Here is a 57,671-nt window from a genome sequence, read left to right on the forward strand (position 1 = left end):
ACAAGAACTGCGCCACCCCCGGACGCCGCTCAGCAAACCCCGACCACGCCTGACCCAACCGACCGAACATCACACACTCACTCTCAGGAAGAAGGAACGAACCGGACGTGCGCGTCAGCGCGCGAGCTCGGCCCGCATCCGACGGGTGGAACGGCGGTTGCGGAAGAACCCTGCGACCAGGGCTCCCGCTCCACGGAAGAAGTGGCCGTTGACGATCGTGAGCAGGCCCTCGGCCATGTCCATGCTCATCGCGCCGTTCGTCATCTTCGCGATGGCCCGGAACGGCATGCCGCGCAGGAACAGCAGGTTGAGGTCAGGGGTTCCCTTGGCCTCCGCGCGGGCGATCCGGCGCGCCAGCTCCCGGTAGGCGAACCGGGCCAGCGGGCTCCGTGCGTGCTGCATGTCCGACAACGGGCTGTTGACCCCGAGCGGCCCGGTCGCCCGACCCCGCGGGGAGAGGGGGCGACCCAGGAGCGCGGCGAACGCCTCGTCGGAGACGTCCGTCACGTGGCCGGTACGGTACTCGTCCGGTACTGCGTCGACACCGGCAGCGGCGGTCCCCGCCACGACGTGCTCGGCCGTCAGGAGCACGGTCTCCACGTCGGAGGCCACGGCGAGCGTCCAGGCGCCGCCCTCGGTCTCCCAGGTGCCCGACGTCGTCGAGAAGTGCCGGAACGTGAACCGGTCGAAGTCGATGCGCACGCGCCGCGACTCCCCGGGTGCGAGGTGCACCTTCGCGAAGCCCTTGAGCTCGCGCGAGGGGCGGTGCACGCCGTCGGCGTCCTGGCGCCCCACGTAGAGCTGGGCGACCTCGGCCCCCGCGACGTCACCCGTGTTGGTCAGGGTGAAGGTCACGCCGGCTCCGTCGACCGCGAGGTCGGCGTAGGCGAACGTCGTGTAGCTCAGACCGAACCCGAACGGGAACGCGACCGGGACACCGACCGTCGAGTAGTAGCGGTAGCCCACGTAGGGCCCTTCGCGGTACTCGGCGTCGACGCCCTCGCCGGGGTAGTACCGCACGTTGGGGACGTCCTCGAGCCGGACCGGGTAGCTCTCCGCGAGGCGACCCGACGGGTTGACCGCACCCGTCAGCACCCGCACCACTGCCTCGGCGCCGCCCTGGCCACCCAGGTAGCCGTGGACCAGCGCCCCGCACTGCGAGACCCACGGCACCTCCACGACGGATCCCGCGCTCAGCACGACGACGATCCGGCTCGTGACCGAGGAGAGCCGCGCGAGCAGCTCGACCTGGCTCTGCGGCAGACGCAGGTGGCTACGGTCCTGCCCCTCCGACTCGCTGATCTCGTCCAGCCCGAGGTACAGCAGCACCACGTCCGCCGCGCGCGCCGCGTCGACGGCCTCCGCGACGAGCGCGGGGTCCGAGTCCCCACCGCGGGTGAAGCCCTGCGCGGTCGCCACGACCTTCAGGTCCGAGACGCCCAGCGCGTCCAGGGCCGTCGTGAGGCGGGTCGGGTTGACGACCGAGGAGCCGGCGCCCTGGTAGCGGGGTGTCGCGGCGAAGTCGCCGACGACCGCGACCCGGGTCCCCTCTGCCAGGGGCAGGAGGTGGTCCTCGTTGCGCAGCAGCACAGCGCTCTGCTCGGCGACGGTGCGGGCCAGGTCGTGGTGCGCGTCGAGGTCGACCTCGCGCCCCGCCCCACCGATCCGGCTCCCGAGGACCTTCATCTCCTCGACCCGCGCGTCCAGGTCGGCCATGTCCAGCTCGCCGCGCTCCACGGCGGCCACGATCTGCGCGGCCGAGTCGAGGCCCGGCGAGGGCATCTCGAGCGTCCCGCCGCGGCGGACCGCCTCGACCGCGTCGTTGCCGCCGCCCCAGTCCGTCACGACCGCGCCGTCGAAGCCCCACTCGTCGCGCAGCACCTGCTGGAGGAGGAACGGGTTCTCGTTGGCGTACGTGCCGTTGATCAGGTTGTAGCTCGACATGATCGAGAACGGCGAGGACTCGCGGACCACGACCTCGAAGCCCGTCAGGTAGATCTCGCGCAGCGTCCGCTCGTCCACCACGGAGTCGCTCGTCATGCGGCGCAGCTCCTGGCTGTTGGCCGCGAAGTGCTTGGGGCATGCCGCGACGCCGCGCGACTGGATGCCCCGCACGTACCCGGCGGCGAGGCGCCCGGAGAGCAACGGGTCCTCGGAGAAGTACTCGAAGTTGCGCCCGCACAGGGGGCTGCGCTTGACGTTCAGGCCAGGACCGAGCAGCACGTCCACCCCCTGGTCCGCAGCCTCGGCGCCGAGCGCCTCGCCGACCGACAGCGCCAGCTCGGGGTCCCAGCTGTTCGCGACCGTGGCCGCCGTCGGGAAGCAGGTCGCGGGCTGCGACGCGCCCAGGCCGAGGTGGTCGGCCGAACCGGTCTGCTTGCGGATGCCGTGCGGACCGTCGGACAGCCACAACGTCCGGATCCCGTGCCGAGGTACCGCCCGCGTCTCCCAGACGCTCTCCCCGCTGAGGAGTGCGGCCTTCTCGAGCGTGGTCAGTTCTTCCGTCATGGTTCTGCTTCCGTTCCCCCACGGAGGTCTTCTCTCGTGGGTGCACTGGTGTGGTTCGGCACGCCCGACCGGTCCGACGGGCTGCGTTGCTCTGGGAGGGTGTCGCGACTAGCGGGCCGCCTCGACGACCGGCTCGACGACGGTCGGCCCCGGACCTGGAGCACCGCCGGTCCCGGGCGCCGGCTTGAAGATGATCTTGAGGATCGGGAAGTACACGAGGACCGAGATCAGCGCATTGATGATCATCGTGACGAGGTCGGCCCCGACCTCCCCGGTGCTGCCCCAGCGCTCGACCATCCACTGGTAGATCGGCGCCTTGTAGAAGCCTTGCAGCGCCGCGGCGGCAAAGGTGATCAGCACGTAGGCGACGAAGTACCAGGCCGCCGCACGCCAGATGTTCGTGTCGGACTTGAACGTGACGTTGCGCTGGAGGAAGAAGTTGATGACCTGTGCGATCAGCAACGTGACCTGCACGGCCAGGAAGTAGGCCAGCCCGCCACCGCCCGTGGGCAGGGCGCCTGCCGCGTAGTCGAAGAGGTAGAACGGGGAGCCGTCCGCGTTCGTGCTCACGGCGAGCGCCTGGAACGTCTGGTCCACGAGCGGGGTCAGGTTGAAGACCCCCTTGAACAGCGGCATCAGCGCGAGCTGGAGCACCGTCATCCCGGTGCTCAGGAGCGAGAACATGATGAACTGAGCGACCGTGGGGCGCCGCTCGGAGAGATCAGCCCAGAACGCGCGCACGGGAGACCTCCTGGTGTCCTCGGAGCTGCGTGGGTGCGTGGCCCGAGGTCGTCGCAGGAGCCACGACGGCGTGGCCGCAGCGCACGACGGCGACCTCAGGTGCGTGCTGCGTGCGTGGGTCCACTTGTGTGTCTCCTTCGACTGTCCAAGAGCGGTGGCAGGCCGGGCCGTCCCCCGCCGCGCCGTCGACCGTGCGGACCCGGGTGACGTCGGAGTCCGGCTCCGCGTCCGCTGAGGGCTGCGACGCCCCGGTGCCCGGCGACGTAGGTGTCACCGGTCGGTTGATAACGAACTCATCACAGCGCACCCCCGACGAGCCTGGCGGTCGGTTTGCATAACCTGTCGGTTCTGGCGCACAACCTGTCGCCCGCGCGAGCGTCCCCGGCGGGTGCGGGCCACCGTCGATCCGGTGGAGAAGGGCTCGCCGGACGACGGCGGGAGGTCTACAGCGGGAGGTCGCCGACGCGCGTCGGCACGCCGGGCAGCGGTGCCGCCGCCGGGGCGCGCAGAGCGTCGAGGACGAGCGCGTGGGCGCGGGTGTAGGCGTTCGCGGCGCTCGTCGTCCCGCGGGGCAGCCCACGGCTGACGGCGGCCATGAGCAGGACCACGTCTCCTGTCGCGACGTCCCCGCGCAGGCTTCCCTCGTGCTGCGCTGCACCGACGAGCTCGTCGACGAGGTCGACGAGCTCGTCCCGCACCTGCACGAGACCGGCGTGGTGAGCGAGGTCCGCGGACCCGGTCGCCGTGACCGTGCCGGTCAGCGTGAGGACGACCCGCAGGCGGTGGGACCAGCCGAGTGCACCGACCAGCGCGTCCCAGGCCGTGTGCTCGCGGTCGCGCGCCGAGCGCATGTCGGCCAGGAGGCCCTCGAGCGCGTCCTGCAGGACGGCGCGCAGGAGCGCCTCACGGTCGGGGAACCGGCGGTAGAGCGTGCCGATGCCGACTCCGGCCTCGCGGGCGACGCTCTCCAGGGCGACGTCGGGGCCGACGTCGACGAACAAGGACGTGGCCGCCGCGACGATCTGGTCACGGTTGCGCTGCGCGTCGGCGCGCAGGACGGGCTCGGACATCGTTCCCCCTCGGTCGGCCTCTTCCGCAGCAGCGTATCGCCCGCTAGATTCTCGATACGGAGGATCATCCTCCGGTTCTGCCGAAGCGTGTGGGTTGCGCGTGAGAGGAGGCCGCGATGGAGCGGTCGTGGGACGACGAGGTCGATGTCCTGGTGGTCGGGACCGGTGCGGCAGGGCTCTCGGCGGCGATCGCCGCCTCGGACGCCGGCGCCAGGGTCCTGCTGGTCGAGGGGACCGACCGGTGGGGCGGCACGACGATGCGCAGCGGCGGCGGGCTGTGGATGCCGGCCAACCCGCTCATGGCCCGCGACGGCGTCGAGGACTCCGTCGAGAAGGCGCTGACGTACCTCGACGCGGTGGTCGAGGACGCCGGTCCGGCGACCTCGCCGGCACGCAAGCGGGCCTTCGTGGAGGCCGTGCCGGACGTCGTCACGAGCCTCGAGAAGCACGGCGTGCGCTGGGTCCGGGCGACCGACTACCCCGACTACTACCCGGAGGAGCCCGGGGGCATGGTCGGACGCAGCATCGAGGCCCAGGCCTTCGACACCCGACGGCTCGGGACGTGGATCAAGTACTCCCGCATGAAGGACGGCGGGATGCCGCTCCCCCTGCGGACCGACGACGTGTGGCTCCTCGCGCGCGCCTGGTCCTCCCCCAGCGGGTTCGTCCGCGGCGCCCGGTTCGTCGGACGGACGCTCGGCTCCCTGGTGCGCGGGCAGCGTCCCGCGGGGATCGGCGCAGCGCTCGTGTGCTCGCTCATGCAGGTCGTCCGGACCCAGGGCACGCCGGTGCTGCTGAGCACGCCGCTCGTCGAGCTCGTCGTCGAGGACGGCGCGGTGGTCGGGGCGGTGCTCGGCGGACCGACGGGGCAGCGGGGCGTCCGGACCCGAGGAGGCGTCGTCGTCGCGGCCGGGGGTTTCGCGCACCGGACCGAGTGGCGCGAGAAGTACCACGGGGTCCCGGGATGGAGCGCGGCCGCCGACGGCGACCTCGGGACCGGGATCGAGGCCGGCGTCGCTGCCGGTGGTGCCCTGGCGCTCATGGACGACGCCTGGTGGGGGGCCGGGGTCGCGAACGAGGAGGGGATGAACGGCTTCGTGCTCAGCGAGCGCAGCATGCCCTACAGCATCCTGGTCGACCAGGAAGGACAGAGGTACACCAACGAGTCGGCGAGCTACATCGACTTCGGGCACGCGATGCTCGAGCACGACCGCACCACGCCCTCGATCCCGTCCTGGCTCGTCCTGGACTCCCGCGCACGCCGCAAGTACCTGTTCACGATCGCACCGTCGGGCACCAAGAAGCTCGAGGAGGCCGGGACCCTCGTCGTCGCCGACACGCTCGAGGACCTCGCCCGGTTGCTCCACATGGAGCCGGCGCGGCTCGCCGCGACCGTCGGACGCTTCAACGGGTTCGCGCGCACCGGCGTCGACGAGGACTTCCACCGCGGGGACTCCCTGTACGACCGCTACTACGGCGACCCAGGGGTCAGGCCCAACCCGAACCTCGGCCCGATCGAGAAGGGACCGTTCACGGCCGTGAAGATCGTCCCGGGGGATCTTGGGACCAAGGGCGGGCTCCTCACCGACGAGCACGGCGCAGTCCTGCACGAGGACCTCACCCCCGTCCCCGGGCTCTACGCGGCGGGGAACTCGACCGCAGCGGTCATGGGCCGCACCTATCCCGGTCCCGGTTCGACGATCGGGCCGGCCGTCGTCTTCGGCTACCTCGGTGCGCGCCACGCCGCGTCGCGCGCGGTCGTGACCGCCGCCCCCTGACCGGGAACGGCGTGCTCCCGCCACGCACGGGAGCACGCCGGTACCTTTCTCGCCGTCGCGCACGGCGTGATCGGCCTTCTCTGGTGCGCCGGCAACATCACGGGCTGGCGCCGGGCCACCCGACGGCTCGGAGGAGCGTCGGTCGCACGGGCGACGGACCAGGTCACGGGGGTCCTCCTCGTGGCGTCCGGGACCAGGAAGGCCGCGAGCGCCCGCAGGCGGCGCGGCGGGACCTTGTGCCCTGGCGGGCCCGACGGGGCGGGTGTGGACTGGGGAGAGTCCCCCCGACCCGAGGAGTGCCACACCCGTGCCCGCCGCCGCCCGTCCCGATCACCTTCCCGTCGCAGGGGGGCCGCCCGGGAGGCCGGGCGTCCTCGGGCAGGTGAGCCCGGTGCGGACCGTCGTCTACTTCTACTCGTCGGCGTCGGGCATGGTGCGCTCGTTCGCGCACCGCCTGGGACGCGAGGCGTTCGACCTGAGCGACCGTGAGGTCCGCCGCTCCGTACCGGAGGGGCCCTGGTTGCTGCTCACGCCGTCGTACAAGACGGGGAACGTCGACAACGACACCGTCCCCGAGCCGGTGCGCCGCTTCCTCGCGAGCCCCGTCACGCGGCGCCGTCTCGTCGGGGTCATGGGGTCGGGCAACCGGAACTTCGGCGAGCACTACCAGGCCGCGTGCCGGCAGATCGCCCGGGCGTCGGGGCGTCCGGTGCTCTTCGAGTTCGAGCTGCAGGGCACGTCGTGGGACGTCGAGGAGGCCCGGCGCATCCTGGAGGACCTGGACCGGGCGCTCGACGTCGAGCACGCGAGGCGCGAGGCGGGCGCACAGGTCTAGGTCTAGGAAGACCGGAGGCCGCGGGAGGGGCCACCGCGGGACGACAGCACCGGCGCCGTCCGGGGACCCCCTGCTCCCCCGGAGGCGCCGGGCGGTCGCAGCGTGACGGGACGCACGACCCCCAAGGCCTCGACCGTCACGAACTGCGACATCCGTACTCTACTGAGGGCATCTCTGGCCGGACGCCCATGTTCCTGTAGATGAGAGAGCTCTCATGTGAACTGCACCACACGCACGCGCAGATCACACAACGCCGCCACATCGGACCCGCCCTCTCCCCCGCCCGACGGCTGTCCACTGGCCTGACGGACCGGTGCTACCAGCACCCCGCCGATCCTGGGACAATCGATGGGTGACGACACAGGAGAACCCCCCGGGCGAACGGCTCAGCCGCGCGTTCCAGCACCGCCTGAACGAGCTGTTCGCGACCAGGCAGCGGGCCGGACGCGGCGCGACCAACCGCGAGGTCGCGACCTGGATGACCGAGCACGGCTACGCCGTGAAGGAGGCCTACCTGAGCGCGCTGCGCGGCGGCCACCGCACCTCTCCCTCGCTGCGCATCATCGAGGGCCTCGCGGCGTACTTCGGCGTCGAGCCCAAGGACCTCCTCGACACGGGCGAGGACCCCAAGAAGGAGCTGCGCCTGGCCCTGTCGGACCACGGTGTCGAGGCCTTCGCGATGCGCGCCGAAGGGCTCTCTGCGGAGAACGTCCGTGCGGTGACCCAGCTCCTCGACCAGATGCGACGCATGCAGTCGCTCCCTGCCGTCGAGACCGACGACGAACCGTGACCGACCATCGTGCCTGGCTGACCTCCGCCGGCCTCGACCGCGCGCGCAGCATCGACGAGGCACGCGAGATCGTCGCGACCCGGCGCGGGCGACCCGTCGACGTCGTCGACGGGCCCCTCGGCGAGGGCGTCTCCGGGATGTGGCTCAGCCTCCCGGACGGCGAGAAGGTCATCGTCAGCTCCGAGGCCGCGCTGTCCCCGCGCCACCGGCAGCACATCATCGCCCACGAGCTCGTCCACATCCTCGACGCGTGCGAGGACCCCACGGCCCCTCCCCCGGGGCCGCAACGACGCAACCGCTACGAGGACCCTGTCGAGCACCGTGCCGAGTCGCTCGCGAGCGAGCTCATGATGTCGATCGAGGCGACGGGCGGTGTCGCCCACCGGCTCGCCGGCATGGAGCGCTACCGGTGACCTACCTCGCCTTCCTGCTCTTCGCCGGGGCCGCGGGGTGGACGGCCCTGCGCCACCGCTCGCACCTCGACGGCGACCGCGCGATCACGTGGGGGCTCGGCCTCGTGGCTGCGGCCTCGGCGCTGCGGATCGACGCCGTCGAGTCCTTCCTGCTGACCTCCGCCCCGGCCGGGGTCCACGAGGTCGCGAAGCACTCGCTGCTCGTCGCCGGGTGCCTGTGCATCGCGGCCTGGGTCCAGGGGACCCAGGGGCGACGCCCCCGTCCCCGGTACGTCGTGGCGGGCGTGGTCGGCGTCGTGAGCGTGCTGGTCGTGGTCTTCGTCCTCAACGGGCCGTGGGACCGTCGGGACTTCGACTTCCAGACCGCCGGCAAGCCGTGGATGGCGCTCTACTGGGTCGCCTACTACGGCGCCTTCCTGTGGGCCACGGCGACGTTCGGCATCTCGACCCTGCGCTCGCGCGGCGAGCGACCGCGCGGCGGCAGGTGGGGCATGGACCTCGCGGCGGCCGGAGCCTTCGTCGGGGTCCTGTGGGCCCTGCTCAGCGCCGCCAACATCGTCCTGCAGGACCCGGCGGCCGTCGACCAGCTCCGCCTCCTCGGCATCCGCACGCGCTACCTCATCGCGGCCTCGAGCGTCCTGCTCACGATCGGGATCATGGGACACCTCCTCTCCGCGGCCCGCACCCGCCGGCGCCGGCACGCCGACCTCGGCGCCCTGCACGCCCACCTCGTCGACGCCGTCGCCGAGTCCCGGCTGCCCGCCGTCCGGCCCGAGGTCGCGGAGTACCACCGCACCATCGAGATCATGGACGCCCTCGCGACCCTCGCCCGCTACTCCGACCCGCAGGACGCGACGCAGGTTCGCGCCGTCGTCGGCGAAGCGCCCGCACCGGTGCTGCGCGCCCTCCAGATCGACCTCGCCGCGACCCGGCGAGGGATGGACGAGCGCCCACCGGTGCCGGCCGACTGGGGCGACTGGGTCAGCGACGACCAGGCGCTGCGCGACCTCGGGCGGGCGTTCCGCGAGCAGACGGGCGAGCGGCGCGCGAGCGTCCTCGTCGACGTCCTCGGCTACGACGGTCACGACGGCTCGCACCTCCCGCCGGACGGCGACGGTGACCGCGACCGCCACCACGACGACCGCTGACCGCGACCGCACCACGCCACCCGGAGAACCATGGCCCACCCCGTCCCCACCGCAGAGCCGACCGCAGCGGCCCCCGGCACCACGGTGCCCCACCCTCGGTGGGCCGTCCTCGTGACCGAGGTGCTCGCCCCCGGCTACACGGTCGCCGCGCTCGTGCTCGCGACCGCTCTGTACGCCTCCCCCGGCGTGTCGGGCCTCGGTCACGTCGCCCTCGCCGTGCTCCTCTGCGGCGGTCTGCCCTACCTGTTCGTGCACGGGCTGGCGCGTCTGCGGGTGCTCGAGTCCCGGCACGTGCGCCCCCGCGCGCAGCGCATGGTCGTCTTCGCGGGGCTCGTCGTCATCGAGGTCACGGCGATCGTCGTCCTGCACCTCGCCGGGGCGCCGCCCCTGCTGCCCCAGCTCCTCACGGCCTACCTCGCGGGGGTCGTGGCCCTCGCGCTCGTGACCCCGGTCGTCCGTGCGTCGGTGCACACGGGCGTCTTCTCGGTCGCCGCGGGCGTCGCGACGGCCTTCTCCTGGTGGCTCGCCGCCGGCCTGCTGGTCGCCGCCGTGGTCGTGGGCCTCGCCCGGCTCGGCGTGCGCGACCACACGCGGACGGAGGTCGTCACGGGCCTCGTGCTCGGCGCGGTCGTCGGTGCGGTCGCCGCGGCGCTCCTCGTCGGCTGACGACCGGCCCGACGTCCGTGCCCGGGTGAGCGGCGCCGTCGGGCGCGGGTGGGCGCGCAGGGCGGGGCTGATCGCGGCCAGGAACCCTTGACGCGCCCGGCGTCGCGGGGCGATCCTCGATCCATGCCGACGACGCCCGCTCCCCGCCCGTTCGCCGCCCTCGTGCGACCTGCCGGCCGACAGCAGGGCCTCCCGTCGGGGCGACCTCACCCGGACCGATGACGGCCGCGCTCGTCGCGGGCCTCGTCGCGGGGTACGCGATCGCGATCCCCGTCGGCGCGATCGCGGTCTACCTCGTGACGCTCACGGCGCGCACGCGCTTCGCCGTGGGCGCCGCGGCGGGCCTCGGCACCGCGACCGCGGACGGCATCTACGCGACGATCGCCGTCGTCGCGGGCGCGGTCGTCGCACCGCTGGTCGCAGCCGTCCGCACGCCGCTCACGTGGGCGTCGGTCGCGGTCCTCGCGTTCCTCGCGTGGCGCACCTTCCGCCCGGCACTCCAGCGCGTCCTGCCCGACGGCGCCACGCCCCGCCCGGCCACGAGCGACACCACCCCCGTGCGCGCCTGGGCGACGCTCCTCGGGCTGACCCTGGTCAACCCCGCGACCGTCATCTACTTCGCGGTGCTCGTCGCGGGCGGGGCGCTGAGCCCCGACGCGACGGGAGCCGAGCGCGCGGTGTTCGTCGCCGCCGCGTTCCTTGCCTCGGCGAGCTGGCAGATGGTCGTCGCGGGCGGCGGCGCGGTGCTCGGGCGCGCCCTGACGAACGACACGGGTCAGCGCGTCACGGCAGCCGTCGGCGGGCTCGTGATCCTCGGGCTCGCGGTGCACCTGGCGCTCGGGGCCTGACGCCTGCCGGCGCGTCAGCGCGCGTCGGCGCGCGCCGGGGCATACCTCTCGACCGCCGACCGGAAGAGCTCCGCAGCCTGCTCCCGGGCCTCCGAGCGGGGCCGGCCCGGCGCAGGGTCCCGGGGCTCGGCACGGGCACCGGATCCCGCACCGTCCGCCAGCGCGAGACCGAGCTCGTCCGACACGAACCGGGAGACCACCTCGGGGACCGCACCCGACCCCATCTCGCGCGTGACCGCCTTGAGGGCCACGAGCTCGTCGACGGCCTCCCGCAGGACGTCCGGCGCCTCTCCCTGGACGAGCAGCGTCCTGAGGTCCATGGGCGGGGTCGACCCCGGCTGCACCCTCAGCCAGCGCAGCACGGCCGCAGGTCGCAGCGCGTAGAACGCCTTCTTCAGGCCACGCCCACCGTCGGCCCAGAGCGCGTGCTGCCCCGCACCGACGTGCGCGTAGTGCCGGACCAGCGCGGCACGATCGACCACCACCTCGGCGAGAGCGAGGAGCTCGTCCCGAAACACCGCATCGCCCCGGTACACGATCGGGGACGCCAGCCACTCGACCAGCGTCGCGTTCCCCTTCACGAGGAGCCGGACCGCCTTGACCAGGTCCCACCCGTTGACGTCGAGCACCGGGTCGAGCGGCGTCTCGATCACGTCGCGCCGCGGCCACGGGTCGAGGTAGTCCTCCGGGGCGCGCACGAAGACGAACCGGCAGTCGTAGTCGCTGTCGGGCGACGGGAAGCCCCACGCCCTGCTCCCGCTCTCGATCGCCCACGGGATCGCGACACGCTCACGGTCCGAGACCGCGTCGAGCCGGGCGTCGATCGTCGCGACGACGACGGGGTCCAGGGACGAGGGGATGTTTCGCATCCGTGGAGGCTAGCGACCGACGCACCGTGCGGGCCAGGGCAATGCGCCACGACACCCTGCCCAGGGTGAGCGGCGCCGTCGGGCAGGGACGACGAAGCCCCGGCGGCCGGTCGCGCGAGGAGCGCGGCCGCCCACCGGGGCCTTCGTCGATCAGGGGTCAGCGCGGATCAGACGTCCGTGCTGTCACCGATCCGGTGCACGAGGATCGAGTTCGTCGTGCCCGGCTGGCCCACGGGAGCACCGGAGACGACGACCACGAGGTCGCCCACCTCGGCGAGACCGTTGGCCTGCAGGGTCGTGTCGACCTGGCCGACCATCGCGTCGGTGTTGTGCACCTCGGGCACCTGGTACGTCTGGGTGCCCCACGTGAGCGACAGGACGTTGCGCACGTGCTCGCGCGGCGTGAACGCGAGCAGCGGGATCGACGAACGCAGACGCGACATGCGACGCGCCGAGTCACCCGACTGCGTGAACGTCGCGAGGTACTTCGCGCCGAGGATCTCACCGATCTCCGCAGCGGCACGCGTGATCGCGCCACCGCGGGTGTGCGGCGTCGAGCCGAGCGGAGCCATGCGCTCGCGGCCGGCCTCCTCCGTCGCCTCGATGATGCGGGCCATCGTCTCGACCGTGAGGATCGGGAACTCGCCCACGCTCGTCTCGCCCGAGAGCATGACCGCGTCGGCCCCGTCCAGGACGGCGTTCGCGCAGTCCGACGCCTCGGCGCGCGTGGGGCGCGGCGAGTTCGTCATGGACTCGAGCACCTGCGTCGCGACGATGACCGGCTTCGCGTTGCGGCGGGCCATCTCCACGATGCGCTTCTGCACGAGCGGGACCTGCTCGAGCGGGAGCTCGACCGCGAGGTCACCACGAGCGACCATGACACCGTCGAACGCGTCGACGATCTCGGCGAGGTTCTCGACGGCCTGCGGCTTCTCGATCTTCGCGACGACGGGGACCGTGCGGCCCTCCTCGTCCATGATCGCCTTGACGTCGTCGAAGTCCGCGGCGGAACGCACGAACGACAGCGCGATGATGTCCGCGCCGATGCGCAGCGCCCAGCGCAGGTCGTCGCGGTCCTTGTCGGACAGCGCCGGCACGGAGACCGCGACACCCGGGAGGTTCAGACCCTTGTTGTTCGACACGGGACCTGCGACCTCGACGCGCGTCACCACGCGCGGGCCCTCGACGGCGGTGACGCGGACGAGCACCTTGCCGTCGTCGATGAGGATGGGGTCGCCGACGCGAGCGTCGCCCGGCAGGCCCTTGTGCGTCGTGGAGACGAGCTCCTTGGTGCCGACGACGTCCTCGGTCGTGATGGTGAAGACGTCACCCTCGTTGAGCCAGTGCTTCTCGTCGCCGCCGAAGCGGCCCAGGCGGATCTTCGGGCCCTGCAGGTCGACGAGCACCGCGACCGAACGGCCCGACGCCGCAGCGGCCTCGCGCACGCCGTGGTAGACGGCTGCGTGCTCCTCGGCACTGCCGTGGCTGCGGTTGATCCGCGCCACGTCCATCCCGGCGTCGACGAGCGCCCGGAGCTGCTCCTTCGACTCGGTCGCGGGTCCGATGGTGCAAACGATCTTTGCTCTGCGCATTTCTCCAGCCTCGTTGTTCCTTCGTGTCCGGCGGAACCGGACCGCTTCGGGCCCCTGCCTGGGCCCCGTCTCCACCCCGACGTCCTTCACGGACGCCGGGGCGCGTCTCACACTCCTGTCATGCTCTCAGCGACACGGTCGACGCGCGCACCGGAGCGGGCAGCTCGCTGCTGCCCTGCAGGTACGCGTCGACCGACGCCGCCGCGGCACGACCCTCGGCGATCGCCCACACGATGAGCGACTGGCCCCGGCCCGCGTCACCCGCGACGAAGACCCCGGGCACCGTGGCCGCGAAGTCGTCGCCGCGTGCCACGAGCCCGCGCGCCGTCAGCCCGATGTCGGACTGCGTCGAGAGCGTGTCCGTCTCGGGCCCCGTGAAGCCCATGGCCACGAGGACGAGATCGGCAGGGATCTCCTTCTCGGTGCCCGCCTTCGGGACGCGTCGCCCGTCCGGGAGGTACTCGGTCTCGGCGACGCGCAACGCCCGCACCCGACCGTCCTCACCCGCGAGGAACTCGACGGTCGAGGCCAGGTACGCCCGCTCACCGCCCTCCTCGTGCGAGGTCGAGACCTCGAACAGGATCGGGTCGGTCGGCCAGGGCTGACCCGCGGCCCGCTCACGCGGCGGCTGCTTGCCGATCGCGAGCGTCGTGACGCTCGCCGCACCCTGCCGGAGCGAGGTGCCCAGGCAGTCCGACCCGGTGTCGCCGCCACCGATGATGATCACGTTCTTGCCCGTCGCGACGATCTGGTCCTCGACCGTCCCGCCCGCGACCACGGTGTTCGCCTGGTGGAGGAACTCCATGGCGAAGTGCACGCCGTCGAGGTCGCTGCCCGGCACCTGGAGCGCACGCGGGATCGTCGCACCCGTCGCGAGCACGACGGCGTCGAAACGGCGCCGCAGCTCGTCCCAGGTGATGTCGACACCGATCTCCACGCCCGTCCGGAAACGCGTGCCCTCGGCGGACATCTGCGCGAGACGACGCTCGATGTGCGTCTTCTCGAGCTTGAAGTCCGGGATGCCGAACCGCAGCAGGCCGCCGATCGCGGCATCACGCTCGTACACGACGACCGTGTGGCCGGCCCGCGTGAGCTGCTGCGCCGCAGCGAGGCCCGCCGGACCCGACCCGACGACCGCGACCGTCGAGCCCGTGAGACGCTGCGGCACGTGCGGCGTGACGAAGCCCCGCGCGAACGCCTCGTCGATGATCGAGACCTCGACGTTCTTGATCGTCACGGCCGGCTGGTTGATGCCCAGCACGCAGCTCGACTCGCACGGAGCCGGGCACACGCGCCCCGTGAACTCCGGGAAGTTGTTCGTCTCGTGCAGCCGTTCGCTGGCCTCGGCCCACTGGTCGCGCCAGACCAGGTCGTTCCACTCGGGGATGAGGTTCCCCAGCGGGCAGCCCTGGTGGCAGAACGGGATGCCGCAGTCCATGCAGCGTCCCGCCTGCTCCTTGAGGAACGGCTGCCCCTCGACACGGTGCTCGTGGACGTCGCGCCAGTCACGCAGACGGACCTCGACAGGGCGGTTGGGCGGGAGCTCACGCTCCCGCACCTTCAGGAATCCGCGGGGATCAGCCACGGGCCACCTCCAGGATCTGGTCCCACACACCGGGGGCGGCAGGATCGAGACCGTCGAGCTCCGCCTGCGCGAGCGCCTTGCGCACGCGGGCGAACTCGGCCGGCAGGATGCGCGTGAAGCGAGCGCGCGACGTGTCGAAGTCCTCGAGCAGCTCGGCCGCGATGGTCGAGCCGGTCTCCTCGAGATGCGTCCGGACCAAGCCCTCGACGAGCGCGGCGTCCGCGTCGTCGAGCGGGTCGAGCAGCAGCTCGCCCGAGGACACGCCCGTCGTGTTCATCGCCTGCGGGCGCAGGTCGAGCACGTAGGCCGTGCCGCCCGACATCCCCGCACCGAGGTTGCGTCCCGTCGGTCCGAGGATCACGACCGACCCACCGGTCATGTACTCGAGGCCGTGGTCGCCCACGCCCTCCACGACGAGCGTGGCGCCCGAGTTGCGGACCGCGAAGCGCTCGCCCACCAGGCCGCGCAGGAAGATCTGCCCGGACGTGGCGCCGTACCCGATGACGTTGCCCGCGACGACGTTGCTCGACCCCGTGAGGACCGCGGCACGGTCCGGACGGACGATGATGCGCCCTCCCGACAGCCCCTTGCCGACGTAGTCGTTCGCGTCGCCGAAGAGACGCAGCGTGATGCCCCGCGGGAGGAACGCGCCCATCGACTGGCCGGCCGACCCCGTGAGGGAGACGTCGATCGTGTCGTCGGCCAGGCCCTCGCCGCGGTACCGCTTGGTCACCTCGTGACCGAGCATCGTGCCCACGGTGCGGTTGACGTTGCGGATCGGCAGGGCGATGCGCACGGGCTCGCGGTTCTCGAGCGCGTCGGTCGCCAGCGCGATGAGCTGGTTGTCGAGCGCGCGGTCGAGGCCGTGGTCCTGCGTCGTCGTGTTGCGCAGCGACGAGCCTTCGACCGGCTGCGGCTTCTCGAGCACGGGCCCGAGGTCGAGACCCTGGGCCTTCCAGTGGTCGACGGCCTTGCGGGTGTCGAGCGCCTCGACGTGGCCCACGGCCTCCTCGATCGAGCGGAACCCGAGCCGGGCCAGGTGCTCGCGCACCTCCTCGGCGATGAACTCGAAGAAGTTCACGACGAACTCCGGCTTGCCCGTGAAGCGGGCGCGCAGCTCGGGGTTCTGCGTCGCGACGCCGACCGGGCACGTGTCCAGGTGGCACACGCGCATCATGACGCAGCCCGAGACGACCATGGGCGCCGTCGCGAAGCCGAACTCCTCGGCCCCCAGCAGCGCACCGATCACGACGTCGCGCCCGGTCTTCATCTGACCGTCGACCTGGACCACGATGCGGTCGCGCAGGTTGTTCAGCACGAGCGTCTGCTGGGTCTCGGCCAGGCCGAGCTCCCACGGGGTGCCCGCGTGCTTGAGCGACGTCAGCGGGCTCGCGCCCGTACCGCCGTCGTGCCCCGAGATGAGGACGACGTCCGCGTGCGCCTTGGACACACCGGTCGCCACCGTGCCCACGCCGAACTCGCTCACGAGCTTGACGTGCACACGAGCCGACGGGTTCGCGTTCTTGGCGTCGTGGATGAGCTGCGCCAGGTCCTCGATCGAGTAGATGTCGTGGTGCGGCGGCGGCGAGATGAGCCCCACGCCGGGCGTCGAGTGACGCGTCTTGGCGACCCACGGGTAGACCTTGTGGCCCGGCAGCTGACCACCCTCGCCGGGCTTGGCGCCCTGGGCGAGCTTGATCTGGATGTCGTCCGCGTTGGTCAGGTACTCGGACGTGACACCGAAGCGGCCCGACGCGATCTGCTTGACCTTCGAGCGACGCTCCGGGTCGTACAGGCGCTCCGGGTCCTCACCGCCCTCGCCGGTGTTCGACCGTCCGCCGAGCCGGTTCATCGCGATCGCGAGGGTCTCGTGCGTCTCGGCCGAGATGGAGCCGTACGACATCGCGCCCGTGTTGAAGCGCTTGACGATCTCGCTGACCGGCTCGACCTCGTCGATCGACAGCGCCGGGCGCTGCCCCTCCTGGAACTCCAGGAGCCCGCGCAGCGTCATCAGGCGCGTCGACTGGTCGTCGACCCGCTGGGTGTACTGGCGGAAGACGTCGTACCGGCGCTCGCGCGTCGAGTGCTGCAGGCGGAAGACCGTCTCCGGGTCGAAGAGGTGCTCCTCGCCGTCCCGGCGCCACTGGTACTCGCCGCCCGTGGTGAGACGGACGTGCGCCTGGTGGTTGCCCGAGGCCGGGTACGCCTCGGCGTGCCGTGCGGCGACCTCGGCCGCGAGGACGTCGAGGCCGATGCCGCCGAGGCGGCTCGTGGTCCCTGCGAAGTAGTCCGCGACGAGCTCGTGCGAGAGACCGAGCGCCTCGAAGACCTGCGCCCCGCGGTACGAGGAGATGGTCGAGATGCCCATCTTGCTCATGACCTTCAGGACGCCCTTGCCGAGCGCCTTGATGAGGTTCTTGACGGCCTGCTCGGGGCTGACCGGGACGAATCCCGACTTGGCGAGGTCCTCGACGGTCTCCATCGCGAGGTACGGGTTGACCGCGGCCGCGCCGTAGCCGATCAGGAGGGCCACGTGGTGCACCTCGCGCACGTCCCCGGCCTCCACGACGAGCGAGACCTGGGTGCGCGTGTGCCGGCGCAGCAGGTGGTGGTGCACCGCGCTCGACAGGAGCAGCGACGGGATCGGCGCGAGCTCCTGGTTCGAGTCGCGGTCGGAGAGCACGATGAAGCTCGCGCCCTCGGCCACGTGCTGGTCGACCTCCGCGAAGATCTCCTCGAGCCGTGCCTGCAGGGCCTGTCCACCTCCGCTGACGGGGTAGAGCCCCTTGACCGTGACCGCTCGGAAGATGCCCTCGAGGGCGGGGTCGCGATCGACGCGCAGGATCTTCGCGAGCTCGTCGTTGTCGAGCACCGGGAAGGGCAGGATCAGCTTGCGGGCGTGCAGCGGGCTGTCGTCCAGGAGGTTCGGCTCGGGGCCGATCGCCCCGCCGATCGAGGTGACCAGCTCTTCGCGGATCGCGTCGAGCGGCGGGTTCGTCACCTGGGCGAACATCTGCGTGAAGTAGTCGAACAGCAGGCGCGGGCGGCTCGACAGCACCGCGATGGGCGTGTCGGTGCCCATGGCGCCGAGCGGCTCGGCCCCCGTGCCGGCCATGGGGGTGAGCAGGATCCGCAGCTCCTCCTCGGTGTACCCGAACGCGCGCTGGCGACGCTGGACCGAGGCGGGGCTGTGCGCGACGTGCTCGCGCTCGGGCATGCGGTCGAGGTAGACCGAGTTGTCGGCGACCCACTGCGCGTACGGACGCTGCGCGGCGAGCTGCCCCTTGATCTCCTCGTCCTCGATGATGCGGCCCTGGCCCGTGTCGACCAGGAACATGCGGCCCGGCTCGAGCCGGCCCTTGCGCACGATCGTCGCGGGGTCGAGGTCCAGGACCCCGGCCTCGGACGCCAGGACGACGAGGCCGTCCTCGGTGACCCAGTACCGACCCGGGCGCAGCCCGTTGCGGTCCAGCACGGCGCCGATGAGGGTGCCGTCGGTGAAGTTCAGGCACGCGGGGCCGTCCCACGGCTCCATGAGCGTGGAGTGGTACTCGTAGAAGGCCCGACGGTCCGGGTCCATCTCCGTGTGGTTCTCCCACGCCTCGGGGGCCATCATCAGGACGGCGTGCGGCAGCGAGCGACCCGACAGGTGCAGGAGCTCGAGCACCTCGTCGAAGCTGGCCGAGTCGCTCGAACCCTCCGAGCAGACCGGCAGCAGCGGACCGAGGTCGCCGAGCTTGTCGCTCGCGAGCATGCCCTGGCGTGCGGCCATCCAGTTGCGGTTGCCCCGCACCGTGTTGATCTCGCCGTTGTGCGCGATCATGCGGAAGGGCTGCGCGAGCGGCCACGACGGGAACGTGTTGGTCGAGAAGCGCGAGTGCACCAGGACCAGCTCGCTCGCGTAGCGCGGGTCGGAGAGGTCCGGGAAGAACGGCTCGAGCTGCGCGACGGTCAGCATGCCCTTGTACGTGAGCGTGCGCGAGGACAGCGAGGCGAAGAACAGGCCGAGCTCGTGCTCGGCCCGCTTGCGCAGGCGGTACGTCCGGCGGTCCAGCTCGAGGCCGGACAGCTCACGGGTCAGGTCCGCCACGACGAGCTGGCGGAAGGTGGGCATCGAGGCGCGCGCGCTCGGCCCGACGAGGTCTGCGGTCACGGGGACGTCGCGCCAGGCGAGGACGACGAGCCTCTCCTCGGCCGCGATCGCCTCGACCTGCCGGACCGTCTCGGCCGCGGCCACGGGGTCCTGCGGCAGGAAGGCCATGCCGATGGCGTAGTGCCCCGCGGGCGGCAGCTCGACGTCGACGACGTCCCGCACGAAGGCGTCGGGGATCTGGGTCAGGATGCCTGCCCCGTCACCGCTGTTCTCCTCGGCGCCGACGGCGCCGCGGTGGTCCAGGTTGAGCAGGGCCGTGAGCCCCGCGTCAACGATGTCGCGTCCGGGTGTGCCGCGGAGCGTCGCCACGAAGGCGACACCGCACGCGTCGTGCTCGGCCACAGGGTCGTACAGGCCCTGTGCCGAAGGCGCAGCAGCCCGGTGCAGCGGCGTGGTCATCAACACCGTCCTCACAGGCGCCCGGCCATGGGCCGGGCTTTGATCCAACTTGGGGGATTGTGGGACTTCATCGGCCCAACGGACATGACTGAACCTGCTGGATGGTTGTCCAGCGGGTTCGCCTATGAAAAGACGGATGCTTCAGCGACCTGGGTCGGGTCTGGCAGCATCTGCCTGCTCGGGCTCCGCAGCATCGAGCGATACTGTCTCTTCGCGCCCTGGGTTTCGGCGCCCGACAACGATAAACGCTATCAACGCACCGACGCCGACCAGGATGGAGGTCCAGACGTTCAGTCGGAGACCGAGCACCAGCTCGGCGTCGTCGATGCGTAGCATCTCGATCCACACGCGGCCAAGCGTGTAGAAGAGAACGTACAGCCAGAATACCCGACCGTGACCCAACCTGAAGCGACGGTCGAGGTAGATGAGCAGGAAGGCTGCTGCGACGTTCCACAGCATCTCGTAGAGGAACGTCGGGTGGAACAGCGTCCCGGCCCCGCACGTGAGTCCCGCGTTGCTGCAGACGTAGTCCGCGACGCTCGGGTCGACCTGGAGCCCCCACGGAAGGGTCGTGGGGCTGCCGAACAGCTCCTGGTTGAACCAGTTGCCGAGCCGGCCGATGGCCTGGGCGAGCAGGAGCCCCGGGGCGAGCGCGTCCGCGAACGCCGGGAAGCTCACCTTCTGGCGTCGGCAGCCGATGTAGGCGCCCACGGCCCCCAGGGCGATCGCGCCCCAGATCCCGAGGCCGCCGTCCCAGATGCGCAGGGCCTTGAGCGGGTCGCCGTCAGGACCCCAGTACGCGTCGGGCGACGAGATCACGTGGTAGAGACGTCCGCCGACGATGCCGAACGGAACCGCCCAGAAGGCGATCTCCAGCACGTCGTCGGCCTCGCCTCCGCGCTCGACCCAGCGCTTGCGCGTGAGCCACACCGCGACCGCGATGCCCGCGAGGATCGCGAGGGCGTAGGCGCGCAGCGGGAAGGGTCCGATGTACCACGTGTGCTCGGACGGGCTGGGGATCGCGGCGACGACGGGCCCGACGGCGGAGATCAGCCCGTTCATGCCGTCACCGGCCCGGTGGTCTCGTCGCCCGCGCGAGCCGTGCGGACGCCTTCCGCCAGGTCGCGCGTGACCGCGCGCAGGTTCTCGAGGCGCTCTTCCCAGGGCTCGTCACCGAGGAGAGGACGGACGAAGGCCGAGCCGACGATCACGCCGTCGGCGTAGCGACCGACCTGGGCCGCCTGCGCGGCCGTCGAGACGCCGAGCCCCACGCACACGTGCTCGCCGCCGGCGGCGCGGGTCGCGGCGACCAGCTCCTCGGCCCTGCTGCCCACCTCGGCGCGGACTCCCGTCACGCCCATGGTCGAGGCGGCGTAGACGAAGCCGCGCGAGGCGGCGGCCGTCAGCCGCAACCGCTCGGGCGTCGAGCTCGGCGCGACGAGGAAGACCTTGTCGAGACCGTGCGCGTCGGCGGCCGCGATCCACTCGCCCGCCTCGTCCGGGATGAGGTCGGCCGTGATGAGCCCGGCGCCCCCGGCGGCCGCGAGGTCGCGGGCGAAGGCCTCGACGCCGTAGCGCAGCACGGGGTTCCAGTAGGTCATGACGAGCACGGGGACGCCGAGCGCCGCCACGGCCTCGACCGCGGTGAAGACGTCGCGCACGCGCGTGCCGCCGGCGAGGGCGTGCTCGACCGCGCGCTGGATGACGGGCCCGTCCATGACGGGGTCCGTGTAGGGCAGCCCGAGCTCGATGATGTCGACCCCGGACTCGACCAGCGCCGTGGCGGCCTGGACGGTGCCCTCGACGCTCGGGTAGCCGACGGGCAGGTAGCCGATGAGCGCGGCGCGCCCCTCGGCCGCCAGCTCGTCGATCCGTGCCGACGTCGCGTGGGGGGCGCGGACGCCCCCGACGGTCCCGCTCACAGGCTGCTCCCTTCGCCGTCGACCACGGTGTCCGCGTCGATCAGGTCGAACCACCGCGCCGCGGTCGCGACGTCCTTGTCCCCGCGGCCCGAGAGGTTCACCAGGATCACGGTGTCCTCCTTGCCCGCGGCCTGCGCCTCGCGACCGATCCGCAGCGCACCGGCCAGCGCGTGCGCCGACTCGATCGCAGGGATGATGCCCTCGGTCCGGCACAGGAGGCGGAAGGCCTCCATGGCCTCGACGTCGGTCACGGGCTCGTACGTCGCCCGACCGAGGTCGTGCAGCCACGAGTGGGCCGGCCCGACGCTCGGGTAGTCGAGGCCCGCGGAGATCGAGTGGCTGGGCAGCGTCTGGCCGTCCTCGTCCTGCATGAGGTACGAGCGCGCGCCGTGCAGCACGCCCGGGGCTCCGCCGCTGAAACGGGCTGCGTGCTTGCCCGTCGGGACGCCCTCTCCCCCGGCCTCGAAGCCGTGGAGCGCGACGTCCTCGTCGTCGAGGAACGCGTTGAACAGCCCCAGCGCGTTCGACCCGCCGCCCACGCACGCCGCGAGGGCGTCGGGCAGGCGTCCGATCCGGTCGAGGATCTGTGCGCGCGCCTCCTCGCCGATGATGCGGTGGAAGTCGCGGACCATCTCGGGGAACGGGTGCGGCCCCGTGACCGTGCCGAGCAGGTAGTGCGTGGTGTCGACGTTGGCGACCCAGTCGCGCAGCGCCTCGTTGATCGCGTCCTTGAGCGTGCGCGAGCCGATCGTGACCGGGACGACCGTCGCACCGAGCAGGCGCATGCGCGCGACGTTCAGCGCCTGCCGCTCGGTGTCCTCCTCGCCCATGTAGACGACGCACTCGAGGTCCATGAGGGCTGCCGCGGTCGCGGTGGCCACGCCGTGCTGACCGGCACCGGTCTCCGCGATGACGCGCTTCTTGCCCATGCGCTTGACGAGCAGCGCCTGGCCGAGCACGTTGTTGATCTTGTGCGAGCCCGTGTGGTTGAGGTCCTCGCGCTTGAGGAAGACCCGCGCTCCCCCGGCGTGCTCCGCGAAGCGCGGCACCTCCGTGAGGGGGTTGGGGCGCCCGGTGTACTCACGGTGCAGCCGGGCGAGCTCGTCCTGGAACGTCGGGTCGACGACCGCCTTGCGGTACTCGGCCTCGAGCTCGTCGAGAGCGGCGATGAGGGCCTCCGGGACGAAGCGTCCGCCGAAGTCCCCGAAGTAGGGGCCCTGCTGGTTCTGCAGGGACGGTGTTGCGTCGGGCACGCGGCCTGACCTCCTCGGTACGGGATCTGGGGGTGTCGGGGACTTGCTCAGTGGCGGACGGACCACAGCGACGGGTGCGAGCCCGCCGCGACGAGGTCGGCGACCGACGCACGCGGTGCGGCGTCCGTGACGAGCGCCTCGCCCACGAGGACGGCGTGCGCCCCGGAGCGGGCGTAGTCCATGACGTCGTGCGGTCCGCGAACCCCGGACTCCGCGATGCGGACGTACTCGTCGGGGATGGCCGGGGCGAGCCGCGCGAACGTCGTGCGGTCGACCTCGAGCGTCTTGAGGTCACGGGCGTTGACGCCGATGACGCGGGCACCGGCGTCGATCGCGCGAGAGACCTCGTCGAGCGTGTGCACCTCGACGAGGGCCGTCATGCCGAGCGAGTGGACGCGCTCGACGAGCGACGTCAGGACCGTCTGCTCGAGCGCCGCCACGATGAGCAGCACGAGGTCCGCCCCGTGGGCGCGGGCCTCCCAGACCTGGTAGGGCGTGACGACGAAGTCCTTGCGCAGGACCGGGATGTCGACCGTGCCCCGGACGGCGTCGAGGTCGGCCAGGCTCCCGTTGAACCGTCGCTGCTCGGTGAGCACGGAGATGACGGCGGCGCCGCCCTTCTCGTACTCCGACGCGAGCGACGCCGGGTCCGCGATGGCCGCCAGGTCGCCCTTGCTGGGGCTCGAGCGCTTGACCTCGGCGATCACGGCGACGGCGTCCTCGGCCTTGAGGCGGCTGATGCAGTCGAGCGCACCGTGGACGCGCGAGGCGCGCTCCTTCAGCTCGTCCAGGGTCGTCCTCGCCTGGCGCTCCGCAAGGTCCTCGCGGACTCCCGCGACGATGTCCTCCAGAACCGTCATGTGATATCTCCCCGTGCTCGTCGTCGACTCCGTGCCACCAGAGGCTCGCGTCCGTCCACCGGGACCGTGACGGGTCACCCGCAGCATCTCTCCGCGAACCATTGACAGGGAGATACCTGCCATCGTAGAGCCGCCCGAGAGTGACCAGGGACACGTGTCACCTCGCGAGACGTGCTCCAGGTCCCTGCCAGGACCTCAGGCCGGCCCCAGGAACGGCACCAGCGCGGGGACGTTCCGGGCGATCCCGAAGCCGATCAGGACCACGAGGCCGACGACCCCGACCCACGGAGGGACCGCTCTCGCCGTCGTGCCGCGCCAGGCCCGCCGGACCCACAGCGCCCAGGCGACGACGAGGAACGGCACGACGAGGACCCAGAGCGGGTTCATGGCCCACGCCCCCGCGAGGTCGCCCGTCGCGAGGTCGTGCGTCGCGCGCAGGCCTCCGCAGGCCGGGCACGCCCACCCCGTGACGGCGAGCAGCGGGCACAGGGGGTAGCCGCCCTCGTGCGGATCCACGAGCGCGAGGAGGACGGTGGCCCCCACGACGCCCGCCCCGACCGCGAACGGCGTGCGCAGGGCGCGCCGCCGCCCGTCGGCCCCGGCCCGAGCCGTCGCCGCAGGAGCCGGCGGCGGCACCGGTGGTCTCGTCATCTGCGCGCTCCCCGCTCGTCCCCCAGCGCTCGTCAGGAGTACGTCGAGTCGAACTCGGAGTTCGCGAGCCCGACGACCACCACGATCACGAACAGGATGATCCCGAGCACCATCAGCACCGACGCGATCCAGCCGAGGATGACGCCCGCCTGCGCGAGCCCGCCGTTGTTCGCCTCGCCGGCCGCGACCGCGCGCTTGGCCTTCGTGCCGACGATGATGGCCGGGATACCCGTGAGGAACCCGCACGACAGCACGAACGACGCGATGCCCAGCACGAGCGCCCAGACGCCCAGGTCGTTGCGGGGGTAGTAGCCGTAACCCCCCGGAGCCCCCGCGGCGGGGTACGGGGAGGCGCCGTACGGGGACTGCTGGGGTGCACCGTAGGGCGGCTGCGCAGGCGGCGGGTAGGGGGAGTACCCGCCCTGGTCACCGCCGGGCACGGGTCCCGGGGCGGGCTGCCCTGTCGGCGCCGCGTACGGCGACCCCTGCTGCGCAGGCTGCCCCGGGTGGGCCGGGTACCCGGGGTCCGGCGGCGGCGTCTGGCCGGGGGGCGGCGGCTCGACCGGCACACCACCGGGCTGCTCGCCCTCGGGCCGGTAGGGGTCGTTCGGAGGGGTGGGTGGGTAGCTCATGGTGCGACCTGCTCTCTACGAGACGGCTCCGCAGCCCGGTCGGCGCCGGTCCTGCTGCTGTCGGTCGAACGGCACGCGCCACGCACCGGAAGGGGTGCGCGGCGCGTGGAGGCACGTCCGGGCTCGCGCCCGGGAGGGGTCAGTGCTGCGTCGTCGTCCGGGGAGTGACCCCGGGCTTCGGCTGGCCGTACCCCATGTTGCGCAGCACGCCACCGCCGACGAGGGCCAGGGCGACCACGACCATGCCGACCCAGAAGAGCCAGACCTGGGCCATCGCGACGGCGACACCCGCGACGACCGCGCCCACGATGATGCCGATCATGGTGAACCAGGCCGCGACGGTGTGCCCGTGGTTCGTGGGAGGTGCCGACGGCGGCAGGTAGGAGATCTCGGTGGTCTGCGGCTTCTCGGCCATGGGGGTGTGCCTTTCGTCAAGATGTGCGCCCAGCCTATCGGACGCGGGTCGGTCTGTTCCTGCTGGCAGGACGTGATGTTCAGCGGTCGGTGGGGTCCTCGCCGCGGGTCAGCGAGTCCCACGTCTCCTGCTCGTCGGGCTCCTCGCCCTCCTCGCCCTCCGTGACGTCGCTCGCCGTCGCGTCGGCGGACGCGGTCGACGACGCGCCGGTGCGTCCCGACGGCCCGGCGGCGCCGGACCCGGGCACTCCCGCACGAGCGGTGCCCGACGACGGCGAGGCCTCGGCGCGGACGATCTCGTGACGGGCGGAGACCCTCCCCCAGGACGGGGACGAGACCGCCGTCCAGAGGGCCACGAGGACCACGAGCACGCCCACCGCGCAGGCGACGTACGGCCAGGGCGTGAGGACGATGTCGCTCGTCATGTCGGTCACCCCGGTCGCGTCGGCGACCGCCGTGCGGGCGGCCTGCGTGGGGTCGCGCAGGATCGCGGCGGCCGACGCGGCGACGACGACGCCGCTCGCCGCGGACACCAGGAGCACGAGCCAGCGACCGATCCGCCCGACCAGCCCGAGGGCCAGGGCGCTCGCCACGACGACCAGCGCGCCCGCGCCGACCCCCGGCGCGGCCGTCGTGCCCGTGACCTGCACCAGGACGTCGGGGTCGAGCGGCGTGGCCCCCGAGGTGCGCAGCCAGGTGGGCGCGGCGGCCGCGAGAGCGCCGCCACCGAGCACGAGCAGCAGCAGGATCGACGTGCGGCGCGCCAGGCGCCACGAACGCGGCGCACGAGCGGCCGCGGCGGCACCGGCGCCCCGCTCGGACCCGGCCGCGCCGGACGGCACGCCGGTCACGCCAGGCTCCGCAGGCGCGCGGCGAGCTGGACCGCTCGCACCGCGGCCGCCGCCTTGTTGCGCGACTCCTCGTACTCGAGCGCAGGCACGGAGTCGGCCACGATCCCGCCGCCCGCCTGGACGCTCGCGCGCCCACCACGGATGAGCGCGGTGCGGATCGCGATGGCCATGTCCATGTTGCCGTCGAAGTCGAAGTAGCCCACGGTCCCGCCGTAGATGCCGCGCGAGGCGGGCTCGAGCTCGTCGATCAGGGCGATGGCGCGGGGCTTGGGCGCGCCCGAGAGCGTGCCGGCGGGGAAGGTCGCACGGAGCACGTCGAGCGCCCGTGCCCCCTCGCGCAGCGTCCCGACGACGGTCGAGCACAGGTGCATGATGTGGCTGAACCGCTTGGTGGCCATGAACTCGACGACCTCGACCGACGAGGGCTCGCACACCTTCACGAGGTCGTTGCGCGAGAGGTCGACGAGCATGATGTGCTCGGCGCGCTCCTTGGGGTCGGCCAGCAGCTCCTCGCCCAGCGCGACGTCCTGCTCGGGGGTCGCCCCGCGCGGACGCGACCCGGCGATCGGGAACGTGACCACGTGCCCGTCGTCGACCTTGACGAGCGTCTCGGGGCTCGACCCGACCACGGCGAAGTCCGCCCCGTCCGCGTCGGTGAGCTGGAAGTAGTACATGTACGGGCTCGGGTTGATCGTCCGCAGGGCCCGGTACACGTCGAGGGGCGGTGCCGGGCAGTCGAGGTCGAGCCGCTGCGAGACGACGATCTGGAAGACCTCGCCGTCGCGGATCGCGTCCTTGCCCGCGAGCACCGCGTCCTCGAACTCCTGGCGGGTCGAACGGAACTCGAGCTCGGGCTCGGGGACGTCGACGACGACCGCGGTCGAGGACCCACGGCCGGTCCCGGCCACGAGCTCGCCCTGCATGCGGTCGAGGCGCGCGACCGCGTCGACGTAGGCCTCGTCGACCCGCTCGTCGGTGTCGTCGAAGTTGATCGCGTTGGCGACGAGCCACACGCTGCCCTCGCGGTGGTCCACGACCGCGAGGTCGGTCGCGAGGCACAGCGTGACCTCGGGGACCCCCAGCTCGTCGGGGGCGTTCGCGGGCAGCGTGGGCTCCCAGTGGCGCACGACGTCCCAGCCGAGCGCACCGGCGAGCCCGCCCGTGAGCGGTGGCAGGCCGTCGATCGCGGGGGTGCGCAGCGCGTCGAGGGTCCGTTCGAGCACGTCGACCACGTCCCCGGACGTGGGCACGCCCGCGGGGACGTCGCCGGTCCACACGGCCTGGCCGTCGCGCGCGGTGAGCGTCGCCCGCGAGGCGACGCCCACGAACGAGTAGCGGGCCCAGGAGCCGTCGACCTCGGCGGACTCCAGGACGAACGTCCCCGGGCGGCCCTGCGCGAGGGTGCGGTACAGGCCCACGGGCGTGACGTCGTCGGCCAGGAGGCGGCGCACGACCGGGACCACGCGGCGCGATGACGCGAGCGCACGGAAGCCCTCGACCGCGGGCCAGGTCTCGCCCCACGGCAGGCCCGCGGCAGGCACCACGGGGACGGGCGAGCTGGTCACGGGGGACGGTCCGGTCACTGCGTCTTCTCCTCGGAGGTCTCGGTCTCGGGGCGGTTCCCGACGACGGCGCCCAGGTCTCCACCCGCCTCGAAGCAGGTGCGGGCACCGGTGTGGCAGGCCGCGCCCACCTGGTCGGCGCGGACGAGCAGGGCGTCGCCGTCGCAGTCGATCTCGACGGACTTGACCCACTGAGCGTGGCCCGACGTGTCGCCCTTGCGCCAGTACTCCTGCCGCGAGCGCGACCAGAAGGTCACGCGGCCCGACGTCAGCGTGCGGCGCAGCGCCTCGTCGTCCATCCAGCCGAGCATGAGCACCTCACCGGTGTCGTGCTGCTGGACGATCGCGGCGACGAGGCCGTCGGCGTCGCGCTTGAGGCGCGCGGCGAGGGTCGCGGGCAGCTCGGCGGCAACCGCGCTCGTGGTCCCGTCGGAGGTCTTGTCCACAGTGACGGGCTGGTCGGCGGAGGAGGCTGCGTTCTGGGGCACCCGAGAATCCTGCCAGATCCCCGGGGCCCCCTCGTCCGTGGTCCGCCCCTCGACCCGCGCACCGACCTCGCTCATCGCGTCTGCGCGACCCACGACGCGTGCATCGAGGCGTAGACGCCGCCCGCGACCGCCAGCTCGGCGTGCGGGCCGACCTCGACCACGTGCCCCGCGTCGACCACGACCACGAGGTCGGCGGCCTCGGCCGTGGAGAGCCGGTGCGCGATCGTGATGGTGCTGCGGCCCGCCGTGAGCGAGTCGAGGGCGCGCGCGATGCGCACCTCGGTCGCGGGGTCCACGGCCGAGGTCGCCTCGTCGAGCACCAGGAGGTCGGCCTCGGCGAGGTAGGCGCGCGTGATCGCGACGAGCTGCCGCTCCCCCGCGGACAGGGCCTCACCACGCTGCCCGACGGCGGAGCCCAGCCCGTGCGGCAGGTCCGCGACCCAGTCGGTCAGGCCGAGCTCGGCGACCGCGGCGTCGATGCGCCCGGCGTGCCGGGCGGCGGCCTGCGCGGCGGTCTCCCCCGTCCGCCGGTCTCCGTGCCCGGGCACGTCCCGGACGCCGTAGGCGATGTTCTCGGCGAGCGTCCCGTCGAACAGGAAGCCCTCCTGCGGGACGAGGACCACGCGCTCGCGCAGGCTCGCGGCCGACAGGTCGCGCAGGTCCACGCCGTCGAGCCGGACCGTTCCCGACGTCGGGTCCATGAGGCGCGTGACGAGCTTGGCGATCGTCGTCTTGCCCGAGCCCGTGGCACCCACGACCGCGACCGAGGTGCGGGCCGGGAAGTCGAGGTCCACGCCGTGGAGCACCTCGGGGCCGTCCGGGTAGGCGAAGCGGACGTCCTCGAGCGTCACGTGGGCCGGGCCGCGCGGCGAGCGCACGCCCGCCCCTCCCTTGTCGACGACCTGGATCGGGGTCTCGACGACCGCGAGGACGCGGCGCCAGCCCGCGACGGCGTTCTGCAGCTCGTTGAGGATCTCGGTCGCCATCTGCACCGGCCCCGTGAAGAGCTGGACGAGGAACAGGAAAGCGAGCAGCTTGCCGGCCGTGATCGACCCGTCGATGCCCAGCAGCGTGCCCACGACCACGACCGCCGCGAGGACCAGGTTCGCGACGAGCACCCCGCTCGAGAAGACCGTCGAGACGAGCTTCTGCGCCCGGACCATGCCCGTTCGGGTGCTCTCGACGGCGGCGTCGATGCGGCGCCCCGTGCGCTCCCCCACGCCGTACGCACGGATCGTCTCGGCGCCCACGACGGACTCCGAGATGGCGCCGAGCATCGCGCCGACCCGCTCGCGCAGCGCGGTGTACGCGGCGTTCACGTGCTTCTGCGCGGGGCGCAGGACGAGGAAGAGCGGCACGAAGCACGCCCACACGAGCAGCGTGAGCTGCCAGGAGTAGAACGCCATGAGGATCGTCGCGGCACCGATCTGCAGCACCGAGACGAGCAGCATGATGCCGCCCCACTGGACGAACAGGGAGATGGTGTCGACGTCGCTCGTGACACGCGAGACGAGCGCGCCACGGCGCTCGGTGCTCTGCGTGAGGACCGACAGGTCGTGCACGTGACGGAACGCGCGCACGCGCAGGTTCGCGAGCCCGGCCTCGGTCGAGCGGAAGAGGCGCACGTTGACGAGCGCCGAGCACAGGCCCGCGACCACCAGGACGAGGGCCGCGCCGCCCACGAGCAGCGTCACGCGGCTCGTGTCGGGGCCTCCCGGCGCCATGATGCCGCTGTCGACGGTCTGCTGGACCGCGATCGGGACGACGATGCGACCGAGGGCGGCCGCGACGGCCAGGAGCAGCGTGATCCACACGCCGTCCAGGATCTCCGGGGACATCTGGACGCCCTTGCGCAGCGTCGCGAAGACGCCCAGGGAGCTCGCCGAGGCGATCCGTGCACCGGTCGCGTCCTCGACGACGACCTCGGGCTTCGTGGCGCGGCCCCGCCGGCGACGCTCGCGGGGCGGGGTGGTGGTCGTGGTGCTCACTCGGTCACCGTCCCTTCCTCGGCATGACGCACGATCTCGTCCGTCTCCTCCTGCTCGCAGCGCTCGATCTCCTCGCGCTGCTCGTCGTCCCGGTCCTGCCCCTCGCGCCCGGCCGGCGGGTCGCCGTCGAGCTCGTCGGCCTCCGCGCGACGCTCGGCCTCGCGCTGGTACGCGGTGGCGAGCTCGCGGTAGCCGGGGTCGCGGGCGAGCAGCTCCTCGTGCGTCCCGACGTCGACCACCCGCCCGGACTCGACGTGGACCACCTGGTCCGCGAGCGCGACGCTCGACATGCGGTAGGCGACCATGACGACCGTGGGGTGCTCCGCCGTCGGGCGTGCGCCTGCGGCGGCCGTGGGCACCTCGCCGCGCAGCCCCGCCAGGATCTGCTGCTCCACGCGCGGGTCGACGGCGGACGTCGCGTCGTCGAGGACCAGCAGGCGCGGGGAGCGCACCAGGGCGCGCGCGATCGCGAGCCGCTGCCGCTGCCCGCCCGACAGGTTCGAGCCGCGCTCGCCCAGGGGCGAGTCGAGGCCGCCTGGCAGGCGGGACACGACGTCGTCGACCTTGGCCAGGCGCAGCGCGTCCCACACCTGCTCGTCGGTCGGGCCGACGCCCTCGTCCGCGAGCGTCACGTTGGAACGGACCGTGTCCTCGAAGATGAACGTGGACTGCCCGACGAGGGCGACCTGGCCCGTGAGGTCGGACGCGAGCGCGTCGCGCACGTCGACGCCGTCGATCAGGACGCGGCCCCGCGTGGGGTCCGACAGGCGCGCGAGCAGGGACACGAGCGTGGTCTTGCCCGCGCCCGTGGGGCCGACGACCGCGACCGTCCGCCCGGGGGCCAGGTCGAGCTCGACGTCGTCGAGCAGGGTCACGTCGCGACCGCCCGCACGGACGTCGATGCCGACGTCCTCGAAGCGCACGTGCGCGCCCCGCGACGTCGCGGGCAGCCGCTGCTCGCCCGCGACCGGGATGCCCGGGGCGTCGAGCACGCTCGCGATGCGCTCGTACCCCACGAGCGCACGCGGCAGCTCGCCCAGGACCCACCCGAACGCACGGACCGGGACCGCCATGATCGTCAGCAGGTACGCCGCCGTCACGATCTCGCCCGTGTCGACCGCGCCCGCCGAGACCCGGGCCGCCCCGACCCCGAGGACCAGGAGCGTGCCGAGGGAGGGCAGCAGCTCGATGACCGGGTCGAAGTACGCGCGGACGATCCCGACACGCACGTTGGCCGCACGCAGCTCGTCGGTGCGGGCGGCGAAGCGACGCTCCTCACGCGCCTCGGTGCCGAGCGACTTGACCAGGAGCGCGGCCTCGAAGCTCTCGTGCGCGACGTCGGAGACCTCGGCGCGCAGCTGCTGGGCGTGCGTGATCGCGGGCGACATGTACTTCTGGAAGACGACGTTGACCGCGACCGCGAGCGGGATGACGATCAGAGCGGCGCACGCGAGCCACACGTCGATGCGGAACAGCATGACCGCCGACACGCCGATCATCACGACGACGCCCAGCGCGAACGGCAGCGGGTTGAAGACACCTGTCGCGGCCTCGACGTCCGAGTTGGCGTTCGACAGGAGCTGGCCCGCCGGGTGGGACCGGTGCCACGACATGGGCAGGCGCAGGTACTGGTGCGTCACTGCCGTGCGGTGGCGGGCCTGGATGTTCGCGTAGCCGTAGCCCGCGAAGATGCGCCGGCCCGCGACGGTCAGCGCGAGCGTCACCGCGATGCCCACGAGCACGAGCCCCGCGAGCCACAGGTCGCCCCGGGCGTCGACGTCGCCGGCGAGCGCCGGGACGACGACCTCGTCCGTGACCCGGCCGACCGCGAGGCTGATGCCCACGGTCGTCGCGCCGAACAGCGCGGAGGCGCCGATCGCAAGGATGTAGACGCGCCACTCGGAACGCATGCCGCGCCCCATGAGCTGCAGCGAGCGTCGCGTGCGGGAACCGGTCAGCGCGTGGCGCCGCGTGCTCGCCGTGGGCGCGGGCGGCCTTGTCTGCACGGTGGGCCCTGCGGGTGCGTCGGGGTGCGGATGGGTGGGCTCCGACCGGCCGGGCGCCGCGCCGGTGCGCGCGTCCTCGGTCCGGGGCGTGGTGTTCGTGGGGGTGCTCCGTCGCGCGGACACGGACGATCCTCGTCTTTCGTGGGGGTTGGCACGATCTTCTCACACGGGACATGGCGAGCTCGTGCGAGCATGGCCGGATGCAGCCCACCGCCTGGCACACCCACGAGCGCGCCGCCCTCGTCCAAGCACTCACCCAGGCCGGCCCAGACGCCCCGACCCTCTGCGAGGGGTGGCGCACCCGGCACCTCGCGGCGCACGTGATCCTGCGCGAGCACCAGCCCTGGACGCAGGCTGGCGCCAACGGCGGCCCGTTGCACGGATGGTCCGAGCGCCACCTCCAGGAGCTCGCGGCGACCGCGCTCGAGCCCGGCGGCTACGCAGCGCTCCTGGCCCGCGTCGAGCAGCCGCCGGCCGCGTGGAGCCCGTGGTCCTGGGCCGGTGACCTCGTCAACCTCGCCGAGTACTTCGTGCACACCGAGGACGCGCGACGCGGCACGTGGGAGGCGGGGCCGGACGAGACGGGGACGGACGGCGGCGCCGGGGGCACGAACCCCTCGGACAGGCGCGCCCGCGCCCTGCCGCCCGGCCTGCGCGACGCGCTCTGGGCACAGCTCCGACGCGCCGCCCCGCTGTTCTTCCGACGGTCGCCCGTGGGGGTCGTGCTGGTGGTCCCGGGCGGTCAGCGCCTGGCGGCCAAGTCGCCGCCGCAGCGCCCGGCCGAGGACGGACGCCTCCCCGGGACCGTCGTCGTCACGGGCCAGGTGGGCGAGCTCGTGCTCCACGCGTTCGGTCGCGGGCGCCACGCCGGGGTCACGGTCCAGGGCGAGGCGGCCGACGTCGAGGCGCTCGACGCGGTGGTGCCCGGACCACGCTGAGGCGCGCTCCGTCGCCGGGCCGGGCCTGGCCTCGTGCGCGGGCCCGCCCGGCGGTCGTGGCGGGGCGGCCGTGGCGAGCGGTGCGCCGCTCGCCACGACGTCGTCAGCGGACCAGCAGGCCGGCCTCGCGCATGTGGTCCTTGACGTCGCCGATCGTCAGCGTCCGGAAGTGGAACACGCTCGCGGCCAGCACCGCGTCCGCACCGGCCTGCGCGGCCTGGGCGAAGTGCTCGGAGGTGCCCGCTCCCCCGCTCGCGATGAGCGGGACCGTCACCTCGGAGCGCACCGCGGCGAACATCTCCAGGTCGAACCCGCCCGTCGTGCCGTCGGCGTCCATCGAGTTCAGCAGGATCTCGCCCGCGCCCAGCTCCGCGGCGCGCACGGCCCACTCGACCGCGTCGATCCCGGTCCCCCGGCGCCCGCCGTGCGTCGTCACCTCGAAGCCCGACGGCGTCCGCACCTCTCCGCTCACGCGCCGCGCGTCGACCGAGAGCACCAGGACCTGGCTGCCGAACCGGTCGGCGATCTCCGCGACGAGCTCGGGGCGCGCGATCGCCGCCGTGTTGACCCCCACCTTGTCCGCCCCCGCGCGCAACAGCCTGTCGACGTCGTCGGTCGTGCGCACCCCGCCACCGACCGTGAGGGGCACGAAGACCTGCTCCGCCGTCCGGCGCACCACGTCGTACGTGGTCTCCCGGTTGCCCGACGAGGCCGAGACGTCGAGGAACGTGATCTCGTCGGCCCCCTCGGCGTCGTAGCGAGCGGCGAGCTCGACGGGGTCGCCGGCGTCGCGCAGGTTCTCGAAGTTGACGCCCTTGACGACGCGCCCGGCATCGACGTCCAGGCAGGGGATGACACGGACCGTGACCGACATGAGCTACTGACCTTCCGTCTGACCTTCTTGGCCCGGAGTCTCGTCGACCACCGGGAAGTGCGCGTCCAGGATGTCCACCACGTACACCAGCGTCTCGTCCGCGTACGGCCGCCCCGTACCCGCATAGGCCAGGGCGGGCGGGACGACGAGCAGCACCTGGCTGCCGACGCTCTGCTCCAGCAGGCCGCGCTCCCACCCCTCGATGATCTGCCCGATCCCGATCATGGTCGACGCCGGCTTGCCGCCCTCAGGCCAGTTCGAGTCCACGACCTCGCCCGACGACCACGCGACCCCCGTGAAGCGGACCGTGATGACCTGTCCGGCCTCGACCTGGACCCCGCCGCCACGGACGAGAGGCTGGACGACCAGGTCCCCCGGCGGGGCGGCGTCGGCGGGGATCGTCACCGTGGGCGCCCCGTCGTCGGCGAGCGCCACCGTGGGCAGCCCCTCGACCGGTGGGATCTCGTCCCCCGTCGCGCGCGTGGGCAGCACGTCGATGATCAGGACCAGCGGGACGTCGTTCGCCTCCTCGAGGTGCATCACGCGCGCCCCGACCCGCTGCCCGGACAGGAGGTCGACGATCTCCGAACCCGCCGCGTCGTCCGTGAGCGCGAGCGACGTGGGGGCGTCGGTGTAGGTGTTCTGCAGCACCGTCCCGTCGCGCCCGTCGAGCGCGTACATGTTGACGAGCACGTCCTGCCCCTCCACGAGCTCCGCACCCGTCCCGGGGACGAGGACCTCGCTGCGCTCGTCCGGGACGCTCAGGGGCTGCTGGAACTCGACGACAGGCGGGTCCCCGATCATTCCCGAGACCGTGACCTCGGTGTTCGCGGAGGCGTCCTTGCGCTCCGGCAGCTCCGAGCAGGCCGAGGAGGTCAGCACGAGCGCCAGGGCGACGACGACGGACGACCAGTGGTGCTGACGGCGCACGGAGCTCCTCGGGACGAGCGGGGACGGGGTGCCACCACCCTAACGGTGGCAGCACCCCGTCCTCGCAAGTGTCCGGTCTGCGAGCGAGGTCGCCGCAGGGCCCGGGGCCGACGTCACATGGACTCGATGAGCCGCTCGACCCTCTCGTCGACGTTCTGGAACGGGTCCTTGCACAGCACGGTCCGCTGGGCCTGGTCGTTCAGCTTCAGGTGCACCCAGTCGACCGTGTAGTCGCGCCTGGCCTCCTGCGCCTTGCGCACGAAGTCCCCGCGCAGCTTCGCCCGGGTCGTCTGCGGCGGGATCGCCGTCGACTCGAAGACCTCGAGGTCCGTGGTGATGCGCTCGACCATGCCGCGCGCCGCGAGCATGTTGTACAGCCCGTCGGTCCGCGAGATGTCGTGGTACGCCAGGTCCAGGCGGGCGATGCGCGGGTCGTCGAGCTCGAGCCCGTGCTTCTCCTGGTAGCGGCGCAGGATCTTGAGCTTGATGACCCAGTCGAGCTCACGGTCGACGAGCGACAGGTCGTCGGTCTCCAGGGCGCGCAGCCCGCGCTCCCACAGGTCCAGGACCTGCTTCACGACCGGTGTGGGGGTCTCGTTCGCGTCGACGAACTCCTTGACCCGCTGCAGGTACTCGCCCTGCAGGTCCACGGCCGTCACCGTGCGCCCGTTCGCCATCTGCACGGGGTGCTTGCCGGTCTTGTCGTGGCTGATCTCGCGGATGGCCCGGATCGGGTTCTCGAGGGCCATGTCCCGCATCGGGACCCCTGCCTCGATCATGCGCAGGATCAGGTCGGTCGCCCCGACCTTGAGCATCGTCGTGGTCTCGGCCATCGATGAGTCTCCGACGATCACGTGCAGGCGCCGGTAGGACTCGGCGTCGGCGTGCGGCTCGTCGCGCGTGTTGATGATGGGGCGCGAGCGCGTGGTCGCGCTCGAGACTGCCTCCCAGATGTGGTCGGCGCGCTGCGACAGGGCGTAGATCGCACCGCGCGGTGTCGCGAGGATCTTCCCGGCCCCCGTGAGCACCTGACGCGTGATCAGGAACGGCACCAGCACGTCCGAGAGCCGGGCGAAGTCGCCCTGGCGCCGCACGAGGTAGTTCTCGTGGCACCCGTAGGAGTTGCCGGCCGAGTCGGTGTTGTTCTTGAACAGGTGGATGCGTCCGGGCAGCCCCTCGTGCTCGAGCCGCTCCTGGGCGTCGGCCACGAGGCCCTCCAGGATGCGCTCGCCGCCGCGGTCGTAGGCGACGAGCTGGCGGACGTCGTCGCACTCGGCCGTCGCGTACTCGGGGTGCGAGCCGACGTCGAGGTAGAGGCGCGAGCCGTTGCGCAGGAAGACGTTCGACGACCGCCCCCAGGCCACGACCTTGCGGAACAGGTAGCGCGCGACCTCGTCGGCGGACAGCCCACGGCCGTCGTCCGAGGCGCAGGTCACGCCGTACTCGGTCTCGAGACCGAAGATCCTACGGTCCATCCGGCGCCTCCTCGGGCGTGTCCTCGAGCAGCCCGGCCAGCACCGCGCCGGTCAGGCGACGGAAGGCCCGCCGGGGCCGGGTGCGGTCGAGCACCGCGACCTCGAGCTGGCTGGCGGGGATCGCCTCGGCCCCCTCGAGCGCGTCCCGGGCGTCGTGGGCCCCCGCTCCGCCGAGCGTCGCGACCGCGAGGCGCAGCACCTCGGGGAGCGTCATGCCCGGGTGCCAGGCCTCACCCAGGTCCCGGCCGAGCTGGTCGGCCTGCCCGCCCATGACGACGAATCCGGTCTCGTCCGCGACCGAGCCGTCGTACGACAGGCGGTAGATCTGGTCCTGGGCCTGGCTCGGCCCGACCTCGGCCACGACCAGCTCGACCTCGAGCGGCTTGGACTCGGTCGTGAAGACGGTGCCGAGCGTCTGTGCGTACGCGTTCGCCAGCCCGCGCGCGTTCACGTCGGACCGGTCGTACGAGTAGCCGCGCAGGTCCGCGTACCGCACGCCCGCGACGCGCAGGTTCTCGAACTCGTTGTACTTGCCGACCGCGGCGAAGGCGATGCGGTCGTAGATCTCCGAGATCTTGTGCAGCGACCGGGACGGGTTGTGCGTCGCGAACGCGATGCCCCCGTCGTAGGCGAGCACGACGACCGAGCGGCCCCGGCCGATGCCCTTGCGCGCGAAGTCGGCCCGGTCCTTCATGAGTTGTTCGGGCGAGACGTAGAACGGCATGCTCATCGTGCGTCACCTCCTCCGTCCCGGTCGGTCGGGTCCGGCTGGTCGGGCGGGACCCCCGGCGGTTCCGGGGCGAGCCCCGCCGTCGGGCGCGCGATGCGCACGCGCGCCGCACGGTTGCCGTCGGCCTGCTCGGTCCGGTCCGCGACGATCCGCGCCGCGACCGCGGCAAGCTCGTCGTCGGGGACACGGCGGTACCCCTCCGCGGTCACGGAGACCACGACGGGCCAGATCTGACGGACCGCGTCCGGGCCTCCCGTGGCGGAGTCGTCGTCCGCCGCGTCGTACAGGGCCTCGACGGCGACGTGCACCGCGTCGGCCGTGCCGAGACCCGGGTGCCAGCGCTTCTTGAGCGACCCGCGCGCGAAGACCGAGCCCGACCCCACGCTGTGGTGGTCGCGCTCCTCGTAGCGTCCGCCCGTGACGTCGTACGAGAAGATGCGGCCCAGTCCCCTGTCCAGGTCGTAGCCCGCGAACAGCGGCACGACCGCCAGGCCCTGCATGGCCAGGCCGAGGTTCGCCCGGATCATGGTCGAGAGCCGGTTGGCCTTGCCGTCGAGCGACAGGAGCGCGCCCTCGATCTTCTCGTAGTGCTCGAGCTCGAGCTGGAAGAGGCGCACGAGCTCGACCGCGATGCCCGCGGTCCCCGCGATGCCCACCGCGGAGAACTCGTCGGCCGGGAAGACCTTCTCGATCTCACGGTTGGCGATCATCGACCCCATCGTGGCGCGGCGGTCGCCCGCCATGACGACCCCCGCCCCCGGGGACCCGGGCTCCCCGAAGGTCAGCGCGACGATCGTCGTGGCGTGCGGTGCGAGCTGCGCGCCGGCCCCGGCAGCGCCGTGGCCGCCTGCGGCGGCACCTGCCGCGGCCCGTGCCGACGGCAGGAGGTCGGGCGCGTGGCTCGCGAGGAACTCCACGAACGACGACGAGCCCGGCGTGGTGAAGGCGTGCGGCAGACGCCCGGAGAAGTCCATGGTCATCAGCTCCTGGCCGGTCCGGCTACTCGCCGCCCTTCTGGACGAACCCTCGGACGAACGACTCGGCGTTGGACTCGAGCACCTCGTCGATCTCCTCCAGGAGCGAGTCGACCTCGGCGTCCCGGTTCTGGGCCTGCGGTGCGACGGGCGCGGGGGTGGCCGCGTCGTCGTCGGGACGCCGGTCCTCGTGCGATGCGCTGGTGCGTTCCTGGGCCATCTTCGCCTCCTGGGTGTGCTGTGCTGTCCTGCTGGTCCGTGGGCGGCCCTGCGCGAGGTCCGCGTCTTCTTGAAGCCTAGGCTCTTGCGTGCCGATCGCGAGGTGCGACGAGCCGCGGACGCTCGGCGGGGTCCGTCATCGGCTGCCCGAGAGGCCCGCGAGGAGCGCTCCCGCGTCCTCGCTCGCGTCGAGGAGCGCGCCGATGTGGGCCCGGGTCCCGCGCAACGGGTCGAGCATGGGCACGCGCTGGAGCGACGGAGCACCCACGACGTCGAAGATCACCGAGTCCCAGCTCGCGGCCGAGACCTGGTCGCCGAACCGTGCCATGACCTCGCCCCGGAAGTACGCGCGCGTGTCCTCGGGCGCGTGGTGCACGGCCTGGGAGACCGCGCGCTCGTCGACGACGCGCTCGGCCGCGCCCGCGGCGAGCAGCCGGTGGTAGATGCTGCGCTCGGGGCGCACGTCCGACCACTGGAGGTCCATGGCGGCCAGGCGCGGGTGGTCCCAGTCGAGGTGGTCGCGCTGCCGCAGACGGTCCAGCAGCCGCAGCTTGGCAACCCACTCGACCTCCCTGGCGCACGAGGAGGGGTCCGTCGCGAGGCGTCCGAGGACCGAGTCCCAGCGGTCCAGGACCGCCCGGGTCTCGTCGTCGAGCGTGCCCAGGTGCTCGGCCGCGCGGCGCGCCACGTCGGCGTACACGCGCTGGACGTCGAGGGCCGTGAGCCGGCGCCCGTCGGCGAGCAGGAGCGGGGCGGTCAGGTCGAGGTCGCGGCTGACCCGCTGGACGTCGGTCACGGGGTCGTGCAGGCGCAGGGCCGCGAGCTCGGCGCGCAGCGAGGCCCCGGACGCCCCCTCGACCGACGCGAGCGCGTCGAGCTGCTCGATCACGAACAGCACGAGCGAGGTCGTGCCCAGCTTGAGGTAGGTCGCGACCTCGAACAGGTTCGCGTCCCCGATGATCAGGTGCAGGCGGCGCCAGCGCTGGCGGTCGGCGTGCGGCTCGTCGCGCGTGTTGACGATGGGTCGGCGCAGCGTCGTCTCGAGGCCGACCTCGGCCTCCATGTAGTCCGCGCGCTGCGAGAGCTGGAACCCCGGCTCCTGCCCCACGGCGCCGAGGCCCACACGGCCCGACCCCGTGAAGACCTGGCGCGTGACGAGGAACGGCGTGAGCAGCTCGACGACGGTCCCGAACGGGACGTCTCGCTCGACGAGGTAGTTCTCGTGCGTACCGTACGAGGCGCCCTTGCCGTCGACGTTGTTCTTGTAGAGCACGACCTCCGAGCCCGGCACGGCGCTCAGCTCGCGCGAGGCCGCGAGCATGATGCGCTCGCCCGCGACGTCCCAGCACACCGCGTCGGCCGGGTTCGTGACCTCGGGGGACGAGTACTCCGGGTGCGCGTGGTCGACGTACAGCCGCGCACCGTTCGTCAGGATGACGTTCGCGGCGCTCGGGTCGTCGTACTCCTCGTGCGTGGGGCGTGCGACCTCCTGGAGGGACGTCGCCACACCGTGACGCTGCGCCACGGGGCCCGACGGCGCAGGCCGGGTCGGGTCGTCCGTCAGCAGCGAGGGGTGGGCCGCCGCGCGCTGGAGGTGGAACCCCCGGGCGTCCTGCAACGGGTCCTCGTCGTCGTAGTCCCACCGGGCCTTGCCGCGCGTGCCGTCGGCACGGGCCGCGAGCGCCCGGTAGGTCGTCACGACCTGGCTCGACATGAGCATCGGGTTCGCGAGCGGCCGCCCGGGCTGCAGCACGCCGTACTCGGTCTCGATCCCCATCACGCGTCGCACGGTCACGAGCACCACCCTATGCCGGGGCCGCGACGGCGGGGCGGGCTGTCCACGAAGAGGACCGCGTCGTGACCGCCCCGGCCGACCCGCCCCGGACGCGAGCCGGGTCCGGCGGCGGGCTACGCCGTCGGGCCTGGCCGTGCTGCGTGGTGCCGCGCCGGCTCCCTACCCGCAGGGGTTCCTACAGGTACCTACAGGTACTGCCCCGTGTTGGTCACGGTGTCGATCGTGCGGGCCGTCGCGCCTGCGCCGTCGCCCTTCTTCTGGACGATCGTGCGGATGAAGACGATGCGCTCGCCCTTCTTGCCGGAGATGCGCGCCCAGTCGTCGGGGTTCGTCGTGTTCGGGAGGTCCTCGTTCTCCTTGAACTCGTCGACGCACGCGGCGAGCAGGTGCTCGACCCGGATGCCGCGCTGACCGGTCGCCAGGAGGTCCTTGATCGCGGACTTCTTGGCGCGGTCCACGACGTTCTGGATCATGGCGCCCGAGTTGAAGTCCTTGAAGAACAGGACCTCCTTGTCCCCGCTCGCGTACGTGACCTCGAGGAACTGGTTCTCGTCCCCCTCGGAGTACATGCGCTCGACCACGCTCGTGATCATGGCGTCGAGGGCCTCCTGGGGGTTGCCGCCGTGCTCGGCCAGGTCCTCCGGGTGGATCGGCAGGTCCGTGGTCAGGTACTTCGCGAAGATCTCCTTGGCGCCCTCGGCGTCGGGGCGCTCGATCTTGATCTTCACGTCGAGCCGCCCGGGCCGCAGGATCGCCGGGTCGATCATGTCCTCGCGGTTGGAGGCACCGATGACGATGACGTTGTCGAGGCGCTCGACGCCGTCGATCTCGCTCAGCAGCTGGGGCACGATCGTCGTCTCGACGTCGGACGACAGCCCCGTGCCGCGCGTGCGGAACAGCGACTCCATCTCGTCGAAGAACACCACGACCGGGGTGCCCTGCGAGGCCTTCTCCCGGGCGCGGGCGAAGATGAGCCGGATGTGGCGCTCGGTCTCCCCGACGTACTTGTTGAGGAGCTCGGGCCCCTTGACGTTGAGGAAGTAGCTCTTGGCGCCCTCGGGGTCCGAGACCACGGTCTCCCCCGCGAGCTCGCCCGCCGCGGCGCGCGCCTTGGCGACCGTGTGCGCGAGCGAGTTCGCGACGGCCTTGGCGATGAGCGTCTTGCCGCACCCGGGAGGCCCGTACAGCAGGACGCCCTTGGGCGGGCGCAGCCCGTGCTCGCGGAACAGGTCCGGGTGGCTGAACGGGAGCTCGACCGCGTCACGGATCTGCTCGATCTGCGGCCCCAGGCCACCGATGTCGGAGTAGTCGATGTCGGGGACCTCTTCGAGGACGAGCTCCTCGACCTCGGACTTGGGCACGATCTCGAACACGAAGCCGCTGCGCGTGTCGATCGTCAGGGAGTCCCCGACGCGCAGGGGCGAGTCGGCGAGCGAGCCCGCGAGCCGCACGACGCGCTCCTCGTCCGAGCGCCCGACGACCAGCGCACGGTCGGAGCCCAGGAGCTCCTTGACCGTCACGAGCTCGCCGACCTGCTCGTACCCGCCCGCGGCCACGACCGTCATGGCCTCGTTGAGCTTGACCTCCTGGCCCGGAGCCAGCCGCGACACGTCGAGGCTCGGGCTCGCCCCGACGTGCATCTTGCGGCCGGCCGCGGACACGTCCACCGTGCCGTCGGGGTGCGCACCGAGGAACAGCGCGTAGGTGCCCGGCGGCTTGGCGAGCTCGTCGATCTGCCGCTTGAGGTCGATGATCTGGTCCCGCGCGGCCCGCAGGGCCTCGGCGAGCCGCTCGTTCTTCGCGGACAGGATCGCCTGCTGGCGCTCCGCGTCACGGCTCGGGGTCTGTCCAGGTGTCAGTCCAGGTGTGTCGGTCATCCGGATTCTCCCTCTCGCAGGCACCGTCAGGAGGTCGTGCGGTCGACCCCGTCACCGGTGCGTCACCGACCCCCGGCAACCCGGTGATCGAGGCACGACCTTACGCACAAGTCTCCCGCAGGCGCTGCAGGAACACCTGGGCTGAGACGGCCGTTCCTCAATCGTTGTCGACGGCGCCCGAAACGTCCTGGCTGTCCTCGACCGGGACCGCAGGAGCCTCGAGGGCCTCGTCCGGACCCTCCACGGCGTCGACCGGCTCGAGCGGCTGGCCCGTGCGCGGGTCGAGCTGGGGGCCCTGGCCGACGTCGCGGCGCACGCGGCGCACACGCTTGTCGGAGACCGACCGCTCGCCCAGGTCCTCGGGCGTCCACTCCTCGGCGACCGGGTAGGACCCCTTCGCGGGGCGACGCTTGCGCAGGGGCGCGACCGTGCCGTCCGCGAGGCGGCGCGCCGTGAGCAGGAAGCCCGTGTGGCCGACCATGCGGTGCTGCGGGCGGACCGCGAGCCCCTCGAGGTGCCACCCGCGCACGAGGGACTCCCACGCGGAGGGCTCGGCGTACCGGCCGTCGGAGCGCAGGTCCTCGGCGAGGCGCGAGAGCTGGGTCGCGGTCGCGACGTAGCAGATGAGGACGCCGCCGGGCGCGAGCGCGTCGGCCACGGCGTCGAGGTTCTCCCACGGCGCGAGCATGTCGAGCACGACGCGGTCGATCGAGCCCTTCTCCGCGACCTGCGGCAGGACGTCGGACAGGTCGCCGACGGACAGCTCCCACGCGGGGTGCTCCCCGCCGAAGAACAGCTCGACGTTCCCGCGTGCGATCGCCGCGAAGTCCTCACGACGCTCGATCGAGTGGACCGTGCCCTGGTCGCCGACGGCGCGCAGCAGCGACATGGTCAGCGCGCCCGAGCCCACGCCGGCCTCGACGACGCGCGCACCGGGGTAGATGTCGGCCATCGCGACGATCTGGCCCGCGTCCTTGGGGTAGACCACGGCCGCGCCGCGCGGCATGGAGAGCACGTAGTCGGCGAGCAGGGGGCGCAGCGCGAGGTACTCGATGCCCGCGGTGTTGCGCACGACCGACCCCTCGGGCAGCCCCACGAGGTCCTCGTGGCTGAGGTAGCCGCGGTGCGTGTGGAACGTCGCCCCCGTGGCGAGCGTGATGGTGTGCAGGCGACCGCGGGGGTCCGTGAGCTGGACCTTGTCCCCCAGGCGCAGCGGTCCGCGCCGGACGTCGGCACCGGTCGGCGTGGGTGCCGGCGTGGCGGCGTCGTCGGCCGGGACGGGCAGGGCGGAGGCGTCGTGCGCGGGGTCGTGGGTCACGGGCGACCATCCTAGTCGGGCGGGACAGGTCTCCCGCCCGATCCTCGGCCGCGGCCCGGTCGGTTCAGCGCCCGCGGGTCCCCTTGAGCGCCGCGACGACGCGCGTGACGTCCAGGAGCCCGACGACGCGCCCGCCGTCGGTCACGACGACCACGGGCGCGTCGCGGGTCACCGCGGCCACGGCGTCGAGCATGGCCTGGCCCCGCAGGTGCACGTCGACCCACGCGGTGGGAGGCAGCCCGACGGCGACCGCCCCGACCGGGGTCAGCGGCGCCTGCGCCGGGGGCACCGCGGCGACGGCCGCGGGGTCCGCGAAGGCCACGGGGTGGCCGTCCGCCTCGACGAGCACGACGTGGCCGGCGCCGGCACGCTGGGCCGACACGACGGCGTCGGCCACCGTGCTGGTCACGGGCACCGCGACGGCTGGGTACGCGAGCGCCGCGACCGACAGGTCCGCGACGGCCGCGCGCGTGCGGCCGTTCTTGATCGCAGCCCCCGCCCCGGACCACAGGAAGGCGCCGATCAGCGCGGCCCACGCGACCGTGAACAAGGACACCTGGTACCCGTTGAGCGGCGGCCACGCGAGCGCCCAGAGAACGACCCCCACGGCCACGACGCGCCCGACCCAGCCCGCGACGATCGTGCCCGTGGTCCGCGAGCCGGTCGCGGCCCAGACCGCGGACTCGAGGATCTGGCCGCCGTCGAGGGGCAGTCCCGGCAGGAGGTTGAAGATGCCCACGAAAGCGTTCGAGAACGCCGCCGCGTACAGCAGGAGGGCGGGGATCGTCATGGTCGGCTGCACCTGGAAGACGAGCCAGCACACCGCCGCGAGGAGAAGGTTCGTGAGCGGGCCGACGACCGAGACGAGGATCCCGTCGAGCGGACGCCTCGACGCACCCGAGTACGCGGTGTGGCCGCCCCACAGGGTCACGGCGAGCTCCGTGACCTGGTGCCCCCGAGCCTTCGCGACCACGGCGTGCGCGACCTCGTGCAGGAACACCGAGACGAACAGCAGCAGCACGAACACGAACGAGACCAGGTAGACCTCGCTGCTGCCGAGGTGCGGCGCGAAGCTGCGGACCGTGGGGACGAACAGGAACGTCAGCACGGCCGCGGCCAGGAACCAGGACGGGGTCAGGATGACGGGGGCGCCCGACACCCGACCGATGGTCCAGCCCTTGGTGAGCTGCGGGTCTCGGGGGGCGCGACGTGCCGGTGCCGGGGTGGTCTCCACGTCGACACCCTATGTCGGGCACCTGGGCCGGACCTGGGCTGTGGAGCGTCGTGGGCGTGTGGGAGTCGACACGTAGGCTCGACGCATGACGTCCCTCGCCCCCGACCTCGCCGGCTCCGGCCCCACTCCTGGCGAGCCCACCGGGCCCGTCGTGCCGGCGAGGCCTGCCGACGCCGCGGAACCGCTCGAGTCCGTCGAGACCGCCGAGCTCCTGGGCCACGCGCCCCACGAGCGCCGGCGGCCCGCGCTGTCGCCGTCGCGCGCCAACGACTTCATGCAGTGCCCGCTGCTGTTCCGGTTCCGCGTGGTCGACAAGCTGCCCGAGCCCCCCAGCTCGGCCGCCGCGCGCGGCACCCTGGTCCACTCGGTGCTCGAGCGCCTGTACGACGCGCCGGTGGGCGAGCGCACCCTCGCGGCCGCGCAGGCCATGCTGCCCGGCGAGTGGGAACGGCTGCAGGAGGCCGAGCCGCGGTACGCGGAGCTGTTCGCCGGTGAGGCTGGTAGCACTGTGGCTTCTGCTGGTGCTGCCTGTTCAGGTGCCGGTCTCGACAGCCCGGCCGACGGCGGGGTGCAGGCCTGGCTCGACGGCGCAGGGAACCTCCTCGGCACGTACTTCACGCTCGAGGACCCCAACCGCCTCGAGCCCGCCGAGCGCGAGATGTTCGTCGAGACCCAGCTCGAGGACGGCCCGCTGCTGCGCGGCATCGTGGACCGGCTCGACGTCGCCCCGAACGGCGCGATGCGGGTCGTGGACTACAAGACGGGCAAGTCGCCCCGCCCGCAGTACCAGGGCTCGGCGCTGTTCCAGATGCGCTTCTACGGACTGGTGCTGTGGCGCGAGCGGGGCGAGATCCCCAAGATGCTCCAGCTCGTCTACCTGGGCGACGGCCAGGTGCTGCGCGCCGAGCCGCAGGAGGCGGACCTCCTCGCGGTCGAGGAGCAGGTGCGCGCCCTCTGGTCGACGATCACGCAGGCCGCGCGCACCGGGCAGTGGACCCCGCGCAGGACCCCGCTGTGCGGGTGGTGCGCGCACCAGGCCGTGTGCCCGCAGTTCGGCGGGACGCCCCCGGAGATCCCCGAGGGAGCGATCGAGCTGGCGCTCGGCATCGCACCGGAGGCCGTGGCGTCGTAGGACGCGTCGCCCGGGCCGGACATCCGGACCGTGGACGGCGGAGACCAGACGTGGTCGGATCCGGTCGCGGCGCGGCCCGACGCGGCTCGTGGCGGCGCGGCGCAGTCCGACGTGGGTCGACGCGGCGCTGCCCGGACGCGACATGTGACCCCGGGGGTCGTTTTCCGCGGAGTGCCAACAATTGTTGCCACTCCGCAGAAAACACACCCGGACCGGAGCGACGCACGACCGGACCGATGCCACACACCTCCAGACCCGTGCGGCACACACGCAGGCCGGTGCGGTACGCGCGCAGGCGCGGTGCTTCACACGTCCGGACCGGAGCTGCGACCGCCGGGATCGACGCCGACCTTGCGTCAGTCCTGGAACGTCCGTCAGTCCTGGAACAGGTCGACCACGTCGCCCGCGAGGATGCGCGCGAGCGTGTCGACGTCCACGAGGGCGAGCGACGGCGTCCGGCTCAGCCCGGGCAGGACCGGCACGGGCACGACCGCCTCGACGCCCAGCGTCGCGGCCCCCGCCGCGCGCGCGGACCCGATGCCCGTGGGCGAGTCCTCGATCGCGACGCAGCGCGTCACGTCGACGCCCAGGCGCTCTGCCGCCACGAGGTACGGCTCGGGGTGGGGCTTGCCGTGCGTGACCTCGTCCCCGCACACGAGCGTCGCGAACGACCCGGGCGGGGCCATCCCCACGACCGGCTCGGCGAGCGAGCGGTACGACATCGTCACGAGCGCGCACGGCACCCCGCGCTCGCGCAGCTCGGCGAGCAGCTCGCGCGCACCGGGCTGCCATGGCACCTCGACCTCGACCTGCGCGATCACGCGCGAGATGAGGAAGTCGATGATCTGCTCGGTCGGCAGGTCCACGCCCTCGGCCTGGAGGATCCGGGCCGACTCCGTGAGCGGGTTGCCGACCATCTGCATCGCCTGCTCGTGCGACCAGGTCCCGCCGTGCGCCTCGACGAGCTCGTGCTCGGCGGCGATCCAGTAGGGCTCGGTGTCGACGAGCGTGCCGTCCATGTCCCACAGGACGGCCTGCGGCAGGACGAGGGCCTCACGGGAGGCGTCGGCGGGGCGTGCGAGATCGGGTGCTTCCAGGGGGTTCAACGAGTACTCCATGCTTCGGGGAACGGTTCGTGGCCGTCCTGCCACCCTAGCTGGCACGAGCACACCCCCCATGGTGACCGTCAGCACCACCCGTCGCCGACGTCCGCCTGCGCATCGTCCAGGCTGCAGGTCTGCGGCTGCGCGGCGTCGGTCCAGAGCTCGCCCTCCGCGCTGAGGACCGCCACCTTGAAGTACCCCTCGTCGGGGATCCTGAGGACCTCCTCCTCGCCGTTCACGAGGACGTGCAGGTTCACCGCCCACTCCCACCCCTGCCCGACGCCCCCGTCGACGGCCTCTGCCTTGGCAGACAGGACGAGCTCTGCGGCCTCCCCGCTGGTCAGGTACAGCGACAGTCGATCGACGCTCGTCCCGGACTCCGGGTCCCAGATCTCGACGGTCGGGGTTGCCGCGGTGACGTCGAGCGTCAGGGCGCGTTGGTACGTCTCTCCCCCGCCGATGGCGAACCACTCCTCGTCCGGGCACAGGAGGATGCCGGTGTCGAACTCGCCCGGCAGCGACCTCACCACTGGGGTCGCCCCCGTGAGGACCACCGTGGTGTCTCTGCGCAGCGCTGTGAGGAAAGCGGTGACCGAGGAGATCACGAACGGTGCAGCGCCTGCGCTCCTCGCCCATTCGTGCCGGGCTGCGGAACCACATCCGGCCGGCCCGTCGGCCGAGGGCAGGGTCGTCGGCGTCACGGGCGGCTCGTTCGCGACCCACAGTGCCGCCCCCTGGTCGGCGACGACGGTCACGGCCAGCGCGGGCACCTGGCGCGGCCACCACGTCTGGGGCCAGGCCACCACCAGTCCGAGCACCGCGGCGACGAGCGCCAGCGCTGCGCCGATGCGTGACACCGGCTTGTCCCACCAGCGAGAGAGCCCCGTCGGCCTGGCGGCACGGTCACCCTCGCCCTCGGGGAGGGGTTTGCGCGCACGGCCCCGGCCGGCAACCCGTGGCCTGCCCACCCTGTCCGCCATCGTGGCGCCTTCTTCCCCGGATCGCCGATCGGACCGAGCAGGGATCGTCCTCGTGCTCGGCGCACGGCTCGCGCACCCGAACCTTCGCTCACTAGGGAAGGATGCACCGAGCAGCCTGATACACCGGGCCGTTCCCGAGCATCCGGCGCTGTCCGCGCCGTCGTCCGACCGGGGCCGGCGGGGGCGACGGGGGGGTGACGACCGCTCGTAGGAGGCCGGCGGGCTCGTCGGCGTTCCCGCCCCGCGCGATGACCAGCGGCGCAGCAGCCTAGGCTGGGACGATGAACGAGACGAGGGACCCGGCCGAGCCGGCCGAGCACCGCCAGACGGTCATGCTCGCCGCCTTCGAGGGATGGAACGACGCAGGCAGTGCCGCGACCGCCGCGCTCCTGCACCTGCACGACCTCTGGGACGCCCAGGACCTCGCGGAGCTGGACCCCGAGGAGTACCACGACTTCCAGGTCATCCGCCCGGTCGTCGGCACCGACGAGAACGGGCGCCGCGAGATCACGTGGCCCGCGACGACGATCGTGTCCGCGACCGTCCCGGGCAGCGGGCGCCGCGTCCTGCTGGTCCACGGCATCGAGCCGTCGATGCGTTGGCGCCGCTACTGCCGCGAGCTCCTGGACCTTGCCGAGCGCGAGGGCGTGACCACGGTCGTGACGTTGGGGGCGCTGCTCGCCGACGTCCCCCACACGCGCCCCATCCCCATGACCGCGACGTCCGAGAGCGCGGGTCTGCGCGCGGTCCTCGATGTCGAGCCCAACTCGTACGAGGGGCCGACGGGGATCGTGGGTGTCCTCCAGCACGCCGCCGCGGAGCGGGGCATGCAGTCCGTGTCGTTGTGGGCCGCGGTGCCGCACTACGTCGCGAACCCGCCGTCACCCAAGGCCACGATCGCGATCCTGTCCCGGGTCGAGGAGCTGCTGTCCGACCCGATCCCCCTGGGCGACCTCCCGGAGGAGGCCGAGGCGTGGCAGGCCGGCGTCGACGAGCTCGCGGCCGAGGACGAGGAGATCGCGGAGTACGTCCACCAGCTCGAGGAGGCCAAGGACACGGCCGAGCTGCCCGAGGCGAGCGGCGAGGCCATCGCGCGCGAGTTCGAGCGCTACCTCAAGCGCCGCGACGACGGCACGGGCGGCCCGCTGGCCTGAGCACCTGGGCGCCCGACCCGCACGCACGACCACGAGCGACGAACGGCCCGTGGCCCCCGCAGAGGGGCCACGGGCCGTCGTCACGTGCGCAGCGGTGAGGCGCCGGGGCTAGAGCCGCACGCCGAGCAGCGCGTTGACCGCGCGCGAGATCACGCCGGGCGCCCCCTCGGTGTCGGCCGAGGTGTCCCGACCGTCGGCGAGCGAGACGTCGGCCCACGCGTCGACCGCGGCGAGCGCGGTGGGGGCGTCGAGGTCGTCCGCGAGCGCCGCGCGGACGGCTGCGAGGGTCGCGTCGGCGTCGGGGCCGCCGTTGCCCGAGACCGCGGAGCGCCAGCGCTCGAGGCGCTCGACGGCGGCGGGGAGGTCGGCGTCTGTCCACTCCCACTCGGAGCGGTAGTGGTGCGCGAGCAGGGCCAGGCGGATGGCCATGGGGTCGACGCCCGTGGCGCGCAGGCGCGAGACGAACACGAGGTTCCCGCGCGACTTGCTCATCTTCTCGCCCTGGTAGGCGACGAGGCCCGCGTGGACGTGGTTGCGGGCACCGAACCCGTGGTCGAGCAGGCGGTCGTGCGAGGTCGACATCTCGTGGTGCGGGAAGAGGAGGTCCGCTCCCCCGCCCTGGATGTCGAACGGCAGGCCCAGGCCGTCGCGCGCGATGACGGCGCACTCGATGTGCCAGCCGGGGCGCCCGGTGCCGAGGCTCGCGCCGTCCCAGGTGGGTTCGCCCGTGCGCTCGCGCCGCCACAGCAGCGGGTCGAGCGGGTCCTTCTTGCCGTCGCGGTCGGGGTCTCCTCCGCGCTCGCCGAACAGGCGCAGCATGTCCTCGCGGCTGAACCGCGAGACGGCGCCGAAGCGCGCGTCGGCGCTGAGGTCGGCGTACACGTCGCCGAGCTCGGGGTTGTCACCGCCCGCTCCGGGCTCGACGGGCACGCGGTAGGCGAACCCGTCCTCGATGAGGGCCTCGACGGCCTGCACGACGTCGGGGATCGCCTCGACCGCGCCGCGGTACACGTCCGGGGGCACGACGCCGAGGGCGGTCATGTCCTCGGCGAGCAGGGCGGTCTGCTCGACGGCGAGGTCCCACCAGTCGACGCCGGTCGCGGTCGCGCGCTCGAGCAGCGGGTCGTCGACGTCGGTCACGTTGGACGCGTAGGTGACCTCGTGCCCGGCGTCGCGCCAGGCGCGGCCCAGGAGGTCGAACGCGACGTAGGTCGCGGCATGCCCGATGTGGGTCGCGTCGTACGGGGTGATCCCGCAGACGTACATGGTCGCGGTGTCCCCCTCCGCGGCGACGACGAGCTCACCGGTGGTGCTGTCGTGCACCCGGATCGGGAGTCCTCGGCCGGGCAGGGAAGGGATCTGAGGCATGGGCCAGCTGTGCACGCGACAACCTTAGCCGCGAACGGCCGCGGGGTACCCGACCGTCCTCGCTGCGGGACGCGCCTGCGTCGCTGCGAGGTGCCCGACGGCGGCGCGCACCCGTCCTGGGTGGCGTGCCTGCGGCGTCGGGCAAGAATGCAGGGGTGACCGAACCCACACGTCCCCCCGACCCCCGACCCGCCGAGCACGGCACCCCCGAGAAGCCGCGCACGGAGCCGACGCGCTACAAGGAGCTGTGGGTCGAGGGGGCCGACGGGCGCGTCCGACCCGTCGACGGGCGCACGGGGCCGACCGGCCCCGTGGACGAGGGCACCCCGGCGCAGGCCGACCAGGAGACCGGGGCCGACCAGGAGACCGGGGCGCGCTGGTACGAGGTCCGCACGCTCGACGACTTCGTGGAGGCTGCGGAGGCCCTCGGCGTGGGTCTGAGCACGCAGTGGGGGCGCGGGCACCTGCCTGTGCACGTGCGGCACGTCAAGCACCCCCTGGCGCACGTCGAGCACATCGGCATGGACTGGTTGCTCGTCGTGACCCCGACCGTGGCGTTCTCCGAGGAGGACCGGCAGGTCAGCACGGGCAGCTTCTGCATCCTCGTCGGCCCGGACGTCGTCGTGACGGTCGAGAAGGGCGCCGGGGGTGTCCACGACCGGATGCGCGAGCACCTGACGGGACCGTCGCACGGTCGCGGCAAGGGCGTGCAGCACCTCGCGGGCGAGGCCCTGTTCGCGCTCGTGGCGACCGCCTCCGACGTCGAGCTGGCCCTGGGCGACGCGGTAGCCGAGGTCGAGAAGATCGTGTTCGAGCCACGGCGGAACGCGGACCCCGTCCTGCCGATCTACGACCTCAAGCGCGAGATCACCGAGGCGCGGCGGGCGCTGCTGCCCATCACCGCCGAGCTGCCCGAGCTCGTGTCCGGCAGCGCGCGGTCGCGCATCACGTTCGACAAGCGGCTCATGGACCGCCTGGTCTCGACCGTCGAGCGCATCGACCGGCACCTCGACGCGCACGACGACCTGCTGTCCGACATGCTCTCGGTGCACCTGTCGCAGGTCTCGGTGCGCCAGAACGAGGACATGCGCACGATCAGCGCCTGGGCCGCGATCCTCGTGTTCCCCACGATCGTCGGCGGCATCTACGGCATGAACTTCGACGACATCCCCGAGCTGCACTGGTCGCTCGGCTACCCGATGGCTCTCGCGATCATGGTGGCCGGCTGCTTCGGGCTGTACGGGGCGTTCAAGAAGGTCGGCTGGATGTAGCGGCCCGCACGTGCGCGCTGGTCAGGCGAGCGGCTGCAGGACGCCGAACGTGAGCAGCAGGACCACGACCCCCGACAGCACGAGCCGGTAGATCACGAACGGCGTGTAGCTGAACGTCGAGACGATCTTCAGGAACGCGATGATCACGAGGTACCCGACGACGAACGCCACGAGCGTCGCGATCAGCGTGGCCCCGAACCCGGGCGAGCCGGGCACAGGGTCCGCCGCGACCGACTTCGCGAGCTGGTAGAACCCCGAGCCGAGGACGGCGGGGATCGCGAGCAGGAACGAGTAGCGGGCGGCCGCCTCGCGCGTGAAGCCCATGAGCAGGCCCGCGGTGATGGTTCCGCCGGACCGGGAGACGCCGGGCACCAGGGCGAGCGCCTGCGCGAGGCCGAACCCGACGGCCTGGCGCGGGGTCAGCTTGTCGAGCGCCCGCTTCTTGGCCCCGACGCGGTCTGCGAGCCCGAGGAGGAGGCCGAACGCGGCGAGCATGAACGCCGTGATGTACAGGTTGCGCAGCGAGGCCTCGATCGCGTCCTGGAACAGCAGCCCGAGGACCACGATCGGGATCGAGCCCAGAGCGATGAACCAGGCCATGGCGGCGTGGTGGTCGCCCTTGCCCATCCGGGCACGCCAGCCGGTGCCGTTCTCGCCGCGCACCGCACGCCACCAGGCGCGGCAGATCGTCGCGATGTCGCGCCGGAAGTACAGCAGGACCGCGGTCTCGGTGCCGATCTGGGTGATCGCCGTGAAGGCCGCCCCCGGGTCCGACGAGCCGATCAGCTCACCCACGATGCGCAGGTGCGCGCTCGAGGAGACGGGCAGGAACTCGGTCAGGCCCTGGACGAGGCCGAGAAGGACGGCTTCCCATGCATTCACGAAGGGCACGATACCGGCGCCACGAGCCCCGGCCCGACCGGACAGGCCGGATCGGGGAAGGCGTCACCGGAGCGTCGCCCGGCGGACGCCGCACGGACCCGCACCGGACACCCGCAGGACACCTGGGAGGCGCGATCCGCGGGTCACCGACCCTCGCATGCCCGCCCCGACCCCCGCCCGCGCGCCCCAGAGCGACGGACCTCACCCTCCTGACCGCGCCACGTCTCCGGGCATCGCGCCCTCTTCGCCGGTAACCTGCCGCGCATGGAACTTCGTCAGCTCGGCCGCACCGGCCTTCGCGTCTCGCCGCTGGGTCTCGGGACCATGGCGTGGGGTCGGGACACCGACGAGATCGACGCGGCGGAGCAGCTCCGGGACTTCGTCGACGCCGGCGGCAACCTGGTCGACACCGCCGCCTCGTACGGCGGCGGTGCGAGCGAGTCGATGATCGGCTCGCTCCTCGCCGCGGGCAAGGTCGACCGCAACGACGTGCTGCTGTGCACCAAGGCCGGGATCCGCACCACCGCGGACGGCAACACCGTCGACGCGTCCCGTGGTGCGCTCCTCGACTCGCTCGACGCCTCGCTCGCGCGCCTCGGGACCGACCACGTCGACCTCTTCCTCGTGCACACCCCGGACCCGCGGACGCCCTTCGACGAGACGCTCTCGGCCCTGCGCCTGGCCGTGACGACCGGGCGCGCCCGCTACGTGGGCCTGTCCAACCACCCCGGGTGGGCCGCCGCGCGGGCGGCCGCGACGCTCGACGCGCGCGGCGACGTCGGGCTCAGTGCGGTGGAGCTCGAGTACTCGCTGCTGCAGCGCGGGATCGAGCGCGACGTGGTGCCCGCCGCGACCGAGATGGGCTTCGGGGTCCTCGCGTGGTCGCCGCTGGGTCGGGGCGTGCTCACGGGCAAGTACCGCAGCTCGCTGCCCGCGGACTCGCGCGGGGCGTCGTCACACCTGGCCGGGTTCGTCCAGCCCTACCTGGACGGCCCGTCGTCGGGCATCGTCGAGGCCGTCGTGACGGCCGCGAACGGCCTGGGGCGCGCACCGCTCGACGTGGCGCTGGCGTGGCTCCTGGAGCGGCCCGGTGTCTCGAGCGCGATCGTCGGCGCCCGGACCCCGTCGCAGCTGCGGGCCTCGCTCGCGGCGAGCGACCTCGAGCTGCCCGACGCCGTCCACCAGGCGCTCGACGACGTCAGCGCCCTCTCGTTCGGCTACCCCGAGCGTTGGTAGCGCTCCCCGGACGGGAGGTCAGCGGCTGACGCCGTCGTGGAGGTCGACCTCGTCGAACTCCTCGTCGAGCCGGTCGTCGTCCGGGTCGCCGTCGCTCCCGTCGTCGAGCCGGTCGTCGTCGCTCTCGTCGTCGTCCTCGTCCGAGTCCTCGTCGTCCTCGTCGTCGTCCTCCGCGAGGTAGAACGGCGTGGCCTCGCCGTGGACCTGCGCGAGCGCCTCGTCGTACACCTCGTAGGCGTCCGCGAGCACGTAGTAGGCGTCGTCGACCGCGGGGTCGTCCTCGCCACGGCGAGCGGCGACGGCGTTGTAGTGGGCCTCCAGGGCCGCGATGAATCGATCGAGGGCGGCGCGCGGGTCAGCGGTCATACCCTGACGGTAGCCCTGCGAGAGGCACAATGGCACTCGGAATCCCGGGGCGGGAGAGTGAGGTTCGGCTCACGCTCCCCGACCCACGCACGACACGAGGACGGTGACAGATGGCGAGCACTCCTCCCCCGCAGCGGGCGGCCCGCGCCGAGGCCGGGAGCCAGTACGAGTACCGCGTGCTCACGATCGACAGGTCCGTGAGCCGCCACGACGCCGTCCGCCTCCTGACGGACGAGGCGGAGTACGGGCGGTGGGAGCTCGAACGCACCCGCCTGTACGTGGGCGGCGAGCGGCGCGTGTGGCTGCGCCGCAAGATCATGCGGGTGCGCTCGACGCTCTGAGGCGCCGAGCGCACCCGCCGACAGGTCAGCAGGTCCGCAGCAGGCGGTCCAGGACGCGCACGCCGAACTTCAGGGACTCGACGGGCACGCGCTCGTCGACGCCGTGGAACATCCCGGAGAAGTCGAGGTCCGCGGGGAGCTGGAGCGGGGCGAACCCGTAGCCCGTGATGCCGAGCCGCGCGAGAGACTTGTTGTCGGTGCCGCCCGAGAGCGTGTAGGGCAGGACCGTCGCGCCGGGGTCCTCGGCGTGCAGGGACGCGATCATGGCGTCGACCAGGTCGCCCTCGAAGGGGACCTCGAGCGAGATGTCGCGGTGGATGGGCTCGATGCGCACGTGCTCGCCCACGAGCCCCTCGATGACCGCGAAGCCCTCGTCCTCGTGGCCCGGCAGCAGGCGCACGTCGACCGCGGCCTCGGCCCGGCCGGGGATGACGTTGGCCTTGTAGCCCGCGTCGAGCTGGGTCGGGTTGGACGTGTGGCGCACGGTCGCCCCGACGAACCGGGAGGCAGGCCCGAGGGCCGCGACGAGCGCGTCGACGCTCGCCTCGTCGCGGGGGTCGTAGGGCAGGTCCGTGAGCTCGGCGACGCCGCGCAGGAGCGCGTCGACGGTCGGAGTGATCGTGTAGGGCCACTGGTAGGCGCCGATGCGCGCGACCGCGGCCGCGAGGTGCGTCACCGCGTTGTCGGGGTTGACCTGCGAGCCGTGCCCGGCGCGGCCGTCCGCGACGAGCTTGAGCCAGGCGATGCCCTTCTCGGCGGTCTGGAGCAGGTAGGCGCGCCTGCCGTCGATGTCCACGGAGAACCCGCCGACCTCGCTGATGGCCTCGGTCGCGCCCTCGAAGATCTCGGGGCGGTGGTCGACGGCCCAGCTCGCGCCGTACGTGCCGCCCGCCTCCTCGTCGGCGAAGAACGCGACGACGACGTCACGCGCGGGCCTGCGACCCTCGCGGACCATCTGTCGCACGACCGCGAGGATCATCGCGTCCATGTCCTTCATGTCGACGGCGCCGCGCCCCCACAGGAGCCCGTCCTTCTCCTCGCCCGCGAACGGGTCGACCGACCAGTCGGAGGCCTGCGCGGGCACCACGTCGAGGTGGCCGTGCAGGACGAGCGCGGGGCGCGTGGGGTCCTGCCCCGGCAGGCGCACGACGACGCTCGCGCGACCGGGCGCGGACTCGAACAGCTCGGGGCTCAGCCCGACCTCGTGGAGCGAGGCCATGACGTACTCCGCGGCCGCTCGCTCGCCGGGTCCCGTCCCGTCCCCGAAGTTCGAGGTGTCGATGCGCAGCAGGTCCTGGCAGATGCGCGCGACCTCCTGCTCGGCGGTCGGGTGGGTCTGCGGCGGGTTCGCGGGGTGGGCATGGCTCGTCATGGCCACACGGTACCCGTTGTCGCGGCACGCTCCGGGGCTTTGCCGGAGTGTCTCGCCCCGTGGGCACCGGTCCGGCCAGGTTGTGGTCAGACCTCAGCCGTGGTCGCCGGTCGCGGTGTGGCCCTGGGCCCCCTGGGCGGGGAGCCGCGGCCCGGTCCCGCCGCGCGGCGCGGCGCCGGTGTGCTCGCCCCCGTGCCCGACGTCGTCGCTCACCCCGGGCAGCAGGTCCCCCGGGGCGGGACGCCCCGCCGTACCCGCGGCCGCCGAGGGGTCCACGACCACGAACTGCCCCATCATCCCCTGGTCCTCGTGGCGGAGCAGGTGGCAGTGGAACATGTACGGGCTGTCGGCGTCGGGCGTCGTGCCGAACGTGACCAGGAGTCGCGTGACCTTGCCGGGGCGCACGTAGACGGTGTCCTGCCAGCCGCGCAGCTCGAGGGGTGGTGGTGCCCCCGAGACGTCGAGCACCTGGAACTGCGCGTCGTGGACGTGGAAGTTGTGCGGGGTGTCGTCGAGCCCCGTGACCTCCCAGACCCCGGTCGCCCCGGCGTCGACGACCTCGTCGATGCGGCGCAGGTCCATGTCCTGGCCGTTGATCGACGTCCCGGAGAGCTCGAAGCGGCGGGTCGCGGTCGCTGCCGACTCGTCCGCGGCGGGGAGGACCCCGAGGGTGGCCGGCACGGCGCCCGACGGCGCCAGCTCGGCCGCGGCCCGCAGCTCGAGGACGTCGAGCGTGTCGTCGCCACCGGAGAACCGCGCCGTGAACGGGTTCGCGCCGAGCTCCTGCGGGAAGCTGCGCAGCACGGTCCGCTCCCCCGGCGACATCTCGACCACGACCTCGGCGCGGTCGCCCGGGGAGAGCTGGAGGCGGTCGGTCGTGACCGGCTCGGCGAGGAGACCGCCGTCGGAACCGACCACCTGGAGGTCGCGGCCGTCGTCGAACCCGAAGGCGTAGACGCGCGCGTTGGAGCCGTTGAGGATCCGTAGCCGGACCCGTTCGGTCGTGACGTCGAGATAGGGGTTCGCGGTGCCGTTCACGAGGACCACCGAGCCCCGCACGCCCGTGCTCGACAGGAATGGGTCCGCGTCGTCGAGCCGGCCGTCGGGGTGGAACTTCTTGTCCTGGACGACGAGCGGGACGTCGTCGACACCGTACTCGTGCGGCAGCGCGTCCTGGACCGCGGCCTCGGGCGACCCGGCGGGCTCGTCGAGCAGGAAGAGGCCGGCCAGGCCGCGGTACACGTGGTCGGCCGTGCGCCCGTGCAGGTGCGGGTGGTACCAGAGCGTCGCCGCGGGCTGGTCGATCGTCCAGGTGGGTGACCACGTCCGACCCGGCTCGACCTGCTGGTGCGGGCCGCCGTCCATGACCGCGGGCAGCCTCATGCCGTGCCAGTGCAGCGTGCTGGTCTCGGTCATCGAGTTGGTCACGTCGACGCGTACCTGCTCACCGCGCGTGGCCCGCAGCGTCGGCCCGAGGAACGAGCCGTTGACACCGAGGGTCGGCGTGAGACCGCCCTGGCCGAGGTCCGTCTCGCCCTCCTGCATGTCGAGCGCGAAGACCCGGACGCCGCCCTCGACGGTCGAGGGTGCGAGGGGCGGGACCGCGAGGGGTCGCGAGAAGTCGACCTCGCCGGCCGTCGAGGTCGCCCCCTTCGAGAAGGCCACGGCGACGCCTCCGGCGATCCCGCCGACCGCCAGGGTCGCGAGCACCACGACCACGACGACCCAGCGACGCCGACGGCGGGGAGAGGGCCCGGCGGGACCGTCCCCCTCGGCGGGGGGCGCGGGGGCGACGGTGTCGCCGTCGGAGGTTGTGGTCATGTCGGTGCGCTGCTCCCAAGGTCACTGTCGTGCGGACGCGGGACGGAGGTCACCGTCGTGCGGACGCGGGACGGAGGTCACCGTCGTGCGGACGGCCCGTGCTCCCCGGACCACCGGGGAGGCCCGTCTCCAGGCTAGGGAGGGCTCGCCGTCGGGCACATCGGGGGTGTCCCCCACCCGCCCCTGAACCGACCCTGGCCCGGACGGCCGGGCGCCGAGGTGGACCTGGTTCCGCCTCGGCGCCCGAGCGCGCCCGAGA

The 57,671-nt window shown here is 72.8% G+C and carries 49 protein-coding genes; 13 read left to right on the forward strand and 36 right to left on the reverse strand.

Features of this window, described 5'->3' with window-relative positions; all coding sequences use genetic code 11:
• Positions 1-114 precede the first annotated feature (114 nt).
• The 3 genes from ACFVQ3_RS05530 to ACFVQ3_RS05540 form a co-directional block, all read right to left on the reverse strand.
• The gene (locus tag ACFVQ3_RS05530) at positions 115-2,508 is read right to left on the reverse strand and encodes a glycoside hydrolase family 3 C-terminal domain-containing protein (RefSeq protein ID WP_387636090.1); all 2,394 of its coding nucleotides are present in this window, start codon (positions 2,506-2,508) and stop codon (positions 115-117) included.
• A 108-nt stretch (positions 2,509-2,616) separates the two neighbouring features.
• Positions 2,617-3,249: a hypothetical protein gene (locus ACFVQ3_RS05535; RefSeq protein WP_387636092.1), complete on the reverse strand. Its 633-nt coding sequence runs from the start codon at positions 3,247-3,249 to the stop codon at positions 2,617-2,619.
• Between the two features lie 443 nt (positions 3,250-3,692).
• Complete coding sequence (locus tag ACFVQ3_RS05540; RefSeq protein ID WP_387636094.1) at positions 3,693-4,319, reverse strand: TetR/AcrR family transcriptional regulator; 627 nt, start codon at positions 4,317-4,319, stop codon at positions 3,693-3,695.
• Between the two features lie 116 nt (positions 4,320-4,435).
• Here ACFVQ3_RS05540 and ACFVQ3_RS05545 point away from each other — a divergent pair, with 116 nt between their 5' ends.
• The 7 genes from ACFVQ3_RS05545 to ACFVQ3_RS05575 all read left to right on the forward strand — a co-directional run bounded on the left by ACFVQ3_RS05545 (position 4,436) and on the right by ACFVQ3_RS05575 (position 10,797).
• Positions 4,436-6,097, forward strand: coding sequence for an FAD-dependent oxidoreductase (locus ACFVQ3_RS05545; protein WP_387636096.1), 1,662 nt, complete (start codon positions 4,436-4,438; stop codon positions 6,095-6,097).
• Positions 6,098-6,488: 391 nt separating this feature from the next.
• On the forward strand, positions 6,489-6,932 hold the full coding sequence (gene nrdI / locus ACFVQ3_RS05550; RefSeq protein WP_387636099.1) for a class Ib ribonucleoside-diphosphate reductase assembly flavoprotein NrdI: 444 nt from the start codon (positions 6,489-6,491) through the stop codon (positions 6,930-6,932).
• A gap of 352 nt (positions 6,933-7,284) precedes the next feature.
• Positions 7,285-7,722 carry an XRE family transcriptional regulator gene (locus ACFVQ3_RS05555; protein ID WP_138824553.1) on the forward strand — a complete coding sequence of 146 codons (438 nt, stop codon included), beginning with the start codon at positions 7,285-7,287 and terminating at the stop codon, positions 7,720-7,722.
• Positions 7,719-8,135 (forward strand): ImmA/IrrE family metallo-endopeptidase, encoded by a 417-nt coding sequence (locus ACFVQ3_RS05560; protein WP_387636102.1) that lies wholly within the window; start codon positions 7,719-7,721, stop codon positions 8,133-8,135. The genes ACFVQ3_RS05555 and ACFVQ3_RS05560 overlap by 4 nt, the downstream gene beginning before the upstream one ends.
• Entirely contained in the window at positions 8,132-9,283 is a 1,152-nt protein-coding gene (locus ACFVQ3_RS05565) for a DUF6545 domain-containing protein (protein WP_387636104.1), read from the forward strand. Before ACFVQ3_RS05560 ends, ACFVQ3_RS05565 begins: the two co-directional genes overlap by 4 nt.
• A gap of 30 nt (positions 9,284-9,313) precedes the next feature.
• The gene (locus ACFVQ3_RS05570) at positions 9,314-9,949 is read left to right on the forward strand and encodes a hypothetical protein (protein ID WP_387636106.1); all 636 of its coding nucleotides are present in this window, start codon (positions 9,314-9,316) and stop codon (positions 9,947-9,949) included.
• A gap of 218 nt (positions 9,950-10,167) precedes the next feature.
• Positions 10,168-10,797, forward strand: a complete 630-nt coding sequence (locus tag ACFVQ3_RS05575) for a LysE family transporter (protein WP_387636109.1) — start codon at positions 10,168-10,170, stop codon at positions 10,795-10,797.
• A gap of 14 nt (positions 10,798-10,811) precedes the next feature.
• Here ACFVQ3_RS05575 and ACFVQ3_RS05580 read toward each other — a convergent pair whose 3' ends face one another.
• The 16 genes from ACFVQ3_RS05580 to ACFVQ3_RS05655 all read right to left on the reverse strand — a co-directional run bounded on the left by ACFVQ3_RS05580 (position 10,812) and on the right by ACFVQ3_RS05655 (position 31,938).
• Positions 10,812-11,666, reverse strand: coding sequence for a DNA polymerase beta superfamily protein (locus ACFVQ3_RS05580; protein ID WP_387636112.1), 855 nt, complete (start codon positions 11,664-11,666; stop codon positions 10,812-10,814).
• Between the two features lie 167 nt (positions 11,667-11,833).
• Positions 11,834-13,258, reverse strand: coding sequence for a pyruvate kinase (pyk, locus tag ACFVQ3_RS05585; protein WP_387636115.1), 1,425 nt, complete (start codon positions 13,256-13,258; stop codon positions 11,834-11,836).
• 118 nt (positions 13,259-13,376) lie between these two features.
• The gene (locus ACFVQ3_RS05590) at positions 13,377-14,843 is read right to left on the reverse strand and encodes a glutamate synthase subunit beta (protein WP_387636117.1); all 1,467 of its coding nucleotides are present in this window, start codon (positions 14,841-14,843) and stop codon (positions 13,377-13,379) included.
• On the reverse strand, positions 14,836-19,395 hold the full coding sequence (gltB, locus tag ACFVQ3_RS05595) for a glutamate synthase large subunit (RefSeq protein WP_387636120.1): 4,560 nt from the start codon (positions 19,393-19,395) through the stop codon (positions 14,836-14,838). The genes ACFVQ3_RS05590 and gltB overlap by 8 nt, the downstream gene beginning before the upstream one ends.
• Positions 19,396-19,536: 141 nt before the next feature.
• The gene (gene lgt, locus ACFVQ3_RS05600) at positions 19,537-20,457 is read right to left on the reverse strand and encodes a prolipoprotein diacylglyceryl transferase (RefSeq protein ID WP_387636123.1); all 921 of its coding nucleotides are present in this window, start codon (positions 20,455-20,457) and stop codon (positions 19,537-19,539) included.
• Positions 20,454-21,317, reverse strand: coding sequence for a tryptophan synthase subunit alpha (gene trpA, locus ACFVQ3_RS05605; RefSeq protein WP_387636126.1), 864 nt, complete (start codon positions 21,315-21,317; stop codon positions 20,454-20,456). The genes lgt and trpA overlap by 4 nt, the downstream gene beginning before the upstream one ends.
• The gene (trpB, locus tag ACFVQ3_RS05610) at positions 21,314-22,570 is read right to left on the reverse strand and encodes a tryptophan synthase subunit beta (RefSeq protein ID WP_387636128.1); all 1,257 of its coding nucleotides are present in this window, start codon (positions 22,568-22,570) and stop codon (positions 21,314-21,316) included. Before trpB ends, trpA begins: the two co-directional genes overlap by 4 nt.
• 47 nt (positions 22,571-22,617) lie before the next feature.
• Positions 22,618-23,430 carry an indole-3-glycerol phosphate synthase TrpC gene (trpC, locus tag ACFVQ3_RS05615; protein ID WP_387636131.1) on the reverse strand — a complete coding sequence of 271 codons (813 nt, stop codon included), beginning with the start codon at positions 23,428-23,430 and terminating at the stop codon, positions 22,618-22,620.
• A 195-nt stretch (positions 23,431-23,625) separates the two neighbouring features.
• Complete coding sequence (locus ACFVQ3_RS05620) at positions 23,626-24,081, reverse strand: DUF2752 domain-containing protein (RefSeq protein WP_387636134.1); 456 nt, start codon at positions 24,079-24,081, stop codon at positions 23,626-23,628.
• A gap of 32 nt (positions 24,082-24,113) precedes the next feature.
• Positions 24,114-24,713 (reverse strand): DUF4190 domain-containing protein, encoded by a 600-nt coding sequence (locus tag ACFVQ3_RS05625; protein WP_387636137.1) that lies wholly within the window; start codon positions 24,711-24,713, stop codon positions 24,114-24,116.
• A gap of 139 nt (positions 24,714-24,852) precedes the next feature.
• Positions 24,853-25,128 (reverse strand): HGxxPAAW family protein, encoded by a 276-nt coding sequence (locus ACFVQ3_RS05630; RefSeq protein WP_387636141.1) that lies wholly within the window; start codon positions 25,126-25,128, stop codon positions 24,853-24,855.
• A gap of 79 nt (positions 25,129-25,207) precedes the next feature.
• On the reverse strand, positions 25,208-25,978 hold the full coding sequence (locus tag ACFVQ3_RS05635; protein WP_387636144.1) for a Trp biosynthesis-associated membrane protein: 771 nt from the start codon (positions 25,976-25,978) through the stop codon (positions 25,208-25,210).
• The gene (locus ACFVQ3_RS05640) at positions 25,975-27,561 is read right to left on the reverse strand and encodes an anthranilate synthase component I (protein WP_387636146.1); all 1,587 of its coding nucleotides are present in this window, start codon (positions 27,559-27,561) and stop codon (positions 25,975-25,977) included. The genes ACFVQ3_RS05635 and ACFVQ3_RS05640 overlap by 4 nt, the downstream gene beginning before the upstream one ends.
• A complete protein-coding gene (gene hisI / locus ACFVQ3_RS05645; RefSeq protein WP_387636440.1) occupies positions 27,558-27,986 on the reverse strand; it encodes a phosphoribosyl-AMP cyclohydrolase in 429 nt (142 codons plus the stop codon). The genes ACFVQ3_RS05640 and hisI overlap by 4 nt, the downstream gene beginning before the upstream one ends.
• Before the next feature lie 113 nt (positions 27,987-28,099).
• Positions 28,100-29,920 (reverse strand): ABC transporter ATP-binding protein, encoded by a 1,821-nt coding sequence (locus tag ACFVQ3_RS05650; protein ID WP_387636443.1) that lies wholly within the window; start codon positions 29,918-29,920, stop codon positions 28,100-28,102.
• 92 nt (positions 29,921-30,012) lie between these two features.
• A complete protein-coding gene (locus ACFVQ3_RS05655; RefSeq protein ID WP_387636445.1) occupies positions 30,013-31,938 on the reverse strand; it encodes an ABC transporter ATP-binding protein in 1,926 nt (641 codons plus the stop codon).
• A gap of 284 nt (positions 31,939-32,222) precedes the next feature.
• On the opposite strand from ACFVQ3_RS05655, the gene ACFVQ3_RS05660 reads away from it, so the two are divergent.
• A complete protein-coding gene (locus ACFVQ3_RS05660) occupies positions 32,223-32,960 on the forward strand; it encodes a TIGR03085 family metal-binding protein (RefSeq protein WP_387636149.1) in 738 nt (245 codons plus the stop codon).
• A gap of 103 nt (positions 32,961-33,063) precedes the next feature.
• Here ACFVQ3_RS05660 and hisF read toward each other — a convergent pair whose 3' ends face one another.
• The 10 genes from hisF to ACFVQ3_RS05710 all read right to left on the reverse strand — a co-directional run bounded on the left by hisF (position 33,064) and on the right by ACFVQ3_RS05710 (position 44,386).
• Positions 33,064-33,834, reverse strand: a complete 771-nt coding sequence (gene hisF, locus ACFVQ3_RS05665) for an imidazole glycerol phosphate synthase subunit HisF (RefSeq protein ID WP_387636152.1) — start codon at positions 33,832-33,834, stop codon at positions 33,064-33,066.
• Between the two features lie 3 nt (positions 33,835-33,837).
• Positions 33,838-34,764 carry an FKBP-type peptidyl-prolyl cis-trans isomerase gene (locus ACFVQ3_RS05670; RefSeq protein WP_387636155.1) on the reverse strand — a complete coding sequence of 309 codons (927 nt, stop codon included), beginning with the start codon at positions 34,762-34,764 and terminating at the stop codon, positions 33,838-33,840.
• Between the two features lie 113 nt (positions 34,765-34,877).
• Positions 34,878-36,239 (reverse strand): Pup--protein ligase, encoded by a 1,362-nt coding sequence (pafA, locus tag ACFVQ3_RS05675; RefSeq protein WP_387636158.1) that lies wholly within the window; start codon positions 36,237-36,239, stop codon positions 34,878-34,880.
• Positions 36,229-36,969: a proteasome subunit alpha gene (gene prcA, locus ACFVQ3_RS05680; protein ID WP_387636161.1), complete on the reverse strand. Its 741-nt coding sequence runs from the start codon at positions 36,967-36,969 to the stop codon at positions 36,229-36,231. The genes pafA and prcA overlap by 11 nt, the downstream gene beginning before the upstream one ends.
• Positions 36,966-37,949, reverse strand: coding sequence for a proteasome subunit beta (gene prcB / locus ACFVQ3_RS05685; RefSeq protein ID WP_387636163.1), 984 nt, complete (start codon positions 37,947-37,949; stop codon positions 36,966-36,968). The genes prcA and prcB overlap by 4 nt, the downstream gene beginning before the upstream one ends.
• 19 nt (positions 37,950-37,968) lie before the next feature.
• Positions 37,969-38,163 (reverse strand): ubiquitin-like protein Pup, encoded by a 195-nt coding sequence (locus ACFVQ3_RS05690; protein WP_030152318.1) that lies wholly within the window; start codon positions 38,161-38,163, stop codon positions 37,969-37,971.
• A 135-nt stretch (positions 38,164-38,298) separates the two neighbouring features.
• The gene (gene dop / locus ACFVQ3_RS05695) at positions 38,299-39,939 is read right to left on the reverse strand and encodes a depupylase/deamidase Dop (RefSeq protein ID WP_387636448.1); all 1,641 of its coding nucleotides are present in this window, start codon (positions 39,937-39,939) and stop codon (positions 38,299-38,301) included.
• A 203-nt stretch (positions 39,940-40,142) separates the two neighbouring features.
• Positions 40,143-41,834 (reverse strand): proteasome ATPase, encoded by a 1,692-nt coding sequence (arc, locus tag ACFVQ3_RS05700; RefSeq protein ID WP_387636167.1) that lies wholly within the window; start codon positions 41,832-41,834, stop codon positions 40,143-40,145.
• 157 nt (positions 41,835-41,991) lie between these two features.
• Entirely contained in the window at positions 41,992-43,152 is a 1,161-nt protein-coding gene (locus tag ACFVQ3_RS05705) for a tRNA (adenine-N1)-methyltransferase (RefSeq protein ID WP_387636169.1), read from the reverse strand.
• Positions 43,153-43,216: 64 nt separating this feature from the next.
• Entirely contained in the window at positions 43,217-44,386 is a 1,170-nt protein-coding gene (locus tag ACFVQ3_RS05710; RefSeq protein WP_387636171.1) for a site-2 protease family protein, read from the reverse strand.
• Positions 44,387-44,471: 85 nt separating this feature from the next.
• On the opposite strand from ACFVQ3_RS05710, the gene ACFVQ3_RS05715 reads away from it, so the two are divergent.
• On the forward strand, positions 44,472-45,518 hold the full coding sequence (locus ACFVQ3_RS05715) for a RecB family exonuclease (RefSeq protein WP_387636174.1): 1,047 nt from the start codon (positions 44,472-44,474) through the stop codon (positions 45,516-45,518).
• A gap of 374 nt (positions 45,519-45,892) precedes the next feature.
• Here ACFVQ3_RS05715 and ACFVQ3_RS05720 read toward each other — a convergent pair whose 3' ends face one another.
• Entirely contained in the window at positions 45,893-46,636 is a 744-nt protein-coding gene (locus ACFVQ3_RS05720; RefSeq protein ID WP_387636176.1) for an HAD family hydrolase, read from the reverse strand.
• 68 nt (positions 46,637-46,704) lie between these two features.
• Positions 46,705-47,478, reverse strand: coding sequence for a hypothetical protein (locus ACFVQ3_RS05725; RefSeq protein WP_387636178.1), 774 nt, complete (start codon positions 47,476-47,478; stop codon positions 46,705-46,707).
• 404 nt (positions 47,479-47,882) lie between these two features.
• On the opposite strand from ACFVQ3_RS05725, the gene ACFVQ3_RS05730 reads away from it, so the two are divergent.
• Positions 47,883-48,755, forward strand: coding sequence for a PAC2 family protein (locus tag ACFVQ3_RS05730; protein ID WP_387636181.1), 873 nt, complete (start codon positions 47,883-47,885; stop codon positions 48,753-48,755).
• Between the two features lie 108 nt (positions 48,756-48,863).
• On the opposite strand, the gene mshC is transcribed toward ACFVQ3_RS05730, so the two are convergent.
• Positions 48,864-50,138: a cysteine--1-D-myo-inosityl 2-amino-2-deoxy-alpha-D-glucopyranoside ligase gene (gene mshC / locus ACFVQ3_RS05735; protein WP_387636183.1), complete on the reverse strand. Its 1,275-nt coding sequence runs from the start codon at positions 50,136-50,138 to the stop codon at positions 48,864-48,866.
• Between the two features lie 140 nt (positions 50,139-50,278).
• On the opposite strand from mshC, the gene ACFVQ3_RS05740 reads away from it, so the two are divergent.
• Entirely contained in the window at positions 50,279-51,394 is a 1,116-nt protein-coding gene (locus ACFVQ3_RS05740; RefSeq protein WP_387636185.1) for a CorA family divalent cation transporter, read from the forward strand.
• Positions 51,395-51,415: 21 nt separating this feature from the next.
• Here the strand turns inward: ACFVQ3_RS05740 and ACFVQ3_RS05745 are convergent, their stop codons facing one another.
• Entirely contained in the window at positions 51,416-52,276 is an 861-nt protein-coding gene (locus ACFVQ3_RS05745) for an undecaprenyl-diphosphate phosphatase (protein WP_387636187.1), read from the reverse strand.
• Between the two features lie 264 nt (positions 52,277-52,540).
• Here ACFVQ3_RS05745 and ACFVQ3_RS05750 point away from each other — a divergent pair, with 264 nt between their 5' ends.
• On the forward strand, positions 52,541-53,512 hold the full coding sequence (locus ACFVQ3_RS05750) for an aldo/keto reductase (protein WP_387636190.1): 972 nt from the start codon (positions 52,541-52,543) through the stop codon (positions 53,510-53,512).
• Positions 53,513-53,530: 18 nt separating this feature from the next.
• On the opposite strand, the gene ACFVQ3_RS05755 is transcribed toward ACFVQ3_RS05750, so the two are convergent.
• Positions 53,531-53,878 carry a primosomal protein gene (locus ACFVQ3_RS05755; RefSeq protein WP_387636192.1) on the reverse strand — a complete coding sequence of 116 codons (348 nt, stop codon included), beginning with the start codon at positions 53,876-53,878 and terminating at the stop codon, positions 53,531-53,533.
• A 110-nt stretch (positions 53,879-53,988) separates the two neighbouring features.
• Between ACFVQ3_RS05755 and ACFVQ3_RS05760 the strand changes: the two genes are divergently transcribed.
• Positions 53,989-54,219, forward strand: a complete 231-nt coding sequence (locus ACFVQ3_RS05760) for a DUF5703 family protein (RefSeq protein WP_387636195.1) — start codon at positions 53,989-53,991, stop codon at positions 54,217-54,219.
• Between the two features lie 25 nt (positions 54,220-54,244).
• Here the strand turns inward: ACFVQ3_RS05760 and ACFVQ3_RS05765 are convergent, their stop codons facing one another.
• Together ACFVQ3_RS05765 and ACFVQ3_RS05770 are read right to left on the reverse strand one after the other, a co-directional pair.
• On the reverse strand, positions 54,245-55,591 hold the full coding sequence (locus tag ACFVQ3_RS05765) for a M20/M25/M40 family metallo-hydrolase (RefSeq protein WP_387636197.1): 1,347 nt from the start codon (positions 55,589-55,591) through the stop codon (positions 54,245-54,247).
• A gap of 93 nt (positions 55,592-55,684) precedes the next feature.
• On the reverse strand, positions 55,685-57,412 hold the full coding sequence (locus ACFVQ3_RS05770) for a multicopper oxidase family protein (RefSeq protein WP_387636200.1): 1,728 nt from the start codon (positions 57,410-57,412) through the stop codon (positions 55,685-55,687).
• Positions 57,413-57,671: the final 259 nt, after the last annotated feature.

It is taken from the genome of Oerskovia sp. NPDC057915 (genome assembly GCF_042887685.1).
Lineage (GTDB): Bacteria > Actinomycetota > Actinomycetes > Actinomycetales > Cellulomonadaceae > Oerskovia.

Bases quoted from the DNA above. Each gene is read 5' to 3' on its own strand.
- ACFVQ3_RS05530 (WP_387636090.1), bottom strand. From the start codon at position 2,508: ATGACGGAAGAACTGACCACGCTCGAGAAGGCCGCACTCCTCAGCGGG.
- ACFVQ3_RS05540 (WP_387636094.1), bottom strand. From the start codon at position 4,319: ATGTCCGAGCCCGTCCTGCGCGCCGACGCGCAGCGCAACCGTGACCAG.
- ACFVQ3_RS05545 (WP_387636096.1), top strand. From the start codon at position 4,436: ATGGAGCGGTCGTGGGACGACGAGGTCGATGTCCTGGTGGTCGGGACC.
- ACFVQ3_RS05570 (WP_387636106.1), top strand. From the start codon at position 9,314: ATGGCCCACCCCGTCCCCACCGCAGAGCCGACCGCAGCGGCCCCCGGC.
- ACFVQ3_RS05575 (WP_387636109.1), top strand. From the start codon at position 10,168: ATGACGGCCGCGCTCGTCGCGGGCCTCGTCGCGGGGTACGCGATCGCG.
- ACFVQ3_RS05580 (WP_387636112.1), bottom strand. From the start codon at position 11,666: ATGCGAAACATCCCCTCGTCCCTGGACCCCGTCGTCGTCGCGACGATC.
- pyk (WP_387636115.1), bottom strand. From the start codon at position 13,258: ATGCGCAGAGCAAAGATCGTTTGCACCATCGGACCCGCGACCGAGTCG.
- gltB (WP_387636120.1), bottom strand. From the start codon at position 19,395: ATGACCACGCCGCTGCACCGGGCTGCTGCGCCTTCGGCACAGGGCCTG.
- lgt (WP_387636123.1), bottom strand. From the start codon at position 20,457: ATGAACGGGCTGATCTCCGCCGTCGGGCCCGTCGTCGCCGCGATCCCC.
- trpC (WP_387636131.1), bottom strand. From the start codon at position 23,430: ATGACGGTTCTGGAGGACATCGTCGCGGGAGTCCGCGAGGACCTTGCG.
- ACFVQ3_RS05620 (WP_387636134.1), bottom strand. From the start codon at position 24,081: ATGACGAGACCACCGGTGCCGCCGCCGGCTCCTGCGGCGACGGCTCGG.
- ACFVQ3_RS05625 (WP_387636137.1), bottom strand. From the start codon at position 24,713: ATGAGCTACCCACCCACCCCTCCGAACGACCCCTACCGGCCCGAGGGC.
- ACFVQ3_RS05630 (WP_387636141.1), bottom strand. From the start codon at position 25,128: ATGGCCGAGAAGCCGCAGACCACCGAGATCTCCTACCTGCCGCCGTCG.
- ACFVQ3_RS05655 (WP_387636445.1), bottom strand. From the start codon at position 31,938: ATGGGGCGCGGCATGCGTTCCGAGTGGCGCGTCTACATCCTTGCGATC.
- ACFVQ3_RS05660 (WP_387636149.1), top strand. From the start codon at position 32,223: ATGCAGCCCACCGCCTGGCACACCCACGAGCGCGCCGCCCTCGTCCAA.
- hisF (WP_387636152.1), bottom strand. From the start codon at position 33,834: ATGTCGGTCACGGTCCGTGTCATCCCCTGCCTGGACGTCGATGCCGGG.
- pafA (WP_387636158.1), bottom strand. From the start codon at position 36,239: ATGGACCGTAGGATCTTCGGTCTCGAGACCGAGTACGGCGTGACCTGC.
- prcA (WP_387636161.1), bottom strand. From the start codon at position 36,969: ATGAGCATGCCGTTCTACGTCTCGCCCGAACAACTCATGAAGGACCGG.
- prcB (WP_387636163.1), bottom strand. From the start codon at position 37,949: ATGACCATGGACTTCTCCGGGCGTCTGCCGCACGCCTTCACCACGCCG.
- ACFVQ3_RS05690 (WP_030152318.1), bottom strand. From the start codon at position 38,163: ATGGCCCAGGAACGCACCAGCGCATCGCACGAGGACCGGCGTCCCGAC.
- dop (WP_387636448.1), bottom strand. From the start codon at position 39,939: ATGGGGATCGAGACCGAGTACGGCGTGCTGCAGCCCGGGCGGCCGCTC.
- arc (WP_387636167.1), bottom strand. From the start codon at position 41,834: ATGACCGACACACCTGGACTGACACCTGGACAGACCCCGAGCCGTGAC.
- ACFVQ3_RS05715 (WP_387636174.1), top strand. From the start codon at position 44,472: ATGACGTCCCTCGCCCCCGACCTCGCCGGCTCCGGCCCCACTCCTGGC.
- ACFVQ3_RS05720 (WP_387636176.1), bottom strand. From the start codon at position 46,636: ATGGAGTACTCGTTGAACCCCCTGGAAGCACCCGATCTCGCACGCCCC.
- ACFVQ3_RS05730 (WP_387636181.1), top strand. From the start codon at position 47,883: ATGAACGAGACGAGGGACCCGGCCGAGCCGGCCGAGCACCGCCAGACG.
- ACFVQ3_RS05750 (WP_387636190.1), top strand. From the start codon at position 52,541: ATGGAACTTCGTCAGCTCGGCCGCACCGGCCTTCGCGTCTCGCCGCTG.
- ACFVQ3_RS05755 (WP_387636192.1), bottom strand. From the start codon at position 53,878: ATGACCGCTGACCCGCGCGCCGCCCTCGATCGATTCATCGCGGCCCTG.
- ACFVQ3_RS05760 (WP_387636195.1), top strand. From the start codon at position 53,989: ATGGCGAGCACTCCTCCCCCGCAGCGGGCGGCCCGCGCCGAGGCCGGG.
- ACFVQ3_RS05765 (WP_387636197.1), bottom strand. From the start codon at position 55,591: ATGACGAGCCATGCCCACCCCGCGAACCCGCCGCAGACCCACCCGACC.
- ACFVQ3_RS05770 (WP_387636200.1), bottom strand. From the start codon at position 57,412: ATGACCACAACCTCCGACGGCGACACCGTCGCCCCCGCGCCCCCCGCC.